Origin of the sequence: Virgisporangium ochraceum (genome assembly GCF_016863655.1) — a bacterium.
Classification (GTDB): Bacteria; Actinomycetota; Actinomycetes; order Mycobacteriales; family Micromonosporaceae; genus Virgisporangium; species Virgisporangium ochraceum.
The window spans coordinates 110,067-167,032 of the sequence record NZ_BOPH01000098.1 but is presented as its reverse complement, the minus strand read 5'-3'; the positions used below and the strand labels follow the sequence as shown (position 1 = coordinate 167,032).

Genomic DNA, 56,966 nt, shown 5'->3' with positions numbered 1-56,966 from the left:
ACCCGCAGCCGCTCGTCGCTCATCAGCTCGCGCCGCTCGGCGACGGTGTCGTCGGGCGAGATCGTGGCGGCGGCGAGCGCGTCGAACAGGTCCATGTCGACCGGGTCGTCGGGGCCGGGCATGACGCCCCACGTGTCCCACGGCAGCACCTCGACGTTCTCCAGCGCGGCCGCGTCGCGCATCATGTTGCCGGCGATCCACCACCAGCCGCCCTCCTCGAGGAAGCTGAGACCGAAGCGGGCGGGGTCGAACTCGCCGGCGCGGCAGCGCCGCCAGGCGTCGGCGGCGACGAGGAACCCGTCGCGCGGCACGTCGGTGACGTCGAACCCGACGTGGAACAGCTCGCGCTGCACCGCGTCGAGCTGACCGTCGACGAGCACCCACCGGTTCTCGGCGGCGTTGTGGTACTCGGCGACCCAGTGGTCCTCGCCGTAGCCCTCGCGGAAGTACATGCCGAACCCGCACCGGGCGCGGGCCGGCACACCGTGCGCGCGCAACGCGGCGACCAGGAACACGGTGAAGTGGCGGCAGTTGGCGGCCGCCCGCCGCTCCGGCGGGCGCGCCTCGGTGAGCGGCGCGTCGGAGATCGACAGCACGTGTCCGAGGATCTGCTCGAGGCGCCGTACGTGGACGTTCTGCCGCTCGGCGTCGGTGAGCTCGACCCCGTACGGGCCGGTGATGTGCTCGTGGATGAGCAGCCCGTGACCGACGGCGGCGAGCTCGGGCACGGACGCGGGCAGGCCGGTGAGCAGCGGGGCGTGCCGCCCGGCCGAGGTCATGAGCGCGGGTTCGGCGTACATGCGGGCCAGACTGCCAGACCCCTACGACGAAAACACGCCCTGCCGGGTCTCGTGGTCGTACGCGTACACGAGCCGGCCGCCGATGTAGGCGCTCTCGACGCGGCTCATCGGGTCGAGCGGGTCGCCGGTCCAGACGCACAGGTCGGCGTCCTTGCCGGGTTCCAGCGAGCCCAGCCGGTCGTCGATGCCGGCGATGCGGGCCGGGTTGATCGTGATCGACTCCAGCGCGGTGGTGCGGTCGAGGCCCTCGCGGACGGCCAGCGCCACCTGGTGGGTGAGGTAGTGGATCGGCAGGAACGGGTGGTCGGTGGTCAGCGCGATGGTGACGCCGGCGGCGGCGAGGATGCCGGGACCGGCCATCGAGATGTTGCGCAGCTCCACCTTCACCCGCCCGGAGATGAGCGGCCCGACGACCACCGGCACCCCGTGCTCGGCGATGACGTCGGCGATGAGGTACGCCTCGGTGCCGTGGTCGATGACGAGCCGGTAGCCGAACTCGCGGGCGATGCGCAGCCCGGTGGCGATGTCGTCGGCGCGGTGGGAGTGCTGCCGCCACGGGATCTCGCCCTGCAGCACCCGGCCGATCGCCTCCGACCGCAGGTCGCGCTCGACCGGCTTGCCGGGCTCGGCGGCGGCGAGCTTGTCGAGGTAGGCCCGGGCGCGGACGAACCCTTCCCGGATCACCGCGGCGGTGCCGAGCCGGCTCGACGGCATCTGCTGCCGGTTGCCGTAGACGCGCTTCGGGTTCTCGCCCAGCGCCGACTTGACCCCGCTCGGCGAGCGCAGCACCATCTCGTCGACCGTGCGCCCCCAGCACTTGATGGCCACGGTCTGGCCGCCGATCGGGTTGCCGGAGCCGGGGTTGACGTTGACGGCCAGCACGCCGCCGGCGATCGCGTCGCGGAAGCCGAGGTCGGCCGGGTTGATGCCGTCGAGCGCGCGCACGTGCGCGGTGTTCGGGTCGGTCATCTCGTTCATGTCGTCGCCGGCCCACCCCTCGGCCTCCTCGGCGACGCCGAGGTGGGTGTGCACGTCGATGAGGCCGGGCACCACGTGGCAGCCGTCGGCCGGCACCACCCGGTACCCGTGGGGGATGTCGAGGTCCATGTCGCCGACGGCCACGATGCGGCCCCGGTCGACCAGTACGATGCCCCGCTCGATCGGCTCGCCCACGATCGGTTCCACCCGGCCCCGCACGATCGCGAGGGAACTCACGCCATACCCCTTCCGGCCCGCCACACCCCGCAGAAACCTAACAGCCGAGGTGCCGCCGGATCGCCGCGGCACCACGGTATCGACGCCCGTTCACCCGGGCAGGCTCAGGCACGCGGCGCGCGCGCCGGCGGTGCCGGCGACGCCGGGTGCCGTCTTCGTGGTGTCGGCGTGGATCACCAGCGACCGCGGCGCGGGGTCGAACGTCCAGTCGAGGGTCGCGCCCGACCGGGCGGCTCCGCTGCCGTCGGTGGTGAAGTCGAGCCAGACCTCGTTGGCGGGGTTGGCGTAGGACGGGTCCACCGAGGGCGGTGAGGCCGCCGCGGCCGGGTCGGGCCGGTGCTGCAGGTGCGGTCCGGCGTCGGTCGGCGCGGCACCGCACGGCTTCGTGTGCAGGTGCGCACCGTAGGCCCGCGCCTTGTGCAGGCCGGCGACCACCAGCGTCACGGTGGTGCCGGCGTCCGTCTCGGTCACCGTGATCGCGGCGGTCGCCCCCTCCGGCACCAGGGCAGGGTCATAGGAGACGGCCACAGCACCGTCCCGGTACGGCGCGAACGTGCCGTTGGTGGTGGTCTCCCCCGCCCCGGCACCGCCACCCACCCCACCGGTGTCCCCGCCGTCGGATCCGCACCCGGAGAGCACGGCGGACAGAAGCACCGCGACGAGTACGACGGGACGAACCACGGCAGACCCCCGGAATGTGCAACCAAACGGACTCCAGGGTCAACGCTAACCGGGCCGCTACGGTGACGTGCCCGGATCCGGAACCCGGTGCACCGGGTCGAAGCCGAGCAGCGCGCACGCACGTCCCGTATCGACCGGAACCTCACGCGCGGCGAACGACCGCCGACGCGGCACGCCCGGGGCGTGCCGCGCGAGCAGCTCCTCCGTCGACGCCCCCTCCGGGAAGATCTCCGCCGCGGCGAGGTGGACCGTGTGTGCCCCACCGGTCGACCCGTCGAGCGGCACGGTCAGCGCGAGCCGGAACGCCTCGGCCCCGTCGCGCACGTCGAGCCAGGCCCAGCCGTTGCCGGCCTCGCCGCCGGGGTCCTCGGCGGTGACCCGGCGCATGAACGCGAGGTTCGTGGGCGCGATCATCAGCGGCAGCCGCAGCGCCACCCCCGACGCACCGAACCGCCGGCACACCGTGGCCAGCGTGAGCTCGTCGACGTGCTTGGACAGTCCGTACGGGTCGCCGAGGTCGGCCGGCATCGACTCGTCGACCGGGTACGCCGCCGGCAGCGGCCGGTGCGGGTTGAAGCTGCGGCCGGCCGCGCTGACGCTGCTCGCGATCGCGAACCGCCGCACGCCGTGCTCGGCCGCGGTCCACAGCACGGTGAACGTCGCCTGGGTGTTGTTGGCGAACACGGTCGGCGCGGGGTCGTCGAGCGGGTTCGGGATCGCGGCGAGGTGCGCGACCGCGTCGGCGCCGTCGACGGCCGCCGCGACGGCACCGGGCGACCGGGCGTCGCCGTACACGACCCGCACCCCGTCGTGGGGCGTCACGCCGGGCAGGCTGAGCGTGGTCACCTCGTGCCCCGTCGCCAGCAGGTGGCGCACGACCGCCGACCCGACCATCCCGTCGCCACCGGTCACGAGAATCCGCATCGACCAAAGTTAAGGTATGCCGTGATCTGGTACGGCGGTGACTACAACCCGGAACAGTGGCCCGAGAGCGTGTGGCCCGAGGACATCGACCTGATGCGACGGGCCGGGGTGACCCTCGCGACCGTCGGGGTGTTCTCGTGGGCGCGCATCCAGCCGGCCGAGGGCGAGTTCGACTTCGACTGGCTCGACCGGGTGATCGGCCTCCTCGACGACGGCGGCATCAAGGTGTGCCTCGCGACCGCGACCGCCTCTCCCCCGCCCTGGGCCACCACGAGGTACCCGGGGATGCTCACCGAGAACCGCGACGGCGCGACCCGCTGGCCCGGCAGCCGCCAGCACCAGGCGCCCACGTCACCGGACTACAGCCGGCTGGCCACGGAGCTGGTGACCGCGATCGTCGACCGTTACCGGGACCACCCGGCGGTGGCGATGTGGCACATCAACAACGAGCTCGGCTGCCACCTGACGTACGACTACTCCGACCGGGCCGCGGCCGCCTTCCGCACGTGGCTGCGGGCGCGCTACGGCGACATCGACGCGCTCAACGACGCCTGGGGCACGTGGTTCTGGTCGCAGCGCTACACCGACTTCGAGCAGATCGTGCCGCCGCGGCTGGCGCCCTACAGCGTCAACCCGGGCGGGCTGCTCGACTTCCGGCGGTTCAGCTCCGACGCCCTGCTCGACCTCCTCCGGATGGAGAAGAAGATCATCCGGGACGCGGGCGCGACCCAGCCGCTCACCACGAACTTCATCGGCGCCTGGCCCACCACCGACTACTGGCGCTTCGCCGAGGAGGTGGACTTCGTGTCCGACGACTGCTATCCGGACCCGCGCGACCCCGAGTCGTTCCGGCACGCCGCGTTCGCCCGTGACCTGATGCGTTCGCTGAAGCCCGGCACGCCGTGGATCCTCATGGAGCAGGCGCCGAACGCGGTCAACTGGCGGCCGAACAACGCGCCGAAGGCACCGGGCCAGATGGCGGCGCTGAGCATGCAGGCGGTGGCCCGCGGCGCCGACGGGGTGCTGTTCTTCCAGTGGCGGCAGGCCGCCGCCGGCGCGGAGAAGTTCCACTCCGCGATGCTGCCGCATGCCGGCGCCGACACCCGCACCTACCGCGAGGTGGCGGCGCTCGGCGCCGAACTGTCCACACTGGAGCTTCCGGCGCCGGGCGGCGAGGCCCGCGTGGCGATCGTGTTCGACTGGGAGTCGTGGTGGGCGGTCGACCAGCCCGACCACCCGGCCGCGTTCGACTACCACGCACAGGTTCTCGGCTGGCACAACACCTTCCACGAGCTAAATGTGCAGGTCGACCTCGTGCGGTCCGGCGGTCCGTTCGACGGCTACGCGCTCGTCGTGGCGCCGAGCCTGTATCTGCTCCGCGACGCCGACGCGGAGGCCCTCACGGCGTTCGTCGCCGGCGGCGGGAGCCTGCTCGCCACGCCGTTCACCGACGTCGTCGACGAGTACGACAGGTTCCTCCCGGGCGGGTTCACCACCCGGCTCGGCCCGGCGCTCGGGCTGTCGGTGCTGGAGTTCGAGGGGGTGCTGCCGTCGGACGGTCGCGCGTTCGTCTGGGACGGCGTGAGCTACCCGGCCGACGTCCTCGTCGAGGCGGTACGGCTGGAAGGTGCGCAGGTCATGGCCGCTTTCGCGCCGACCGACCAGCCGGGCGGCGAGGCGCGGCCTGCGTTGACCCGCCACGCGCACGGGTCCGGTGAGGCGTGGTACCTGGCGACGATGGCCGACCGCGCCGGGCGCCTGGCGGTGGCCCGGCACCTCGTCGGGCGGGCCGGCGTCGAGCCGGTCGTGGCGGGGCTCCCGCCGCGCGTGGAGGCCGCCGCGCGGGGCGGCGTGGTCACGCTCATCAACCACGGCTCCGCGCCGGTGACGCTGCCCGACCGCTCCGTTCTGGCGCCCTACGGCTACCGGATCCTCCATCAATAGCCCTGGAAGGGTTAATCGCCGGCACCTTCCGGGTGGCAGGATGACCAACGCCGTGCGACGCCTGGATGTCCGGTCGGTGTCGCCCGCAGGGAGGGAGTCCACCATGGCCAAGAAGAAGAAGGACAAGAAGGACAAAAAGTCCAAGAAGAGCAAGAAGAAGTAGCTTCTCGCGCGATCCTGGACTCCCGTCCACAACGACGTGCCCGGGAGTCCGGGGTCGCCGGGTCCATCGAACGCCGAATGCGGCGTATGGTCGAATTCCGTCGAATTCTTCCGCGCCGGGTAGGCATCGACTTACGTTGATGCCATGTCCTTTGATGCCATGTCCTTTGATGCCACATCCTCTGATGACCGGCCCGCTCCCCATCCGTACCTGCGCCGCCGCGGCCTGCTCGCCGCCACCGCCGCGGCCGCCGCCGGCGCCCTCACCGCCGCGGCCGTTCCCAGCCCCGCCACTGCCGCCGTGTGGTGGTCGTCCGACCGGTGGGGCACCTGGTCCAGCGGCGGCTACACGCTCTACAACAACATCTGGGGCTCCGGCTACGGCCCGCAGACGATCTGGGCCAACTCGGCCACCAACTGGGGCGTGTGGGCCGACCATCCCAACACCGGCGGCATCAAGGCCTACCCGAACTCCACCCGGTGGATCGGCCGCCGCGTGAGCCAGCTCGGCACCGTCACCAGCCAGTTCAACGTCACCGTGCCGACCAGCGGCGTCGCGTTCACCTCGGCGTACGACATCTGGTCGTCCGACCACGCGCACGAGATCATGCTGTGGATGAACCGGTACGGGCCGGTCGGCCCGCTCGGTTCGCTGCAGACCACCGCCAGCGTCGGCGGGCACACGTGGCAGATCTACCGCGGCTCCAACGGCGCCAACCAGGTCTACTCGTTCCTGCGCACCGGCAACACCAGCTCCGGCACCGTCGACGTCACCCAGATCTGCCAGTGGATCCGCGGCCGCGGCTGGTTCGGCGACGTCACCATCGGCGACGTGCAGTTCGGCTACGAGATCACGTCCTCCGCGGGCGGCCGGGACTTCGTCACCAACTCCCTGACCGTCACCGGCTGACCGCCACGGCCGACCGTTCGGCGCCCGGGCCTGTCGCCCGGGCGCCGCTCCCCCGCGTCGGCCGGTGTCAGGTTGACGATCATGAGTGCGGGTCATAAGTTCTCTCAGAGAACGTGCGTGCGACATCCGAACAAGTCACCACCCCCACTCGGACCGCCACCGGAGTCAGCCATGCCACCTCGCCGCCATTCCATAGCCGTGTTCGCCGCCCTCCTGCTCGCCGTCGCCACCGCCGCCTGCGGCGACGACTCCACCGACAGCCCGACCGGCCCGGGTGAGACCGAGAAGGTGACCGCCGGGGTCATCGCGATCCTCGACGTCGCGCCGATCTACCTCGGCAAGGAGAAGGGCTTCTTCAGCAAGCGCGGCATCGACCTCACCCTCGAGACCGCACAGGGTGGCTCGCAGATCGCGCCGAACGTGCTGTCGGGCAAGTACCAGTTCGGCTTCAGCAACGTCGTCTCGCTGCTGCTGGCCAAGTCGCAGAACGCGCCGCTGAAGGTCGTCGCCAACGGGGTGAACTCCACCGGCAACCCGCAGGCCGACTTCGGTGGCATCGTGGTCAAGGACCCGGCCATCACCAGCCCGAAGCAGCTGGAGGGCAAGAAGGTCGCCACCAACGCGTTGAAGAACATCGTCGACACGTCGGTGAAGGACATCGTCAAGCAGGACGGCGGCGACCCGAACAAGGTGAGCTTCGTCGAGCTGGCCTTCCCCGACATGGCCGCGCAGCTCGACGCCGGCAACGTGCAGGGCATCTTCGTGGTCGAGCCGTTCCTGTCCTCGGCCAAGGCCAAGGGCTGGAAGACCGTCGGCGCCTACGCCGACGTCGACCCGAACCTGTGCGTGGCCCTGTACTTCACGTCGCTGGAGACCCAGCAGGCCAAGCCCGACCTCGTCAAGCGGTTCACCGAGGCGATGAACGAGTCGCTGTCCTACGCCAACTCCAACCCCGACGAGGTGCGCCGGATCCTCGGCACCTACACGCAGATCACCGAGGAGGTCCGCAAGGCGCTCACGCTGCCGAAGTGGCCCACCGACATCGACACGGACGCCGTCAACAAGCTCGCCGACCTGTCGGTCGAGTACGGCCTGCTCAAGTCCAAGCCGGACGTGAACTCGCTGCTGCCGTGACTGCGCCGCCCCACAGCAGAGCACTGCTCGGTGCCGCGGGCCTGGTCGGGTTCGGTCTCCTCCTCGAGATCGTGCCGCGGGTGGGGGTGCTCGACCGCGAGTACTTCCCGCCCAGCAGCGAGATCGTGGGCGCCCTCGCCGACCACGCCGACGAGGGCGCGTTCTGGACCGCGTTCCGGCAGACGCTGACCACCTGGCTCCTCGGGCTGCTGATCGCCGTGGTCGCCGGCATCGTGCTGGGCGTGGTGATCGGGGCGGTGCCGCTGCTGCGCGAGCTCACGGCGTCGACGATCGAGTTCCTGCGGCCGATCCCGTCGGTCGCCCTGATCCCGTTGGTGATCGTGCTGCTCGGCACGGGAATGGCCTCGACGCTGGTGCTCGTCGTGTACGCGGCGTTCTGGCAGGTGCTGGTGCAGGTGCTGCACGGCGTGGCCGACGTCGACCCGGTGGCCCGCGAGACCGCCCTGTCCTACCGGCTCGGGTTCGTCTACCGGGTGCGGTACCTGGTGTGGCCGACCGCGCTGCCGTACGCGGTCACCGGGATCCGCCTGGCCACGTCGGTGGCGCTGATCCTGACCATCACCGGCGAGCTGATCGTCGGCACGCCCGGCCTGGGCAAGCTGATGGACACCGCGTACAACAGCGGCGCCGTGCCGGCGGTGTACGCGATCGTCGTGGTCACCGGGCTCATCGGCGTGGTGGCGAACCTGGTCACCCGCCGCGCCGAGCGGTACGTGCTGGCCTGGCACCCGTCCGTCCGCGGTGAGGTGCCGGTGTGAGGCGCCTCGTCACGTTCTTCGCGCTGCCGGTGGCGCTGCTCGCCATCTGGTGGGTCGCCAGCGCCGGCAGCACCGACTTCTACCAGCCGCCGCTGTCGAAGATCCTCGGCGTGTTCCCGGAGACCTGGTTCGGCCCCCGCATGGTCGACGACGTGCTGCCGAGCCTGCTGCGCCTGGCCGTCGGGTTCGCGCTGTCGCTCGTGATCGGGGTCGCGGCCGGTGTGGTCATCGGGACGAACCGGGTCCTGCGCGACCTCACCGAGCCGGTGCTGGAGTTCCTGCGGGCGATCCCGCCGCCGGCGCTGGTGCCGGTGTTCATCCTCATCGCCGGCATCGACAACCTGATGAAGGTGCTCGTGATCGTCTCCGGGTGCGTGTGGCCGGTGCTGCTCAACACGGTCGCCGGTGTGCGTGCCGCCGACGAGGTGCTCGCCGACACCTGCCGCGCCTATCGCATCACGGGCACGCTGCGGCTGCGGCACTTCGTGCTCCGGTCGGCCAGCCCGCAGATCATGGCCGGCGCGCGGCAGGCGCTGTCGGTCGGGCTGATCCTCATGGTGATCAGCGAGCTGAAGGCGGCCAGCCAGGGCCTCGGGTTCACCGTCCGGCAGTTCCAGACCGGGTTCCAGATCCCGGAGATGTGGAGCGGCGTGCTGTTGCTCGGGATCATCGGCGTCGTACTGTCGGTGCTGTTCCGGCTCGTCGAGCGGCGGGTGCTGGGGTGGTACCACGGGGCTACACACGACGGGGTGCGGAGTTGATCGAGATCAGCGGCCTGCGCAAGGCCTACGACGGGCACGGCCGCCGGGTGGAGGCGCTGGCCGACATCACGTTCGGCGTCGACGAGGGGCAGTTCGTCTGCGTCGTCGGCCCGTCCGGGTGCGGCAAGACCACGCTGCTGCGGTGCCTGGCCGGGCTGCTCACGCCGTCCGGCGGCGAGGTCACGGTCGCGGGCCGCCCGGTGCAGGGACCGCCCGACGGTCTCGCCATCGTCTTCCAGGAGTACGGCCGCAGCCTGTTTCCGTGGCTGCGGGTCGGCGCCAACGTCGAGCTCCCGTTGAGGGCCAAGGGCATCGCCGCCCGGCAGCGCCGCGACCTCGTCGCCGAGGCGCTGGCCGCGGTCGGGCTCGCTGACGCGCACACCGCGTACCCGTGGCAGCTGTCCGGCGGCATGCAGCAGCGGGTCGCGATCGCGCGGGCGCTGGCGTTCCAGCCGACCGTGCTGCTGATGGACGAGCCGTTCGCGGCCGTCGACGCGCAGACCCGCGCCGAACTCGAGGACCTCGTCCGCGACGTGTGGAAGAAGTTCGGCATCACGATGCTGTTCGTCACCCACGACATCGACGAATCCGTGTACCTCGGTCAGCGGGTCGTCGTCCTGTCGTCGTCGCCGACCACCGTCCTCGAGGACCTGTCCGTCGACCTGCCCGCCGAGCGCGACCAGCTGACCACCCGGTCGGACCCGCGCTTCGTGGAGCTGCGCGGGCACGTCTACTCCCGCATCCAGAAGGCCAAACTGCTCACGAAATGAGGATCGACATGCTGCCACCCTTCCGCGCCGACCACGTCGGCAGCCTGCTGCGGCCGCCGGCGCTGCTGAAGGCCCGCCAGCAACGCGCCGAGGGGTCCATCTCCGCCGCCGACCTGCGCGCCATCGAGGACGACGCGATCCGCGACGTCGTGCGCATGCAGGCCGAGGTCGGGCTGCAATCGGCCACCGACGGGGAGTTCCGCCGCACCTCGTGGCACATGGACTTCATCTACCGCCTCGGTGGCGTCGGGCAGGGCGACGGGCGCCTCACCGTCCGCATGCACAACAACGACGGCGACGTGGAGTTCACCGCGCCGGCGCTGCAGATCAACGCGCCGATCACGTTGCAGGAGCCCATCTTCGCGTCCGACTTCGAGTTCCTCAGGTCGGTCGCCGGGCCGGGGATCACGCCGAAGCTGACGATCCCGTCGCCGTCGATGGTCCACTACCGGGGCGGCCGCGCGGCGATCGACCCGGCCGTGTACCCGGACGAGGAGCAGTTCTGGGCCGACCTGTCGGCCGCGTACGCCGCGCAGGTGCGGGCGGTGCACGAGCTCGGCGGCACCTACCTGCAGCTCGACGACACCAGCCTCGCCTACCTCAACGACCCCGACCAGCGCGCCGAGCTCGAGGCCCGCGGCGACGACGCCGAGCACCAGCACCTGCGGTACATCCGGCAGATCAACGCGGCGCTCGCCGACAAGCCGGAGGGCCTGCGGGTGACCACGCACATGTGCCGCGGCAACTACCGGTCGTCGTGGGCGGCGTCGGGCTCGTACGACTTCGTCGCCGAGGCGCTGTTCAGCGAGCTGGCCGTCGACGGCTTCTTCCTCGAGTTCGACGACGAGCGGTCGGGCAGCTTCGCGCCGCTGCGGTTCGTGCCGCCGGGCAAGATGGTGGTGCTCGGCCTGGTGACCACCAAGCGCGGCGCGCTGGAGTCGAAGGACGACCTGAAGCGCCGCATCGACGAGGCGGCCCGGTACGTGCCGCTGGAGCAGCTGTGCCTGTCGCCGCAGTGCGGGTTCTCGTCCACTGTGGAGGGTAACGCGCTGACGTACGAGGAGCAGGTGGCGAAGCTGCGGCTGATCGTCGACACCGCGGCGGAGGTCTGGGGCTGAGACTCTGGTACGTCGCGGTCGTCCTCGTCGCGGCGAACCTGCGCCCGGTCATCACGTCGGTGCCCCCGATCGTCGACGGCCTGGCGGCCGCGTTCGACCTGTCGGCGTCGGCGGCCGGTGCGCTGACGACGGTCCCGGTGCTGTGCATGGGCCTGTTCGCGCCGCTGGCCGCCGCCGGCGCGCGCCGGTTCGGCGAGTCGGCGACCCTGGCTCTCGCGGTGGGCCTGCTCGGCGCGGGCTGCCTGCTGCGGGCGGTCGCCGGGGTCGCCGGCCTGTACGCGGGCACCGCCGTGGCGGGTGCCGGGATCGCCGTGGCGGGTGCGTTGCTGCCGTCGGTGGTGCGGGGACGGGTGCCCGACCGGGTCGGCCCGGTCACGGGGCTGTACACCGCCGCGCTCATCGCCGGTGCGTTCCTCGCCGCGGGCCTCACCGAACCGTTGCGTCACGCGCTCGGGCTGGGCCCGCAGACCGTGCTCGCCGTGTGGGCGGTCCCGGCGGCGGTGGCTCTGGTGGTGTGGCTGCTCGTGCGGTCGCCGGGCACGGCGCGCGGCGGGCCGCGGGTCCCGTTGCCGTGGCGCAGCGGTGCCGCGTGGCTGGGGACGCTGTTCATGGGGACGCAGTCGCTGCTGTTCTACGGCGCGCTGGCCTGGCTGGCGGCCGTGTACACCAGGCTCGGCATGGGCGCGGCGCGGGCCGGCCTGCTGCTGGCGCTGTTCAGCGCCACCCAGATGGTGTTCGCGTTCGCGATGCCGGTGCTGGCGCACCGCTTCGGGCGCCTTCCCCTGTGGACGGTCGGATCGGTCCTGGTGACCACCGTGGGCCTGTTCCTCGTCGCCCTCACCCCGTGGCCGTTCGCCGCGACGCCGTGGCTGTGGGCGTCGCTGCTGGGGCTGGGCATGGGCGGCAACCTCTCGCTGGCGCTGACGGTGGTCACGGCGCTGGCGCCGACACCGCGGGCCGCGTCGGCGTACACCGGCATGGCGTTCCTGGTCGGGTACGTGCTGGCCGCTCTGGGCCCGGTGGCGCTGGGCCGGCTGACCGACCTGACGGGCGGCTACCGCGCCTCGTTCCTGGTGCTGGGCGCCGTCGGGATCGTCACCGCCGTCGTGGGCGCCGCCGCGTCGACCGCTGTCGGACGCCCGGAGCGCGTCCCGGCGCCCTGACCGCCCCCGACGGCCCGACCCGCCGCGACGGCCCGACCCGCCCGGAGCCCCGGCGTGCCACACTGTCCCGTCCGGACGGGGAGGTGGGTATGCGTTCGCGCGTCCTGTACGTCAGCGTCTGCGTGACGGCGATGGCGCTGGTCGCCGGGTTCGCCGTGCTGTACCTGGGTGCGTCGGAGGCCGCCGACGCGATCGGGTCCTACCGGTCGACCCAGGGTCTGCGGCCGCGCGCCACCCCCGACCGGTGGACGCTGGCCGTCGCCGCCTACGCCGGCGGCGCCGCCCTGTCGGTGCTGGTGATCGTGCTGATGGAGCGCTGGTGGACCCTCGGCCGCGAAAGGCCGCGCAGCGCCCTGAGCCTGGCGCTGATGGCCGGCGTGGCGCTGGGCCTCGTCCTGGCCCTCGACGGGCTGCTCACGTTGACGCCGCAGGGCGTGCTGGCCACCCTGGTCCCGTCGTGGTACGCGCCGTTGTGCATCGCGCAGGGCCTGGTGCTGGTCGCGGTGTTCGGGCTGGCCGTCATCGCCCTCCCCCGGCCGGCCCCGCGCGACGTGCGCCTCGGTCACGTGTCGCTGACGGTCGGTGACCTCGACCGCGCCGCCCGCTTCTGGTCGCGCGCGCTGGGCTACGTCCGCCGCGGTGGCGCGTCGCCGTGGCTGGAACCCCCCGACGGGCACGGCATCCCGCTGGCCCTGGGCCGCGACGACCACCCGCACCTGCACCTCGTCGTCTCCGACGAGGCGACCCGGCGCGCCGAGGTCGACCGGTTGGTCGCCCTGGGCGCCAGCCCCGTCGACCGTCCCGGCGCGGCCCACGTCGTCCTCGCCGACCCGGACGGCAACCTGTTCGACGTGGTGGTGCGCCCGTGACACCCCGCACCCTGCACGTTGCCGTCACGACCGTGGCGGGCCTGCTCGTGGCCGGGTTCGTCGCGCTGTACGTGGGCCTCGGCACCGTCGACTTGAACGACCTGGAGTACCGGGCGTCGCAGCCCCTGCCCGTCGCCGACCGGTTCCCCGAGGACCTGTTCACCGCCGCCTACGTCGTGGGGGTGGTGCTGGCGCTGGGCCTCGTGGTGCTGGTCGAGCGCCGGGTCCCGCTGCTGGCGCCCCTGGCCGTGGCGGTGGTGCTCGCCGCGTGCCTCGGTGGAATCCTGATCCTCGCCGCCGCCACCGACCCGTACGCGGACGCCGACCTCTACCCCTCGTGGTGGCGTACCCTGACCGCGGTTCAGGGCCTGCTCCTGCTCGCGCAGAGCGCCATGGCGATCGCCATCCTGGCCGTCCCCCCTCCTGCCACCGGTGAGCGCCGCCGCCCGCCGGGTACGGGCGTCGCCAGGGTCGGCACGGTCGTCCTGAAGGTCGACGACCTCGACCGCGCCGCCCGCTTCTGGACGGCCGCCCTCGGCTACACCCGCTACGGCGACACGGCCTCCTCCCCGTTCCTCCTCCCTCCCGACGGCCAGGGCCCTCCCCTGACCCTGGACACCGACGACCGCACACACCTGGACCTCGTCGTCCCCGACGAGGCAACCCGGCGCGCCGAGGTCGATCGGCTGCTCGCCCTCGGCGCCACCCCCGTCGACGGCTGGGCCGAGGTGCCCCACACCGTCCTGTCCGACCCGGAGGGCAACCTCTTCTGCGTCGTGGTGCACCCCGACGCCTAGACGTTGCGGCGGTACTGGCCTCCCACGTCGAAGAAGGCCTCGGTGATCTGCTGCAACGAGCAGACCCTGGCCGCGTCCATCAGAACCGCGAAGACGTTGGCGTCGCTCATGGCCGCCTCGCGGAGGCGGGCCAGGGCGGCCGGGGCCTCGTCGCGGTGGGCGTCGTGGAAGGCGCGCAGCCGCGACAGCTGGGACTCCTTCTCCGCCTCGGTGGCCCGGGCCAGCTCGACCGCGGTGACAGTCGGGGCGGCGCCGTCGGGACGCAGGAACGTGTTGATGCCGACCAGGGGCAGGCTCCCGTCGTGCTTGCGCTGCTCGTACAGCATCGACTCGTCCTGGATGCGGCCGCGCTGGTAACCCGTCTCCATCGCGCCGAGCACGCCACCGCGTTCGGAGATGCGGTCGAACTCGGCCAGCACGGCCTGCTCGACCAGGTCGGTCAGCTCGTCGACGATGAACGCGCCCTGCAGCGGGTTCTCGTTGACCGCCAGACCCCATTCGCGGTTGATGATGAGCTGGATCGCCAGGGCCCGCCGCACCGACTCGGTGCCGGGCGTGGTGACCGCCTCGTCGTAGGCGTTGGTGTGCAACGAGTTGGCGTTGTCGTAGATCGCCGTGAGGGCCTGCAGCGTGGTGCGGATGTCGTTGAAGTCCATCTCCTGCGCGTGCAGCGAGCGCCCGCTGGTCTGGATGTGGTACTTCAACTTCTGGGAGCGCTCGTTCGCCCCGTAGCGCTCCCTCATCGTCACCGCCCAGATGCGCCGGGCGACGCGGCCGAGCACCGAGTACTCGGGGTCCATGCCGTTGGAGAAGAAGAACGACAGGTTCGGCGCGAAGTCGTCGATGTCCATGCCGCGGGCCAGGTAGGACTCCACGTAGGTGAAGCCGTTGGCAAGCGTGAACGCCAGCTGGCTGATCGGGTTCGCTCCCGCCTCCGCGATGTGGTAGCCCGAGATCGACACCGAGTAGAAGTTGCGTACGTCGTTCTCGATGAACCACTCCTGGATGTCGCCCATCATGCGCAGCGAGAACTCCGTGGAGAACAGGCACGTGTTCTGGCCCTGGTCCTCCTTGAGGATGTCGGCCTGCACCGTGCCGCGCACCTGCGCGAGCGCCTCCGCGGCCGTGCCGCCGTTCGCCACGTGCTGGTCGATCACCGTGTTGAGGAAGAACGCGAGCACCGTCGGCGCCGGCCCGTTGATCGTCATCGACACCGACGTCGACGGCGACACGAGGTCGAACCCGTCGTAGAGCACCTTCATGTCGTCGAGCGTCGCCACCGACACCCCGGACGTGCCGACCTTGCCGTAGATGTCGGGCCGCGGGTCGGGGTCGCGGCCGTAGAGCGTCACCGAGTCGAACGCTGTCGACAGGCGGGTCGCGGGCGCGTCGGCCGACAGCAGCTTGAACCGGCGGTTGGTGCGCGCCGGATCGCCCTCGCCGGCGAACATGCGGGCCGGGTCCTCGTTGTCGCGCTTGAACGGGAACACGCCCGCGGTGAACGGGAACGACCCCGGCAGGTTCTCCCGCCGCAGCCACCGCAGCAGGTCGCCGTGGTCGGTGTACCGGGGCAGCGCCACCCGCGGAATCTCGTTGCCGCTCAACGAGGTACGGGTGAGCGGCGTTCGGATCTCCTTCCCCCGGACCGAGAACACGTGCTCGGTGCCGGAGTACGCCTCGACCACCCGCGGCCACGCGTCGAGCTGCTCCCGCACCGGCGACGGCAGGTCGGCGCGGGCCGCGTCGAGCAGGTCGCCGGCCGCGGGCAGCTCCCGCGCGACGGCCTCCAGGCGCTGCAGCCGCCGCGCCCTCTCCGCGAGCGCGTCGGTCTCGGCGTGGAAGTCGCGCACCGTCTGCGCGATCTCGGCCAGGTAGCGCACCCGCTCCGGCGGGGTGAGCCGGCGGATCATCGTGGTCGTCCTCGACGTGACCGGCGGCAGCACGCCCTCGCTCACCGGCAGACCCTTGTCGGCCAGCAGGCCGCGCAGGAACTGGTACAGCGCGGTGACCCCGTCGTCGTTGAACGTCGCCGCCGACGTGCCGAACACCGGCATCTCCTCGGGCCGCTGCCCGAAGGCCTCCCGCTCACGCACGAGTTGGCGCCCCACGTCGCGCAGCGCGTCGGCCGCGCCGCGCCGCTCGAACTTGTTGATCGCCACCGCGTCGGCGAAGCCCAGCATGTCGATCTTCTCCAGCTGGGACGCCGCGCCGAACTCGGGCGTCATCACGTACAACGCGACGTCGGCGAACGGCACGATCGCCGCGTCGCCCTGCCCGATACCGGGCGTCTCGACGATCACGAGGTCGAACCCGGCCGCCCGCAGGACGGTGATCACGTCCTCCAGGCTCTCCGGCAGCTCGCGGGACCCCCGCGTGGCCAGCGACCGGAAGTACACGGACCCGCCGTCGAGCGCGTTCATCCGGATGCGGTCGCCGAGCAGCGCGCCCCCGCCCTTGCGCCGCGTCGGGTCGACCGCGACCACGGCGACGCGCAGCTTGTCCTGCTGGTCGAGGCGCAGCCGGCGGACCAGCTCGTCGGTGAGGCTCGACTTGCCCGACCCGCCGGTACCCGTGATGCCGAGGACGGGCACCGTGCGCCGCCGCGCGGCCGCCCGCAGCTCCTCCATCGGCAGCTTCCCGGCCTCCGCCCCGGTGATCGCGCGGCCGATCGCGACCCGGTCGCCGCCGATGACGTCCTGCGCGTCGACCCGGCGGACGCTCCACGGGCTCCAGTCGCAGTCGCGGATCATCGTGTTGACCATGCCGGCGAGGCCGAGCTTCTGGCCGTCCTCCGGCGAGAAGATCGTGACGCCGCTCCCGCGCAGCCGGGCGATCTCGGCGGGGATGATGACACCCCCGCCGCCGCCGTACACCTTCACGTGGCCGGCCCCGGCCTTCCGGAGCGAGTCGACCAGGTACTCGAAGTACTCGACGTGCCCGCCCTGGTACGACGAGACCGCCACGCCCTGCACGTCCTCCTCCACCGCCGCGTCGACGACCTCGCGCACCGACCGGTTGTGGCCCAGGTGCACGACCTCCGCGCCCTGCGACTGCAGGATCCGCCGCATGATGTTGATCGACGCGTCGTGCCCGTCGAACAGGCTCGACGCGGTGACGAACCGGACCGGCTCGGCGGGGACGTGGAGCATCGGCGCACCGTCCTCTTGTGGATTCCAGGTACTGAGAATACTAGGGCGTCCTAGTATTTTCGTCCACGCGACTGGAGGTCGAGCTCGGTCAGCCGGTACACCGCCGCGGTGACCAGGGCGCCGGGGATGAAGGTCCACAACCACCAGGGGTTCTCCCAGTCGAGGGTGACCATGATGATCATGGCCCACACCGCGAACTGGGTGCCGGTGGCGACCAGCCACGCGGCCGTGGTGAAGCGGCGGATGCGGGTGTGCGGCGCGGGCGCGCCCACCCGGTCGGGCCGGATGAGGCCGATCGCGGCGGTGTCGACGCGGTCGCGGGTCTGCTGATTCATGGTGTCTCTCCCGTATGGCCGAAGGTGGTAGCTCAGATGTTTCCGCCTTCCACGGTCGCCGTCAGTGGGGCGACCTCCCGGCCGTTGGTGGGGTTGTCCCCCCGCTAAACCGGTGGCGCCACCCGGAGAATGGGAGCCATGGACATCGATACGGGGGTCAACCACGCGGCCTGGACGGCCGTGTCGGAGAAGTACTGGCGGGAGTACGACGAGCTGCTGGTGCTCGCGCGCGACGGGTTCTCGCTCGTCGACGTCGAACGGGAGGTGCTCACGCCGCTGCTGGCGCGCGGTCCCGAGGTCGTGCACCTGCAGAGCGGCGACGGCATCGACGACCACGCGCTGGTCAAGGCCGGTGCCCGCTCGGTCGTCGGCGTCGACTACAGCAGCGGCGCGGCGGCCGCGGCCGCGAAGCGCGCGACCGACCTCGGCGCACCCATCTCCTACGTCGTGGCGACGATCCCCGACACGACACTGCCCGACGGCTGCGCCGACCTCGTCTACACCGGCAAGGGCGCGCTGATCTGGATGACCGACCTCGACGCCTGGGCCCGAGAGGTGGCCCGCCTGCTGCGGCCCGGCGGCCACCTGTGGGTCTACGACGGGCACCCGGCGTTCGCGCTGTGGTCGTGGGACCTCGACGAGGCCCGCATCCGCCCCGACCGCCGCTACTTCATGCGCTCGTACCCGTGCGACTCGTACCCGGCGAACGGCGCCGTCGAGTACCAGTGGAACCTGGGCCAGATCGTCAACGCGGTCGTCGCGGCCGGTCTGCCCATCAGGCACCTCGGCGAGCACCCGGAGCCGTTCTGGAAGATGGGCGAGATGGAGGCGGCCGCCTGGCAGGGGCACCTGCCGAACACGTTCTCGCTGCTCGCGGGTCCGCGTTAGCTTCCGGCCACGGCCCGCAGCTCCTCCTCGAGCTCGTCGGCCTCCACCGGGAACGCGAGCCGCCGCGCGCGCCGGAGCCGCAGCGTGATCACCGCGAACGCGGCGGCTCCGGCCGCGCAGACGTAGATCCCGGGGTTGGCGAACTCCCCGGCCAGCAGCAGCGCGCCGGTGACCAGCGCCATGAGCCCGGTGAGGCCGGCGAACCCGGCGGTGGTCAGCCGCTCGGTGCGCGCCTCGCGGACCGTGCCCGACAGCACCACGCCGTGCGGCCCACCGGCCAGGCGCCCGACCAGCACCGGCGGACCGGAGCCGCCACCCACGACCCGCGCCCGCACCCGACCGTCGGGGCGCACCCGTGTCCGCAGCCCGGCCCCGGGCACCGGCCCGGTGGAGCGCAGCATCGCCGCCGCGGCGTCGACGTCGGGCGCGTCGATCGGGATCTCCACGGAACGACGCACCGGTGGACGGTACCGGATCCCCAGCAAACCCGGAGGTAGTTGACCGCGCAAAAGGTTGCGCTCGACGGAGCGCACCAATACGGTCGGCGGATACCGGGAAGGGAGCCGCCGCCATGCTTCTGGACAAGGAACTCTGGACCAACCGCGTCTTCATCGGTGGCAAGTGGACCGAGGCGTCCGGCGGCAGCCGCGACGTCGTCGAGCCCGCCACCGGCAACGTCATCGGCCGAACCGGTGCCGGCGACGCCACCGACATCGCCCAGGCCGTCGAGAGTGCCGCCGCGGCGCAGCCGGCGTGGGCGGCCACCTCCCACGCCGAGCGGGCCGCCGTCCTCAGGAAGGCCGCCCAGCTCTGGACCGAGCACGGCGAGGAGATCTCCTGGTGGAACGTGCGGGAGGTCGGCACGATCCCGCCGATGGCCGGTTTCGCCCTGCACGTCGCCGAGCAGGAGTGCTACGAGGCCGCCGGCCTGCCCGGCCGCCCCTACGGCGAACTGCTGGCCAGCGAACAGCCCCGGCTGTCGATGTCGCGGCGGGTGCCGGTCGGCGTCGTCGGCGTCATCTCGCCGTTCAACGTCCCGATCATCCTGGGCATCCGGTCGGTGGCACCGGCGCTGGCCCTGGGCAACGCGGTGGTGCTCAAGCCCGACCCGCGCACGGCGGTGACCGGCGGCGTGGTGCTCGCCCGCATCTTCGAGGAGGCCGGCCTGCCGCCGGGCGTGCTGCAGGTGGTGCCGGGCGGCGTCGAGGCCGGCGAGGCCCTGATCACCCACCCGAAGGTGCCGGTCATCTCGTTCACCGGCTCCACCGGCGCCGGCCGCCGGGTCGGTGAGCTCGCCGGGAAGCACCTCAAGCGGGCCCACCTGGAGCTGGGCGGCAACTCCGCCCTCGTCGTGCTCGACGACGCCGACGTCGACGAGGCGGTCACCCTGGCCGCGTTCGGCACGTTCTTCCACCAGGGCCAGATCTGCATGACGACCGGCCGCCACATCGTCCACGAGAGCCTCTACGACGACTACGTCGAGCGGCTGGCCGCCAAGGCCGCCCACCTGCCCGTGGGCGACCCGGCCGCCGGCGAGGTCGCCCTCGGTCCCCTGATCGACGAGCGGCAGCGCGACAAGGTCCACGGCCTGGTGACCGCGAGCGCCGACGCCGGCGCGAGGGTCGCCGCCGGCGGCACCTACGACCGCCTGTTCTACTCGGCCACCGTCCTGTCCGACGTACCGGCGGGCGCGCCGGCGTTCGCGGAGGAGATCTTCGGACCGGTCGCGCCCGTCCTGAAGTTCGGCTCGGTGGACGACGCGGTGCGCATCGCCGCCGACACCGAGTACGGCCTGTCCCTGGGCATCGTGACGAAGGACGTGATGAAGGGCCTCGCCCTGGCCGACCGCATGCCGACCGGCATCGTCCACATCAACGACCAGACCGTCAACGACGAGGCGAACGCCCCGTTCGGCGGCCTCGGCGCGTCGGGCACCGGGTCGCGCTTCGGCGGCGCCGCCGCGAACGTGGAGGCGTTCACGGAGACCCGCTGGGTCACGATGCGCAGCCAGCCACCGACGTACCCGTTCTGACCACACGGGGGCGTACGGCCGCCGGGCACCGTACGGCGGCGCACGGAACTAGGGTGTTGGCATGTCCGACGGGTGGGCCGAACAGCGGGCGCGGGCGATCGACGCCCACGCGGCCGACCTCGCCCGGCGCACCGCGGTCGAGTCGGAGAAGGCCGCCGCGATGCTGCGGGAGTTCGCCACCGTGGCCCGCGAGCGCGGTGTGCCGTCGGAACCGCTCGTCGCCCGCTCCTACGACGGGCGGCGCCGGTTCCGCACCGGGCTGCGCGGCTGGTACCTGCGTCCCGACGAGGGGATCGCGGTCGGCGAGGACGGGCGCTACTACGTCCTCGCCGTGCCGGGGTCGCTGCGCGGCATGCTCACCGGGGTCACGCTCGCGCCGTCACCACCCCGGCTGGTGCTCGGCGAAGGCGGACGCGACGGCGAACGCGTGACCCTCCGGGCGGCCCTCGACCACGTCCTGGCGCGGGCGTCGTGACCGGACCACTGCCGCTCGACCCGATCGACGAGGCGGCCCGGCACTGGCGCGACCACGGCTGGGCCGAGGCCGCCGACGGGATGGCGGCGGTCACGTCGATCATGCGCGCGCAGGCGATCGTGCTGGCCCGCGTCGAGGAGGTGCTGCGGCCGCTCGGGCTCACGTTCGCCCGGTACGAGCTGCTGATGCTGCTGTCGTTCAGCAGCCGCGGCGGCATGCCGATGACCAAGGCCAGCGTGCGCCTGCAGGTGCACCCGACGAGCATCACCAACGCCGCCGCGCGGCTGGAGAGCGCGGGACTGGTGCTGCGGCGCACCCATCCGAGCGACCGACGCACGGTGCTGGTCGAGATCACCGACGAGGGGCGCACGCTCGCCGCCGAGGCGACCAAGCGGCTCAACGACCGGGTCTTCACGCGGCCGGGGCTGTCCGGCGACAGCATCCGGACGCTGGTGACCGTGCTCCGCGAGCTGCGCCTCGACGCCGGCGACTTCAGCGGGCCATGACCGACGAACACGACTTCGCCCGGCTGGTCGAGCCGCACCGCGCCGAGCTGCACGCGCACTGCTACCGGATGCTCGGGTCCACCCACGACGCCGACGACGCGGTCCAGGAGACGTTCCTCCGGGCGTGGCGCGGCCTGGACCGCTTCGACGGACGCGGACCCCTGCGGCCCTGGCTCTACCGCATCGCGACCAACCGCTGCCTCACGATGATCGGGCGCCGCGGCCGCCGCGAGCTGCCCACCGACCTCGACCCCGCCACTCCCCCGACCGAGCTGACCTGGCTGGAGCCCTACCCCGACGTGGAGACGCACGTCGTCACCCGCGAGAGCGTCGAGCTGGCGTTCGTCGCGGCGGTGCAGCGCCTGTCCGGGACGCAGCGCGCGGTGCTCCTGCTGCGCGAGGTGCTCGGGTTCCCCGCGAGCGAGGTGGCCGACCTGCTCGACACCACCGTCGCGGCGGTGAACAGCGGCCTGCAGCGGGCCCGGGCCGCCGTCGGCGGGCTGCGGAGGGACGACCCGCCCGGCGACGACGCGGTCCGCGACCTCGCCGCCCGGTACACGGCGGCGTGGCAGGCCCGCGACGTCGATGCGATCGTCGGGATGCTCACCGAGGACGCCCGCTACTCGATGCCGCCGCTGCCCGAGTGGTACGCGGGACACGCGGCGATCCGCGGCTTCCTGCTCGACGGTCCCCTCGACCTGCGGTGGCGGTTCCTGCCCACCCGGGCGAACGGGCAGCTGGCGTTCGGCACGTACCGGTTCGACGTCGCGAAGGAGCTGTACGTGCCCGGCGGCCTCGACGTGGTGACACTGCGCGACGGGATGATCTCGGAAGTGGTGTCGTTCCTGGACGCCGACCTCACCCGGTTCGGGCTTCCCGAGACGCTGCGCGATTAGTTTCCGCCGTTCGCGGGGTTACATCTGTATGACCGAGAACGAGAAGCAGATCCGTGACCTCATCGAACGCTGGGTGACCGCCGTCCACACCGGCGACATGGAGAACGTCCTCGCCGACCACAGCGACGACATCGTCATGTTCGACGTGCCGCCGCCGCAGAACGGCGTCCGCGGCATCGACGCCTACCGCGAGACCTGGCCGCCGTTCTTCCGGTGGCAGGCCAGCGGCGCGGTGTTCGAGCTGGTCGAGCTCGACGTCACCGCCGGCGACGACGTGGCGTTCGCCCACGCGCTGCTGCGCTGCGAGACCACCGAGGAGCTGGCCCGCGACCCGGAGAAGCGGCTGCGGCTCACGCTCGGGCTGCGCCGGGAGGACGGACGCTGGGTCGTCAGCCACGAGCACCACTCGTTCTGCGACACCACGGGTGACGAAGGCACCGGCGAACGGCAGGTCCGCGACGTCGTGGAGGGCTGGACGGCGAAGACCGCCGCCCGCGACCTCGACGGCCTCGTCGCCACCATCGACGACGACGTGGTCTCGTACGAGCTCGACGCCCCGCTGCGCTACGTCGGCATCGACGCCGTGCGCGAGGTCTGCCGGATGGGCCTGGAGGCACCCGGTGAGGTGGCGTTCGAGCCGACCGACCTCACGGTCGCCGTCCGGGAGAACCTCGCCGTCGTGTGGGGGCTCGACCGGGTGACCGTCGACGGCGAGGTCCAGTGGTCGCGCGGGACGCGGGTGTTCCGGAACACCGGCGACGGCTGGACGATGGTCCACCAGCACCTGTCCTACCCGCGCGACCCGGACAGCGGCAGGGCCGCGACCGACCTGACGCCGTGACGGATCAGCGTCCCGGGGCGCCGGACCCGGCGTCCCGGGACGGACCCCGGGCCACGACGTACGCGAACAGCGCCGCCATGACCGCCACCCCCACCCACATGGCCTGCCGCCAGCCGTCGACGAACGCCTGCCGCGCGGCCACGACCAGCGCCCCGTCGCCGGTGGCGAGCGCCGTGGCGATGCCGTCGCGGGCCGGCACCGGACCCACCCGCGCGTCGACGGCCGCGCGGTAGCCCGCCGTCAGGACGGCGCCGAGCAGGGCGACGCCGAGCGCGGTGCCGAGCTCGCGGGTGACGTCGTTGAGCGCCGACGCCACCCCCTGCCGCTCCCGGGGCAGCGCCGACGTGATGGCCTCGGTCGACGGGGTCTGCGTCAGGCCCATGCCCAGGCCCATGGCCAGCATGCCGGGCAGCACCGAGAGGTAGCCGTCCCCGACCGAGACCATCGTCGCCATCAGCGCCAGCCCGGCACCGCCGACAAGCGCACCGGCCGCCATCGTCGCGCGGCTCCCGGCGCGTGCGGCCACCCGCGGCGCGAGGCCGGCGGCGAGCATCATCACGCCGGCCATCGGCATGAGAGCCAGCGTCGACCGCAGGCCCGACCAGCCGAGAACCGCCTGCAGGTACGGGAACAGCACGACGAAGATGCCCGCCTGCACGCCGAAGAGCACCAGGAGGGCCAGCGAGCCGCTGGACAGCCGCCGGTCGCGGAAGGAGCGGACGTCGAGCAGCGGACCCGGCCGGCGCAGCTCCCACGCCACGAAAGCGATGCTGCCGGCGACGCCGAGGGCGAGGCCCACCAGGGTCGCCGGGTCGGTCCAGCCGCGGACCGGCCCCTCGTGCAGCGTGACGATCAGCCCGGTGACGGCGACCACCGACAGCAGCGAGCCGACCGCGTCGAACCGGTGCGGCGACCGCTCCCGCGAGTCGGGCACGGACCGCAGGGCCAGCACGGCGGCCACCCCGACGAGCACGACGGGCAGCGCGAACAGCCACCGCCACGTCGCCGCGTCGACCAGGACCGCCGACAGGTACATGCCGAGGATGCCGCCGCCACCGGCGACGCCCGTCCACACGCCGATCGCGCGGGCGCGGTCGCCGGGCGGGAACGTCGAGGTGATGACGGCCAGCGTCACCGGCATGATCATCGCGGCGCCGACGCCGCCGGCCAGCCGCGCGACGATCATCATCACCGACGAGGTGGCGAGCCCGGCCGCCGCGCCGGCCACGCCGAATACGGCGAGGCCGGCGAGCAGCACCGGCCGGCGGCCCCACCGGTCGCCGAGGGCGCCGAGCGGCAGGAGCAGCGCGGCGAGGCTCAGCGTGTAGACGTTGATCATCCAAAGGACGGTGCCCTGCGACGCGTCGAACGCGACGGCGACCTGCTGCTGGGCGACGTTCAGGCCGGAGACGGACGCGATCACCGCCATGAGGGCGACGCACACCGCGACCAGGACGGCGCGGCGCCGGCGGGGGTCGTGAACCGTCGGGTCGGCCTCGGCCGCCCGGGTGGAAGAGATCATGCCCGGATGGTGTCCGCCGACCCGGCCGATCAGCAAAGAACTTTGCCGAATGGCAAAATGGGGGCATGGCAGAGGACCTCGACCGCACCCTCGACGCCGTCGGGCCGCGGCTCAAGCAGCTGCGGCTGCGCCGCGACCTCACGCTCACCGAGCTCGCCGACGAGACCGGCATCTCCGTCAGCACGCTGTCGCGGCTCGAGGCCGGGCTGCGCCGGCCCACCCTCGAGCAGCTCCTGCCGCTGGCCCGTGCCCACAGTGTGACCATCGACGAGCTCGTCGACGCGCCGCTGACCGGCGACCCCCGCGTGAACCTGCGCCCCATCGCGGCCGGCGACGGGTCGACGATCCTGCCGCTGACCCGGCGACCCGGCGGGATCCAGGCCTACAAGTTCGTCCTGCCCGCCGGCGCCGACGACCGCGTCCCCGACCTGCGCACCCACGAGGGCTACGACTGGGTCTACGTCCTCAACGGCACGCTGCGGCTGGTGCTCGGCGACGACGACCTGCTGCTGCGGCCGGGTGAGGCCGCCGAGTTCGACACCCGCACCCCGCACTGGTTCGGTGCCACCGGCGCCGGCCCGGTCGAGTTCCTCAGCCTCGTCGGCCGCCAGGGCGAGCGCGCGCACGTGCGCGCGGCACCGGGGCCGGCCGGACCGCCGTAGTCGTCCGGCGCCGGCGCTGACCCCGCCGGCGCCGGACGGGTCAGCGGCGGTCCACCGTGAACGACGCCATCCCGCCGGTCGCCACCAGGTCGTAGCGGTCGGCGGCGGCGTCCCAGCCGTCGCCGGTGACCGTCGTGCCGGCCGGCACGCCGTTGCGCGTGGCGCCGTCGACGGTCACCGCGCCCGCGCCGGCCTGCGCGGCGACCCGGACCGGCACGCCCGCCGGCAGGTGCGTCGACCAGGAGCCGGTGCCGCCGACCATGCGCACCTCGACGGTGCCCGACGGGCGCGGCAGCGTCAGATCGATGCTGCCCGCCCCACCGATGAACTCGACGCCGCTCACCCGGGCCGCCGACAGGTCCACGGTGTGCCGGGTCGACCCGGCGACCAGCCGGACCCGCCACGTGGTCCCCGGGTTCAGCACGATCTCGACGGCCGACGGGCCGGTCGTGCCGGAGTCGCCCAGCTCGACGCGCACCACGCCGTCGTCGGAGGCGGAGACCAGGGGCACCTGCCGGCCGTCGGACGGGGTTCGGACCTCGTACAGGTGGCCGTCGAGGTCGGCGGCGCGCACGGTCACCGAGGTGGCGCCGGTGAGCAGTTCGAGGGTCGCCTCGGCGCGGTCGCCGACCGGACCGGTGACGACGTGGTTGCCGCGGCCCGGCCCCGTCCGGTCGTCGTCGCCGCTCGCGACCGCGGCCAGCACGACCGCCACGAGCAGGAGCACGACGAGCACCACCGCTCCGGCGACCAGCCACTTCCGGTCGACGCCACGCTGCCGGTCCGCCGGCGGGCTCTCCGGCGGGGTGTCCGGCGGCGGTGCCGACTCCGGCGGGTTCGTCGAGGTGAGCGCCATAGCGAATCCGGTACCCCTTTTCGCACGGTTCCGAACCGAGCACTGTCGATTCACGGTACGCACGGGCCGGCGCTATGGTGCCCTCCATGACCGACGCGGATGCCGTCGCCTCCTCCCTGGCGGAGCGCATCGAGGGGCTGACGTTCCTGGACCGCACAGCCGACGAGGTCACGGAGGTGCTCATCGCGGCGGTGGTCGACTGGGCCGAACGGCAGAACTGGCGGGTGTACCGGCGGGCGCGCTCCGTCGTCCCGTTGCCGCCGCCCATGCAGGGGAAGTTCTCGACGCTGGACGTGGCGTGCGCGCGTCCCGTCGGGGCGCCCGTCGTGGTCGAGGTCGACCGCACCGACCGGCGCCGCACCCTCGACAAGCTCCGCGCGGAGGCCGACGCCGGGCGGATCGCGCTGTGGTTGCGGTGGGGCACCGGCGCGGTCGCGCCGGTGGACGGCGCGGTCCGCGTCGTCACGTGCGAGGTGACCGGGAGGAGCGCGCCGGGCGGCCGCCGGTTCGACCGGGTGGTGACCACGCACCGCCCGCCCCCGGAGCACTCCGTTCCGTAGTCATTCACCGCTCACTCAACTCATCGACCTGCTGTCGATCTGTTCACCTCCCCACCCTGTGTAGTCAGGGAGGGAAATATGTCCATGCTCCGCATCGCTCTCATCGCCGTCGTCGTGTTCGCGTTCGCACCGCCCGCCGCCGCCGGTGCCACCGCGCCGACGTACGTGGGCGCCACCACCTCGGTCAACGACACCGTCGGCAGCGGCAACACGTGCGCCGGGTTCCTGCAGGAGCGCGGCGTCCTCGGTCCGCTCGCGATCCGTCGGGTCTTCACCTCGACCGGCACCGCGCCGACCGCCGACGCCGTGACCTGCCACACGACGCACGGCGCGATCCTCTGGTACTCGTTCAAGACCTCGTGCACCCCGACCGGCGTGGCCGCCGGCTCGTGCGACACCGAGGTGCAGGCGATCGCGGCGGCGATGCCGTCGGGCGGGTACCTGACGTACTTCCACGAACCCGAGGACGACATGACCGGCGTGCAGTTCGTGGCCGCGTTCACCCGGGTGTACGGCCTGGTGAAGGCCGTCAACTCCGCTGTGAAGGTGGTGCCGGTGCACATGTCGTACCAGTGGCGGCCGGGCTCGACGAAGGTCACCAACAACGGCACCGGCGGCGACCGCGAGATCCAGGACTGGATCGTGCCGTCCGCCTACGCCGACGCCTACGGCTTCGACCTGTACTGGCAGGCGAGCACCCGCGGCAGCGAACCCGACGACCCGGTGTCGGTCGGCAGCGACCCGCGGATGCTGCGCTGGTACGGCGCGTTCGGCGGGCTGGGCAGGCCGCTGTCGCTGACCGAGTGGGGCATCGACGACGACATGGGCACCCGGGCCTCCCGCGGTCCGGCCATCAGGGCGTCGCGGATCTGGCTGGAGTCGCACGGCTTCGACACGGTCCTGTACTGGCAGCACGACAACTGGTACCTCGGCACCGGCAGCGTGCCGGCCGGCGGCTACGCCGACCCCGACGGTGTCGCCGCATACACCGAGCTGGTCACCGGAACATAGGTCCGGGTCGCGGTGTTGGGCCCGGGTATGACCGACAAGCCAGTTCTCGTACCCGGGCCCAGCCACCCGATCACGATCACGCCGGCTGCCTCGCGCGTCGTCGTGCGGGTGGGCGACACGGTGATCGCCGACACGACCGCCGCGCTGAGCCTCAAGGAGGCCTCGTACCCGGCGGTGGCGTACGTCCCGCGGGCCGACGTCGACCTGGCCCGCCTCGAGCGCACCGACCACCACACGTACTGCCCGTTCAAGGGCGACGCGTCGTACTTCAGCGTTCCGGCCGCCGGCCCCGCCGGCGACAACGCCGTGTGGACCTACGAGACGCCGCACGACGCGGTCGCACAGATCAAGGAGTACGTGGCGTTCTACCCGAACAAGGTGACGATCGAGGAGCTTCCTCTGTAATCTGCGGGGCGTGTGTTCCTCGAGGGGATGTGAAGGGCGACCCGGGCAGCCGCGCACGCGTTGACCGGTCCCTTTCCGACCAGTCGCGCGTGCTGCGCCGCTGAACGAGTGGTGTCGCCGTGCGACGCTGCCCTCGAAGGTCCCCATGCTTCTGGCTTTTCTCGCCTTTTTCGGAATCGCTCTCCCCGACGGTGTTCTCGGCGTCTCCTGGCCCTCCATGCGGCTCGACCTCGGCGTGCCGGTCGGCGCGCTCGGGCTGATGCTGCCCATCGCGGTCGTGTGCTCCATGCTGTCGAGCTCTGCGACCGGGTTCGTCCTCGACCGTGCCGGCATCGGCCGGCTCCTCGCGGTCAGCACGGCGCTGGCCGGTGCGGCGCTGCTGATCCAGGGCGGCGCCACCGCGTTCTGGGTGGTGGTCGCGGCGTCGTGCCTGTTCGCCGCCGGCTCGGGCGCCATCGACGCGGGACTCAACGCGCACGTCGCCCGGCGGTTCAGCGCGCGCCGGATCACGTGGATGCACGCCTGCTACGGGGTGGGCGCGGCGTGCGGTCCGCTGATCGTCACCGGCGCGGCCGCACTCGGCCTGTCGTGGCGGTGGGCGTTCGCGACGGTCGCGGCCGTCCTGGGCGTGCTCGCGGTGGCGTTCGCGGTGACCGCGCGGTCGTGGGTCACCGCGCCCGTGCCCGTCGCGGCGCACCCGCCACGGGCGACCGCGCCGCGGTCCGACCCGCCCGCCGCCCCGCCCCGTGCGGCCCCGCCCCGGACGGCGCTGCTCCGGGCGGCCCTGCTCCGGGCGGCGCTGCTCCGGGCGGCCCTGCTCCGGGCGGCCCTGCCCGGAATGACGCTGTTCGCGGTGCACACCGGTCTGGAGTCCACCGCGTCGCTGTGGGCGTACGTGTACCTGACCGACGCGCGGGGCGTCCGGCCGACCACCGCGGCGCTGCTGGTGTCGGGGTACTGGCTGGCGTTGCTGGCCGGACGCCTCGTACTCGGACCCGTCGCCGACCGCACCGGCGCGCGTCCGGTGCTCCTGGCCTGCTTCGGCGGCATGGTCGCCGGCGCCGCCCTGCTGTTCCTGCCCGGTACGGCGGCGGCCGCCGGCGTGCTGGCGCTGGGCCTGTCGGCGGCACCCGTGTGGCCGCTGCTGACGCTGACCACGAGGGACCGCGTCGGCGGGCGGCACGCCGACCGGGTCATCGGGCTGCAGACGGCGGCCGGATCGGCGGGTGCGGCGACGGTGCCGGCGCTCGTCGGCGTCCTCATCGGATGGCGGGGTGCCGGGGTCGTCGCGGTGTGCCTTCTCCTTCTGGCGGTCATGACAGCGGTGACGTATCTGGCCGCGACGCGGCGCGTCGAATAGGACGGTGCGTGGGCGGGTCGCCGGGTCACGGGGAGGAAACGGGCCGGACTCGGTGCGGTTCCGGCGGTTTCGGGGCGGCAACGATTTGATTCCCGTTGATCGCGCGAATGTGTTTCTTCATCGGTTCGATACGTTCGCGTCCGCATTCTGCGGGGCATGCGGGGTCAATCCGGATTTACCACCGGCGATCCGCCGGGAAATCACGAGCTGATTCAGCTCGACCTCCTACTCGCGGGCCTCGGCGCCCGCATCGACGAGGTCGACGGTGAGCTCGCCCGTCTCGACAAGCGGGTCGAGGTGCTGCGTCGCGAACGGACGACGCTGGTCACCGACCGCGGCACGCTGAACGAGCGCCGCACCATTCTGGCGCTCGCGCTGACGCGCGCCGAACCACCGGTGCGCGAGCCGGTTCCGCCGGCGGAGCCGGGTGGGTGGGCGTCGCCGACGCCACCCGCTCCCCCGCACGCGGCGCCCCCGAAGGCGGCACCACCGAAAGCGGTGCCCCCGACAGCGGTCCCCCCGAAAGCAGCACACCCGAAGGGCGCACCCGCGCGGGTGCCCGCGGCCCGGCCGGCGCCGACCGCCCGGCCGGCCGCGGTACTCGCGTCCACTGTGGAGCGTCCGGCGGACCCCGGCCCCGCGTCCACCGACGAGGCCTCGGCCCTCTCGGTGCAGGCCGTGCTCCTGACGCTCGGCGGCCTGCTGCTAGGCGTCGCCGCCATCACGTTCACCGCCGTCGCGTGGACGACGTTCGGGCCGGCGGGCCGGGCGGCGATCCTCGGCACCGTGACGATGGTCGCGCTCGCGGTCCCGTGGCTGCTGAACCGGCGCGGCCTGGCCGCGACGGCGGAGACCATCAGCGCGGTCGCCCTCCTGCTCGTCGGCCTCGACGGGTACGCCGCGCACTCGCTCGGGCTCTTCGGCGTCGACAGACTGCTGCCCGCGCCCACCTACGCGGGACTGGTCCTGCTCGTCACCGCCGGCGTGGCCGCCGGCTACCGGCGGCTGGCACCGCTGCACACGCCGGGCTTCGTCGCGCTGCTCGCGGTGCAACCGGTGCTGCCGCTGCTCGTGGTCGGTACCGCGACGGGCGGCTCCGGCGACGGGTCGGGCGCGCCGGGACCGGTGCTGCCGCCACCCGGCTCCGTCGTCTACGCCGGCGTCGGCATCCTCGCGGCCGCGGTCGCGGCACAGGACCTCGCCATCCTGCGATGGCTGCGCGGCTCGCCGGGGTCGGGCGTCGCCACCGGCCGGCGCGTGCTCACGTGGCTGTTCATCGCGGTCACGCTCACGGCGGCGTGGATGGCCGCGACCGTGGCGCTGCTGCCCGCCCCCTCGGCCCTGATCGCGGTGCCGGCGAGCGTGGCGCTGCTCGCGGCGGCCGGGGTCACCGTGGAACTGGCCCACCTCGTCGACCGGCAGCGGCCCCTCGCCGCCGGCGCGGCGGTCGTCGCGGCGGTGCTGGCGCTCGGGGTCCCGGTGGCACTGGCCGTTCCGGAGGCGGGGGTGCTGCCGTTCGCGGCGCTGGTGCCGGTGCTCGCGTACGGGGTCCGGGCGCTACCGGACCCGTGGCGCGCCGGAGCCGGCGCCGGCACGTGGGCGGTCGCCGGCGTGGTGGGTGGCTGGACGCTGCTGCAGGTCGCCGGCCACGTGGGCGGCGTCCTCGATCCGGGACCGGCCCTGGCGCCGGCCGTGCTGTGCCTGACAGCCGCCGCCACCGCCCTGCCCGACCGGGCCGGCCGGCACCACGGCGTGGTGGCGGGGCTGGCCGCGACCGTGCTCGCCCTACCCACCGGGAGCGCCCCGGCCGTCACGGTCGTCGGCGCCCTCGCGTTCGGCGTGTCGACGCTTCTCACCGCCGACCGCTCCGAGGCCGCCGCGCGCTCCGAGGCCGCCGCCCGCGCCGAGGCCGCCGTGCGCGGCGCCGCCGCGGCGGTGCTCGCCCTGGTCGCGGTGGGCGTCTCACTGGGCGAGCCGGCCGAGACGGCCGCGGTGCTCGGCGCGCTCGTGCTCGGCGGGGCCGGGCTCGCCACGCGGTGGCGCAGCGCGCCGGTCATCGCCGCGACCGCGCTCGGCACCGCGGTCGCGGCCGCGCCCGGTGCGGCGGTCGCCCTCGCCGTCGCCCTCGGAACGGACGGCCCCGCCGTCCGGGCGGTCGCGCTCGTGGCGATGGCCGCCGCGGTCCTGGTCGCCGCCGCGTTCTCGAGCCGGTGGTTCCCGGCGCCGATCGTCGCGGGCGCCGTCGTCGGGTGCCTGAGCGTCGTCGCGGCCGGTACCGTCGCGGGCCGTCTCGACGCCGTCGCCGGCGCGCTGCCCGCGCTCGTCGCCCTCCTCGGGCTCGTGGCGGTGCGCCACCGGTATCCGGTGTTCGCGGCCGGCGCGGTCGTCGCGACGATCGCCGTCCTGTCCGACCTCGCCGCCACCACCGTGTCCGGCTCCGGGCTGGCGGTCGCCGCCGCGCTCGTCGCCGTGGCCGCCGGCGTCGGCCTGCGCCTGCGGCACGGCGTGCGCGACGGCGCGGCCGTCGCCGGCGCGGCCGTGGCCGCCGTGGCGGTGCCGCTCGCCGGGGGCGCGGCGCTGGCGGCGGCCATCGCGGCCGTCCGTCCACCGTGGACGACCGACCTCGGTGCCTGGGCCGACCTCGCCGACGGGGTCGCGGTGCTCGGCTGGCAGGTGCCGGCCGCCCTGGCGCTCGTGGCGGTCGCCGCCGCGGTCGGCCTGCCCGGCGACCGGCGCCTGCCGGCGATCCTCGGCGTGACGACCGTCGTGCTGGCGCTGCCCGCGGCCCTCGCCCTGCCCTGGTGGACGCCGATCGTGCTCAGTGGGGCCGCCGGCACCGCGTTCGCGCTCGTCGCCGCCCGGTTGCGCCGCGGCCGCGACATCCTGGTGACCGCCGGTCCCGCCGCTGTCCTCGGGCTGCACGCGGCCGTGGTCGCGCTGGCGCGGCCGGGCACCACCGCGGCGGTGCTCGCCGCGACGGTGGCGGTCTGCGTGCTGGTCGCGGTCCTCACGCGGGTGGACCGCCTGCGTGACGCCGCGGTCGGCGGTGCCCTCGCGGCCCTGCCCGGCGCCGCCGCCGCGACCGCGGCCACGCTGTCGGCGCGCCCGGCGCTCGTGCTGTCGCTGGGGCTGGCGACGGCCAGCCTCGCGCTCGGCGCCGCGTCGCTGATCGGGCTGGCCCGGCGCGCACAGCTTCCCGCCGTCGGCGCCGTCGCGGGCGCGCTGGTCTGCGTCGTGGTCGCGGCCGTCGTCCCGTCGGCCACCGGATGGGACCACCTGGCGGCGGCCCTGCTGCTCGTCGGCGCCCTGTCACGGGTGTGGCGGCGGCGCCGGGAGAGCCGGGGGGCCGGCGGGGCGACGCTGGCGTTCGTCGCCGAGATGTCGCAGCTGGTGGCCCTGCTCGTCCCGGGGGTGCCGGTGCTGACCACGGCCGGGGTCGTCGCCGGGACCGCGTTCGTGGTGCGGCGGCTGCCGGTCGACTGGCGGTCGGGCCCGCTGGGCGGGCTGGCGATCGCCGGTGGCGCCGTCGCCGTCGTGGCGGCGCTGGCCACCGTCGTCGACGCCGCCCACACGGTCGCGGTCCTGTCGCCGTGGGGCGCCGACCTCGGCCGCTGGCCGCGTCCGGTGCCGCCGGGCGTCGACCTGCTCGGCTGGCAGCCGGCGGCCGCCCTACTGGTCCTGGCCGTCGCCGCGCTCGCGGTCCGCGGCAGCGGTGGTGACGCCGGCACGACCGGCGTCCGCGTGGCCCGTGCCGCTCCGGCGTCCGCGCTGGTGCTGGTGGCGCTGGCGGCGGTGCACGGTCCGATCGGGTCGGGCCTGCCCTGGTGGACGCCCGCGGCCGCCGCGACCGTGGCCGCCACCGCGTACGGGTTGCTCGCCACGCGCCTCGGCCGCCCCGGGACGGCCGCCACGGCCGCCGGTGCCGCCGCCGCCCTGGCGCTGTACGGCGGCGCGGCGGCCCTGGCCCGACCGGGCTCGACGGCGATGACCCTGACGGCGCTGGTGGCGGCCGGAGCGCTCGTCGCCGCCGTCGCGGGGCGCGCGCGGCCGGCGGCCCGGGTCACCGGTGGCGGGGCGGTGCTCCTGGCGCTCGCGCCGGCGCCGGCGGCCGCGGCCGCCTGGCTCCGCACGCTCGACCCGCCCGTCGCGATGCCGCACGTCACCGTGGCGGCCGTGGGGGTGGTGCTGGCCGGTGCGGTGCTCGCCCGGCGCCCGTACGGGCCGTGGGCCCGGACCGGCGTCGCGCTGGCCGGTGCCGGGGTGCTCGCCATGCCTCCGGGTGGGCCGACCGCGCCCCACGTCGCGGTCGTCGCGGTGCTCGGGATGGCCGCGGCCGTGCTGGTTCCGTGGCGGGCCCGGCCCCCGGTGGCGGATCCGGCGGCCGTGAAGCCGCACGGGCCCGGCGTGCTGCCGTGGATCGTCCCGGCGCTGGTAGTGGTCGGGTTCGTCGTGCCGCTGCTCGGCGCGGCGCTCGTCGGCCCGTACCGGTGGGCCACCGACGGGATCCCGGAGCGGGCCGGGTTCGACCCGGCGCTGCCGGCCCTGGCGCTCCTGACGGTCGGGGTGGCCGGGCTGCTGTGGTTCGGTGACCGGCGACGCTGGCTCGTGCCGGCGCTGCTCGTCCCGGTGGCGGCGACCGTGCTCGTCACGCCGGTGGCGGTGCCGTCGCCGTGGCCGGCGCCGGTGGTCGCGGCGCTGGCGGTGGCCGTGACCGCCGGCATCGCCGCCGCCCGCATGCCCGCCACCGCCGACCTCCCGACCCGCCTGACGACGTCGCTGTGCTCCGTGATCACGGTCGTCGCCGGTTCCGCCGCGCTCGCCGGCGCCGCCGCGACCCGGCCGACCACGTTCGCCGCGCTCGGCGTCGCCGTCGGGGCCGGGGTGGTGGCCGGGGCCGTCGGCCGGCACGCCGTCGGGCGGACGGCCGGCTGGCTGGTGGCCGCCGTCGGCGGGCTCGTGCTGGCGAGCCTCGCCGCCGCCGACCTCGACGGTGTTCCGCTGGCCGCCGGGCCCTTCCTGGTGGCGGTCGTGCTCCTCGGCGCGGCCGCGCTGCTCGACCGGCTGCGGCGGCACCCCGCCGAGGTGGTCGCCCTGGAGGCGGTGTCGGGGGTCGCGGCCGTCGCGGCGGTGGTGACGTCGGCCTCCCTGCGCGGGACCGCGACCGTGCTGATCGGGTACGGGGCGGTGCTCGGCCTGTCGGCCCTGCGGGCCGGACGCCGGTGGTTCGCGCCGGTCGCCGGCGTGGCCGAGCTGCTGGCCTGGTGGATGCTGCTGTTCGCCGCCGACATCGGGCTGATCGAGGCGTACACGCTGCCGTTCGCGGTGTTCGCCCTCGTGGGCGGGCTCATCTGGCGCGGGCCGGCCATCCGCAGCTGGGTGGCGTTCGGACCGGCGTTGGCCGCCGCGTTCCTGCCCAGCCTCGCCCTCCTCCACACCGACGCCCCGCTGCGCCGCCTGCTCCTCGGCGCGGCCGCGATCGCGGTGGTGCTGGTCGGCGGGGCGCGGCGGTGGCAGGCGCCGGTGGTCGTCGGCGCGGTGGTGCTCGTGCTGGTCAGCCTGCACGAGCTGATCGTGTGGTGGGACGACGTCCCGCGCTGGATCCCGCTCGCCGCCGGCGGCCTGCTCCTGGTGACCGTCGGCGCCACCTACGAGCGCCGCCGCCGCGACCTGAGGCTGCTCCGCACGACCGTCAGGGAGATGCGCTGACGCCCGCGTTCGCATCAGTGAAGTCGCCGGCGCGCAGGATCAGTTCGGCGCGCGAGGTCACGTCGAGCTTGGTGAAGACCTTGCGCAGGTGGTAGTCGACCGTGCGGGGGCTGAGGAACAGCTGCGCCGCCACCTCGCGGTTGGTGACGCCGGTGGCGACCAGCCGCACGATCTGCACGTCCTGCGGGGTCAGCCGCGTCAGCGTCCCGGGTTCGCGCCGGCGCGCGGTCTCGCCGGTGGCGCGTAGCTCGGCCGCCGCCAGGTCGGCCCACGTGGGCCAGCGACCGCACGCCGACGGCGGCCGAGGTCGACGCCGCCCTCGCCGGGTGGTCGGTCGGGGCGCTGGCGGCACCGGCCGGCGGCCATACTGGTCCGCATGCCCGCCCCTGAACCGCGCTCCGCCGAACAGCGCAGGACCGACACGCTCGCCCGGCTGGCCGCCCCCGTCCTCGACGGCTGGGTGGCCAGCGCCGGTGCGGGCGGCGCGCACCTGGTCCCGTTGTCCGTCCACTGGACCGGCGACCGGCTCGTCGTCGCCGTCGCGGCGTCGTCGGTGACCGCCCGGAACGTCGCCGCCGCCGGCCGGGCCCGGGTCGGGCTCGGCGCGACCCGCGACGTGGTCATGGTCGACGTGACGCTCGACAGTTCGGTCCCGGTGGCCGACGCGCCCGCCGACCTGGCCGAGGGGTACGCCGGCCAGTCCGACTGGGACCCGCGCACCTCCCCCGACGGCTACGTCTACCTCGTGCTGCGGCCCGAGCGCGTCCAGGCCTGGCGGGAGGCCAACGAGATCGCCGGCCGCACCCTGATGCGCGACGGCGCCTGGGTGGTGTGACGCGGCGGGAACCCGGAACGGCGGTGGAACGTCGTAGGGCCATGACACGAGCGGTGGCCGCGATCCTCCTCACCCTGACCGTCGCCGGATGCGCCGGTGCGGCGCCGACCCGGACGCCCGGCGCCCCCGCGCCGAGCGGGCCAGGGTCGGGCGGGCCAGGGTCGAGCGCGCCGGCGCCCGCCGGCGCCGATCCCGTCGACGTCTACGCGGCGGCGATCGCCCGGTACCTCACCGGTCGGGAGAACTCCTTCCCCGGCAGGACGTTTCCGGTCGTCTTCGTCCTCGACCGGCTCGACGCCGCGGCGGCCGACCCCATGACCGCCGTCGGCACCGGACCCACCAGCCCGCTCACGCCCGCCCAGCAGCAGCGGATCGAGTCGGTCTCCGGCACCGACCTCACGTTCGTCCCGTCCCTCGACGCCGCCACCACCGGCGACTCCTGCCGGCTGGTCCGCGACGACGGCGTGTTCGTCGCGCTCGGCCCGGCGGCGCCGACCGGCACCGACACGGCACAGGTGGCGGTGCACGGGTTCGTCGCCTGCCAGGGCGCGACGTGGTTCACCTACGTCCTGCGCCGCGACGCCACCGGCTGGACCGTCACCGGCACCACCGGGCAGATGGCGGTCAGCTGACCCGGGCCACTCAGAACCGGCCGGCCAGCCGGTCGGCGGCGGCGGTGAACTCGTCGGCGAACTGCAGGGTCGCCACCCACGGCGCCGGGATGGCGTCGACCCCGTCGCGGATGCCGAGCAGACCGCCGGCGATCGCGCCGTTGGTGTCGGTGTCGCGGCCCACGCGCACCACGTCGACCACCACGTCGGCGAACGGGCGCGGGTCGAGGACGGCGGCGACCGCGAGCACCAGCGAGTCGAGCACGTACCCGCTGGCCTCGGCCTCCAGCGCCGACCCCGGGCCGTGCGCCGCCAGCACGGCCGGCCGCAGCGAGCGTCCGAACTCGACAGCCTCGGCCACGACGGCGAGGTCCTTCGCCGCCTCGCGGCCCTCGGTCACCGCGTCGGACGGGTCGGCGCCGGCGAGCAGCGCCGCGGCGATCTCGTTGTACGCGGCACACGCGACGGTGCAGCGCTCGTCGTCGTGGGTGATCGCGGAGATCTCCATCGACTCGCGGACGCGCCGCTCCCGGTCGGCGACCGCGAGGCCCGTCGGGATGCAGCGCATCAGGGACCCGTTGCCCGCCCGGCCGGCGCCCGCACCGGCGTCGCGGGGATCGCCGGTGCGCCGGTACTTCCGCAGGCCCCACGACGTGGCGTTGCCGATGTCGACCGGCCGGCTGCCCGGCTCGCGGCCCGGCCACGCGCCGTCGTACCAGGCCATCATGTGGTCGGCGGCGGTGCGGACGACGTCGTCGCCCGGCTCGAGGTACGCCAGCAGCACCGCCCGGGTGAGGTCGGTGTCGTCGGTGGCGTGCCCGGGCGGCCAGTGGAACGGGCCGCCGCCGACGATGTCGCGCAGGCCGTCGGGGTAGCGGTCGCGGATCTCCGCCCACGGCGAGAACTCCACCGTGGCACCGAGCGAGTCGCCCGCGTGCACCCCCAGCAACCCGCCCGCGATCCTATTCCGCACCGTCGTCATCCGACGATGATTCCAGGATCGTTAGCATTGCCCGGGTGCCGGGTCTGTCCTATCCGATCAGTCGGCGTCGGTTCGTCGCCGACGCGGGCAAGGCGGTCGCGGGACTGATGGTGGGGCCGGCCCTGCTCGCCGGTGACCTCGCGCACCCGGTCCCCCGGCCCGGTCCCGACGAACCGCTACCGGCGGACCTGTTCCCGCTCGGCGTCGCCTCCGGCGACCCGGCGCCCGACGGCGTCGTGCTGTGGACGCGGCTCGCGCCCGACCGGATGCCCGCCCGCACCGTCGAGGTCCGCTGGGAGGTGGCCCACGACGAGCGGTTCACCCGGCTGGCCGCCTCGGGCACCGCGCCGGCGGCGCCGCGGCTGGGCCACTCGGTACACGTCGAGGTCGGCGGCCTCGACCCGCACCGCTGGTACTTCTACCGCTTCCTGGCCGGCGGCGAGGCGTCGGAGACGGGCCGCACCCGCACCGCGCCGGCCCCCGGCGTGCGGACGGTCAGGTTCGCGTTCGCCAGCTGCCAGAACTACCAGGCCGGCTACTACACCGCCTACCCGCACCTGGTCGCCGAGGACGTCGACCTGGTCGCGTTCCTCGGCGACTACATCTACGAGGACCGGCGCGACCCCGACGCCCTGCGGCAGCACGACGGCACCGACGAGCCGTACACCCTCGCCGCCTACCGGGCGCGGTACGCCCACTACAAGAGCGACCCGGAGCTGCGGCGCGCGCACGCCGCCGCGCCCTGGGTGGTGACCCTCGACGACCACGAGGTCGACAACAACTGGCAGGGCACCGGCCCCCAGGACCCCGACAAGCAGACCCCCGACGCGTTCCGCAGCCGCCGCGCCGCCGCGCTGCAGGCCTGGTGGGAGCACCTGCCGCTGCGCCGCGGCGCGCTGCCTCGCGGCCCGTCCGCGCGGATCTTCCGCCGCCTCACGTTCGGCGACCTCGCGACCCTGCACGTGCTCGACACCCGCCAGTACCGCTCGCGCCACGCCGGCTCGATCGAGCGCGCCAACGAGCAGTCCCGCACGATGACCGGCGGCGAGCAGGAACGTTGGCTCCTCGACGGGCTCGCCTCCTCCGCCACGCGGTGGAACCTCATCGCCAACCAGACCCAGCTGGCGTCCGTCGACCACGAGGCCGGCCCCGGCGAGTGGTGGGAATGGGACAACTGGGACGGCTACCGCGCCCAGCGTCGCCGCCTGCTCGAACGCCTCGCCACGGTCGCGAACCCCGTGGTGATCACCGGCGACCGCCACGCCACCTGGGTCAGCGACCTGCGCCCGGACTTCGACCGCCCCGACACCCCGGTCGTCGGCGCCGAGCTCGTCGGCAGCTCCCTCACCTCGGAGGGCGACCCCGACCGCGACGGCTTCCGGCGCAAGTGGACCCCGATCATGGCCGAGAGCCCGCACTGGCGCTACATCGACAACCGTCGCGGCTACTTCGTCTGCGACCTCACCACCGAGGGCCTCGACGCCACGCTGCGCGTCGTCGACACCGTCCGGGCGCCCGCCTCGCCGATCGCCACCGCCGGCCGCTTCCATGTGGCCGCGGGCGTCCGCGGCATCAGCGGGGTCGCCGCGTGAGGCGCGTCCTCGCCGTGCTGGGCGCGCTGGTCACCGTGCTGTCCGTCGGGGGCGTCGTCCGCCTGGCGGTTCCGGCCGTCTCCGCGCACAGCGGCGTCCGCGCGCAGCTCACGTTCATAGGAGACGCGCTACGGGGCGGAGCGGCCGTCGAGGCGCAACGGTCGTTCCCCGAGGGGTACTTCTTCCTGTACGCGCTGTACGGCCTCACCTGGGTGGAGGTCGGCCGGCTGGAGCCGGAGGCCGGGCGCGCCGAGGCGCTGCGGGAGGCCCGCTGGGCACTGGCGCACCTCGACACCGATGCGGGCAGGGCGCCGTTCAGTGCCGCGCTCACGCCGTCCAATGGGATCTTCTACCGTGGCTGGACGAACTGGCTGCGCGGAGGCGTGCTGAGCCTGCAGCCCCCCGACCGCCGCGACGCGGGCGAGGCCGAGCGCTTCGCGGCCGACTCCGCCGAGATCGCCGCCGCGTTCGGGGCGGCCTCCACGCCGTTCCTGCAGGCGTACCCGGGGCAGGCCTGGCCCGTGGACTCGACCGTGGCCATGGCGTCGCTGCGCCTGCACGACACGCTGCTGCCACCCCGCTACGCCGACACCGCGACGCGGTGGGTGGCTGACGTCCGCGCGCGCCTGGACCCGGCCACCGGCCTGCTCCCCCACACCGCCGACCCGGAGACCGGCGAGGCGGGCGAGGTCGCCCGCGGCACGTCCCAGAGCATGATCACCCGCTTCCTGGTGGAGATCGACCCCACCTTCGCCCGCGAGCAGTACCTGCGGTTCCGGCAGCTCTACGTGACCCGGCCCCTGGGCCTGGGCCCGGCGGTCCGCGAGTACCCCGCGTTCGTCACCCACGCCACCGGCGACGTCGACTCGGGTCCCCTGGTCCTCGGCACCAGCCTCTCCGCGACGGTCGTCACCATCGGCGCGGCCCGCGTACAGGGCGACCGTGCGCTGGCGACGGCGCTGGCGAGCTACGGGGAGCTGGCGGGCCTTCCGGTGTCCACCCCACGGACGAAGCGGTACGGGTTCGGGGTGGTTCCGGTCGGGGACGCGTTCGTCGCGTGGTCGAAGATGTCGTCGGCGTGGGTCTCGCGGCCACCCGCCTTCACCGCGCCGCGGGCGGTGGCGTGGTGGTGGCCGGCGCCGCTGGTGCTGGTCCTGCTCCTCGTGGCGGTGGCACCGTGGTGGCGGCTCCTCCGTCGGCGGCTGGCCCGCCCACCACGCCGCCGCGTTCCGCACGAGGCGGTCAGCTGAACGCCTCGAACTCGAACGGGTGCTCGCCCCGGGTCGGGGCGGACGCCGCCCTCCCGCGGCCGGAGTCCCCTATCAGGCTGCGCATCACCGCAACTTCCTCATCGAGGTCGCGATCGAAGGCAAGTCGGAACGCCGCACGTGCCCGGGCAACCAGACGAGGGTCCTGCCGCTCGATCTCGTCCCAGCTCACCAGTTCGATGGCCGCTGCGTCCATCCTGACGCCGGCCTCCAGAAGCCCGACCAGCCAGAGGACGTACGTCCGACCGGTCGAACCGACGACAATCCCTTCCACGCGTTGCCGAAGCTCCGCCCACTCGTCTGCGGCGGGCCGGACTACCGCCACATGGTCGACGACGGCATCGACCACCAGCTCGTCGTCCCGTCCCCGAGTGGACCCGTCGACGAGTAACGCGAGGATCTCATCGAGATCGGCCGTCGGGAGCTCGCGCGCGTGGTCCCGAAGATGGGACAGGACCATGGCGCGCGCCGCCCTCGACGTACCGGCGGAGAATGCGCCACGCCACCGGTTGAGGGCCTTCGACAGAGTGAGGTAGGTCCTGGACAGATCGTCGAGCGGTGTGCCTGTCGCCCGGGCGACGGTCAGTCGGAGCAGGTCGTGGAGGACGGTCCGGGGCCGTGGATCGGGTGTGCCGGTCCGGTCCCAGTCACGATGCGCCGGGCTGACCATGACCAGCGCGAGTTCGGCGAGGTAGGGGAAGATCGGTTCCAGCCCTTGAGCGGCGATGCCCGTCGCGGCGTCGCCGGTGAACGCCACGTGACGTGCGAGGTCGTGGGTTCCGTCGGACCGCCATCCGCGTGGCCCGTCCGACCCACCGGGCATGGCGGCAACGTCGTACATCCAGAAGAGGTCGATCGGGTCGACCGGTCGCTCGGGTTCGGTGTCGAGGTCGATTGTCAGGTCCCTGACGCCGTCGACCCACCGGTGGCACACCCGGACCGCGTACAGCACGGTCGACCACTCCTCGGCGGTGAGCGCCGCGCGCCACAGGTGGGCATAGCGACGCCAGGAAACCACGACGTCCGCCGCGTCCGGAAAGAGGACGCCCGCGCGAACGCCTCCGCCGTACACCGTGGCGAGAAGCAGCAGGTTCAGGCTGTACCGGCCGTGGCGACTCCATGCGGACAGTGGCGCCGGCTGGTACACGGCGTACTTGCCGTCATCGGTCCGGGATTCCAGTCGCGTGAACAACAACACCGGTAGCGCAGCCAGCTCGTCCGGCCCGGACCGGGTTCTGGTGGCCAGTTCCCGCAGGAAGGTCAGCACCGGGCCGCGAGTGGCGAGGGGAGCAAACGACAGAAGCGCATGGACAAGACCGTCCTTGCAGCCGCCAGCGTCGAACGCTACTCCCACAGAGGCCCTCTCCAGTGCGGCCAGGTCGGTCATCAGCCGATGCACCAGACGGGCGACCAGGTACTCGCCGAACGTCGCGTGGAGGAACTCGTACGTCGACAGCGTCCTACCCTCCCGCACCGCCCGGGCGCGTTGGATGAAAAAGAACCGTCCCAGCGCGGTCTCGCCTCCGCCGAGATCGGCACGCAGGCCACCCTGGCGGGTCGGTTCGCCGGGCAGGACCTTCAGGTCGGCGTCGAGCTCCGCCTCGGTGACCCATTGCCGTCCCCGGTTGAACATCGCGAACGCCACGACCGACAGCCGCAGCAGTTCGTCATCCACCATCTTCCCGATCGCGGCATCGGACCGGCCATCTGAGCCCTTGCCCACCTCGCGGGCGGCGAACGTCCGCAGCAGCTGCTCGTACAGACCGGCTTCGTCAAGATCACTTTCGATCTGCCGCTGCAACGCATTGGAGTCGGCGTCGTACAGCGCGAGCATCAGCAGCATCAACGGCTGCGCCGAGAGGTCCGGTAGGCGGCGCACCGTGGCCTGGTCGAGTGCTTTCAGACCGCCCGAGGCCCACCGGTCCTCATTCGCGTGGTTCCAGATGCGCAGCCACTCGTCGGCCTGCTCGGGCCGGAACGGCTCCAGCCGCAGTAGCACGCTGGCGGCCGGAGTCCGCGCCCGGTCGGCCACCGCGGTTCGACTGGTGACGACCACCGCCACCGGTCGGCCCTGGATGGCTTCGCGCTCCTGGAAGCGGGACACCCTCTGCAGATAGTCGGTCTGGCTCACGCCGGTGGCCTGTAGAAGCTCGTCGAACCCGTCGAGCAGTATCACGGGCAGGGCATCGCCGGCGTTCCCACTCAGGTCGGGCCAGCTGATCCGGTGACCGGTGGCCATACGGATCGCGTGCTCGACCTGATCCTGCACGTCGGCGTCGGCAGGGACCTCCCGCAGCTCGACCCGGACAGCCAGGAACTGCTCGGCCGGCAACCGGGCCGCGAGGATCCGCGTCAGCACGCTCTTCCCCGCGCCTGGCTGACCCAGCACCACCATCGGCGCTTCGGTCGCCACCGCGGACGTCAGGTAGCCGGCCAGATACGTCGCCAGATCCGTGGCGACCGCGGCAGACTCCCACAGCGACTCACTCGCCGGTGAACAACCGGCGTGGTCGGTCACGACGCGGTAGTCGGGGTCGATGTAGCTCGCCAGCAATGTCGGGATGACCACCCCGTCCGGCGCGTCGCGCTCGGACAGTACCGACCGGGTGAGTGCCGCACGGTGGAACCGCGCCAGTGCCGCCCGGCGGTCGTCGAGGGCACGGCCGACCGACAGGTCCCGCAGTGCGCTCTCCAGTGCGGCCAGCGACCGCCGGGTTGCCTGATGCTCCTGCTGCCCCGCCCACAGTGCGAACTCCGGCGCGTCGAGGGCCAGTTGCCGGTACTGGATCTCGTACCTGGCTTTCGCGTCCCCGGGCACCGCCTCGATCAGCGCTGTGCGAACGGCCCGCTGGTTGGTCTCGTCGATCCGGTCCCAGACCGCGAGCCCTCCGACGAACGCCAGCCAGTCGGCCGCCAGCTGCCGGTAGACCGTCTCCAGGCATTCCAGCACGGTCTCGAACGCCATCCCGGGCCCAGGGATCGGAACCGGTGCGTTCAGCAGCGACCGCACCATCGACCGCTCCGAGGCTCCCGTCCGGGCGAGCCGTAGCTGGTCCTCCGCCGTCAGCTCGACCGCCCGCAGGTCGATGGGCAGCGGTGTCTCGTTCAACGCCTCGAAGAACGACGTGATCACCACGACCGTGTGCGCGGCCATCAGCCGCTCGGTCCGGTCGAACCGCGAGTATCCGCGGATCCGGTCCCGCAGGGTGCCGACCAGCTCGTGCCCGACCCGGACCGCCTCCGTGCGGGCGCCGAGCAGGTTGGCCACAACTTCGACTCCGCCGCCCGTCGCCGCGAGCAGCGCCCCGCCGAGCGCGCGGTCCAGCGCGGCCACCGCTGGGCTGTCGCCGCCGAGCAGTGCGACCGCGTCGGCGTACCTCAAGGGCCGCACCATGGGGCATCACGCTAACGGAACGTCGACACCGCGCGCACCACCCGCACAGGTGACGGTTGCGCTGACAGCGGACGGGCCAGCGAACGGCCCGAGGTCGCCGATAACGTCCAGACCCATGGGGGACATCGAGGTCAACGGCACGCGGCTCGCCTACGACGAGGCAGGCAGCGGCCCGGCCATCGTCTTCTCGCACGCCGCGCTCGCCGACCGGCGCATGTGGGACCACCAGTTCGAGCACCTCACGGAGACGAACCGGGTCATCCGCTACGACTGGCGCGGCTACGGAGACTCGGCCGACGCCACAGGGACCTACTCCCACGCCGAAGACCTCCTCGCCCTGCTCGACGCGCTCGCCGTCGAGGACGCCACGCTCGTCGGCTGTTCCATGGGCGGCGGCCACTGCGTCGACGTGGCGCTCGCCGCGCCGGAGCGGGTCACCGGGCTGGTGCTGTTCTGTGCCGGGCTGAACGGGCGCACCTGGCCCGAGCCGATGCAGGAGTACGTGAAGGAGCACGTCCGCCCCGCCGTGCCCGCCGAGCGGATCGCGGCGTACCAGCGGGGGGAACCGGTCCGCGACGGCGACGCCCGTGCCATGGCCGAGGCGCACGGCCGCTTCCTCATCGCCGGCCCGGGCCGGGATCCGTCGACCATGGACGCAGCGGTCTACGCGAAGGCCATGGACATGGCCACCGGCGTCTTCCGCCGCCTGTGGTCAGGCCCACCGTCGCGGGAGAAGGAGACAGGTCCGCCGAACCTGGGCGGCATCACCGCGAACACGCTCGTCGTCAACGGAACCGAGGACGCCCCCTGGATCCAGGACCTGCAGAACGAGATCGCGCGGACCGTCCCCCGCGCACGCAGGGTCGACCTGCCCGACACCGGGCACCTGCCACCCCTGGAACGCCCCGACGAGTCCACGAAACTCATCGCCGCCCACGCACAATGAACCCATGGGCCACCCGATCATGTTCGACGACAGGGACCCGCTGCTGAAGCGGGTCCGCTCGCTCGCCCTCGCGTTCCCCGACGCCGCCGAGAAGGTCTCGCACGGCCACCCGGCCTTCTACACGACGAAGGTGTTCGCCTACTACGGCGGCTCGGTCAAGGTCGACGGCGTGTACCGGCAGCACGAGCACTCCGTCGTCGTCCTCCTGCCGCGCGACGAGCGGGAGGCGCTCCTCGAAGACGGGCGCTGCTACGTCCCCGCCTACCTCGGCCCGAGCGGCTGGCTCGGCGTCGACCTCGACGAGGACACCGACTGGGCGGAGATCAACGAACTGCTCGACGCCAGCTACCGCCAGACCGCCGGCCCGCGGCGGGTCGCGAAACTCAACGCGGCAACGGGTTAGCGATCAGCCCGGCGAACGCCAGCTCCGACGCCCCGACCAGGCACGCGTCGTCACCCAAAGCCGACACGCACAGCCGCACCTCGCGCGACACCGCCAGCACGTTGTTCGCGATCCGCGCCTGCACCTGCTCCGCGCACGACGGGTAGACGTCGCGCAGCATCCCCCCGAAGATGACCACCCCCGGGTTGAACAGGTTGATCAGGTTCGCCACGCCGATGCCCAGCCAGTCACCGACCTCGCGCAGAGCCCGGCAGGCGGCGTCCTCACCGGAGGCCGCGGCGTCGACCACCGACCGCACCGCCGACCGCCCGTACAGCGACGACGGCCGCCCGGCCAGGTCGAGCAGCGCCCGCTCGCCGACCTCCGCCTCCAGGCACCCGTGCGACCCGCAGTTGCACGCCCGCCCGCCCACCGGGTTCAGCACGATATGTCCGAGCTCGCACCCGTACCCGGCCTCGCCGTCGAGCAGCCGCCCGTCGACGATGATCCCGCCGCCGACCCCGACATCGCCGTGCAGGTAGACCAGGTTCTTGAACCCGACCCCCGCCCCGCGCAGGTGCTCCGCCCGGGCGCCGAGGTGGGCCTCGTTGCCCACCACCACGGGCAGCCCGAGGCCGAGCGCGTCGGACAGCGACGTCCCGAACGCCTGGTCGACCCAGCCCATGTCGGGGGCGAAGTGCACCATGCCGTCGTCGGGCCGCACCATCCCGCAGTACGACGCGCCCACGCCGGCGCACACGGCGTCGGCCGGCGCCGCCGCGTGCAGCGATCGTCCGAATGACGCCAGAACGGACACCACGTCGTCGAGGTCGGCCCCGGCCCGACGCCGCACGGCGACCCGCCGGTCGAGCACGATCCCGCCGAGCCCGACCCGCGCCGCCACGAGCCGGTCGACGGCCACGTCGAAGGCCAGGACGTACACCCGGTCGCACGACGGACGCACGACGATCGAGGGCCGCCCCGCGCGTCCCGACACATGGGGCCGGTCCTCCGAGATCAGCCCGGCCGACGTGAGTTCGCCGGTCAACGCCATGATCGTGCTCCGGTTGAGCCCCATCCGCCGGGCGAGCGTCGAGCGCGAAGCCGGCCCGCCGACGTGCACCAGGCGCAGCAGCGTACCGAGGTTGCGCTGCCGGACGGCCTCCGAAACGTTTCGTGACATCGCCATCAACCCTGCCACACGCCCGTGCGATGGTTGGCCCATGATCAGGAGCCGTCGGCTGGCCATGGCCGCGTTGCTGCTCGGCGCGGTGAACATGCGGCCGGCGGTCACCAGCCTCGGGCCGGTGCTCGCGGAGGTGCGGGCCGCCCTCGGGATGAGCGCGGCCGTGGCCGGCCTGCTGACCTCGGTCCCCGTGGCGTGTTTCGCTCTGGTGGGGACGGCCGCGCCGCGACTCGCGCGGCGCTTCACGGCGGCGACCGTCGTGGCGGTCGGCCTCAGCGCGGCGGTGGTCGGCCTCGCGGCGCGGGTGTTCGCGACCGGCGCGGCCGCCTTCGCGGCGGCGACCGCTGTCGCGCTCGCCGGGATCGCGCTGGTCAACGTGCTGCTCCCGGCCGTGGTCAAGGAGCGCTTCCCGGACCGGGTCGGCGCGGTCACCGGCTGGTACTCGATGGCGCTCAATGCCGGGGCGACGGCCGCCGCCGGGGTGACGGTGCCGGTCGCGGCCGCGTTCGGCGGCGACTGGAGGGTCGGCCTGGGGGTGTGGGCACTGCTCGCGGCCCTGTCCGTGCCGCCGTGGTTCAGCCTGAGAGGTGACCGGCACAGCACCGTCGCCACTCAAGAGGTGTCCGGGGAGGTGGCGGCCCCAATGGTGCGAAGTCCGGTCGCGTGGGCCCTGGCCTGCTACTTCGGCCTGCAGGCCACCTCCGCGTACGTGATCATCGGCTGGCTGCCCCAGATGTTCCGCGACGCCGGCCTGTCGGCCACCACGGCCGGGGTGCTGTTCGCGGTGACCTCGTTGCTCGGGGTGCCGCTGTCGATCGTGCTGTCGTCGCTGGCCGGCCGGTTGCCGAACCAGAGCGGTATCGCGGTGGGCCTGGTGCTGGTCGGCATGGCCGCCTACGCCGGTCTGTGGTGGGCACCCAACGGCGGGGCGTGGGTGTGGGCGGTGCTGCTCGGGGTCGCCAACTGCTCCTTCCCCCTGGCCCTGACCATGATCGGCCTGCGCGGCCGCACCGGTGCGGCGGTGGTGCGCCTGTCGGCGTTCGCCCAGAGCACCGGCTACCTGATCTCCATCCCGGGCCCGCTGCTCGTCGGGGTCCTCTACGACCACACGGGCGGGTGGTCGGCGCCGTTGGCGTTCATGCTGCTGGTCATGGCCGGCCAACTGGTCGCCGGTCACCTGGCCGGCCGCGACCGCGAGGTCGCCTGAGGCGGCCGTCAGCCATCACGACCGGTCACCCCGCGGACCGATCACCCCCACTGGCCGTGGCCGGTCACCCTGCGGGCCGCGACCGCGAGGTGGGACGAGGTGGCCGTTCGGCCATCTCGGCACCGGGAGTACGGTTCGATTCGCTAACAGCTAGGAATCGATGGATGTAGGGGCGCTCCCGCATGGTGCACAATCACGCCGTGGATGCGGCGGACATGCTCGGTGGGCGCTACCGCCTCGTCGAGCGGCTCGGCGAAGGAGGCATGTCCGTCGTCTGGCGGGCGTGGGACGAGGTCCTCGACCGGCATGTCGCGGTGAAGCTGCTGTCGCCCCGGTTCGTCGCCGACCCGACGTTCCGCCAGCGTGTGCGTGCCGAGGCGCAGGCGGCCGCCCGTCTCGCCCATCCGAACATCGCCGGCATCTTCGACTACGGCGAGTCGTTGCGCCCCGGTGGCGAGCGGGTGCCCTACATCGTCATGGAGCTGCTCAGCGGCCAGACCCTGGCCGAGCTCCTCGACGACGGACCGTTGCCGCTGTCGCGGGTCCTCAAGATCTGCGCCCAGATCGCGAGCGGCCTCGCCGCCGCTCACGAGCAGGACATCGTCCACCGTGACGTGAAGCCCGCCAACGTCATGATCCTGGCCAACGGCACCGCGAAGGTGGTCGACTTCGGTGTCGCCGCTGTCGTCGGCGACCTGACGGAGCAGGGCGGGGTCCTCTTCGGGACGCCGGCGTACGTCGCGCCGGAGCGCCTGTCCGGTGGTGCCGTGGTCGCCGGCACCGATGTCTACGGCCTGGGTGTGCTGCTGTACCGGATGCTGGCCGGGTACATGCCGTGGCCGGCGGAGTCGACGACCCAGATGCTCGTGGCGCACATGTACACCGAGCCCGAGCCGCTGCCCCCGCTGACCGGCCTGCCCTCCGACGTGATCGCCGCCTGCGAGGCGTGCCTCCTCAAGGAGCCCGCCGACCGTCCCCCCGCAGCCGACGTCGCCGACATCCTGACGGCCGCCGCCGCCACGATCTCCGTGGATCTGACGCCGGTACCCGTGACGCGCCCCGGCAGCCGTTCTGGTTCCCGGTCCGGTGGCCGTCTTCTCGGGGCCGGCTCCGGCGCCGGTCCGTTCGGTGCCGGTCCGTTCGGTGCCCGTCCCTTCGGTGCCCGTCCCTTCGGCGGCCGCGGCCCCCGCCGGCGCGCCCGACTCGTCACGATGGCCGCCGCCGCGATCGCCGTGATCCTGGTGGCGGCGGTCGCCGCCGCCAACGTCGGCGCCGACGACGCCGACCGGCGGACGGCGGGCCCGTCGACCGGCGGCGAGGTCCCGACCGCCGGCCAGCCCACCGGCTCCTCCTCCGCCGGCGGCTCCGGTGTGGGCGGCACGGCGCCCCCGAACGCGACGGCGAACACTCCTCCCAACGGCGGCGCGCCCCTGCCGAACGGCGCCCTCCCTCCGATCGGCACCCAGACGCCGCCCGCCCCGGTCCCGGGCACCCCGACGACCGGCCCGTACAACCAGCCGGGCCCCACCGAGACCGACCCGCCGGACCCCCAGTGGCAGGAACGCTCGGCCTCCGAGTACGGCAACTCCGTCACGGTCCGGTGCGTCGGCGAGGTCGCCCAGATCGTCGCCTACAACGCGGCGGCGGGCTGGAACGTCACCCGGGTCAACCCGGGCCCGGCCGAGCAGGTCAACATCCGGTTCGAGACGGGCACCTCCGGCCGCGTGACGTTCAAGAGCCGCTGCAACAACGGCATCCCCCGCATCAACCCGGACGTGGCCGCTCCCTGACGAGCCCGCGTCTCCGGCGCGCGGGTGACTCCTGCTCGCCCCTGTCTCCTGCTCGCCCCCGTCTCCTCGCCACTGGCTCCTGCCGCGCGCCCCGGCGCTGATCTGCGCGGCGCGCCGCATTCCCTGCTCTCTGCTCTCTGCTCTCTGCTCTCGCTCCGTGCCGCGCCATCGGCGCGCCGCGGTGGCACTATCGAACACATGGTCGGTATCCGCCCCGAGACGGTCAGCCTCTCCTACCTGGGCGCCACGATCGACATCGTCGACCCCGAGGCGCTCTTCTCCGCGGCCCGCCAGGGCCGGCTCACCCTGCTGCACGAGGCCGACCTGCCGGCACCGGTCACCGCCCTCGGCCTGACCCTCTCCCCGGAGCCCGACGGCTCCGCCTTCCGCCTGACCGGCTCGGTCACGGCGGTGCCCCGCCGGCCGTTCACCCGCCCCGAGGACCTCGGCCACGCCATGCTCCCCGCCACCGCCGTGGCGATGCTGTTGGGCGGCGTGGCTGGCCTGGTCACGCTGACAGTCCTCGGCTACGCCGCCTACCGCGACCGCCGCGAGCGCCGCGAAGCCGCCCTCCGCGAAGCCGCCGCCCGGGAAGCAGCCGCCTACTCCGCCGCTGGACGCTCCCCCGTGGGTAACCCAGCCGCGGGTAACCCAGCCGCGGGTAACCCGGCCGCGGGAAGCCCGGCCGCCGGCCGCGCCGGCCGGGGCGGGACGCGGCACGCTCTGCCCGGCTCCGGCTGGCGGGGTGGCACGACCGCTCCCGACGGCACATGGTGGCCCGGCGACCCCCATGCGCCGAGCGGCCCGGATCGGCCCGGGGGCGCGACTACTTGGGGCGGCCCGGGCAAGCCGGCCGGCACTGTCCGGTCGGCAGAGCAGTCGGCCGAGCAGCCGGCCGAGCAGCCGGCCGCGGGCACCGTCGTCGACGCTGATACCGGCATGGTCGCCACCCTCGCCGCCACCGGGCCGCGCACCCTGACCGTCTCCGCCACCGTGCCGGCCGCCTTGGCCGACGCGGGCCAGCTCGCCGCGTTCACCCGCATCCTTCTGACGGTGGCCGTCCGGATGTCCAACGCCGGCGACGATGCCGACTTCTGGACGGGACGGCGAATCCGCCTCAGCCGCTACCCCGGCGGCCGGTCGATCCTGCCCGGCTCCGACGTGCTGCGCCTCGACCAGATCGGCGGCATGGACCACGTGGTCGCCCAGCTCCGCGAGGTGGCCGACTCGTTCAACCACCCGGCCGCGATGGCCCGCTGGGGTACCCGCCGCCCGCAGGGCCTGCTGTTCTACGGTCCACCCGGTACCGGCAAGACCACGCTGGCCAAGGCCCTGGCGGCCGAGATCGGCGGCCGGCTCCGCGAGGTACGCACCCCCGACATCCTCAACAAGTGGGTGGGCAGCTCCGAGCGGAACATCAAGGAGATCTTCGCCGAGGCCCGCCGCTACCGGACACCGACCGTGCTCCTGTTCGACGAGTTCGACAGCATCATCAGCTACGTCGGCGCGCCCGACCACTCCGCCGACCAGATGGTCAACTCGGTCGCCGGCATCTTCAAGCAGGAGATGAACACCCTCATCGCCGAGAACCCCAATGTGATCGTCGTAGCCACCACCAACTTCCCCGACAAGGTCGACGAGTCCCTGATCCGCTCCGGCCGCTTCGACGTCAAGCTGTCCGTTCCCCTACCCAGCGCGACCGGTCGCGCCCAGATCCTCACCGGCATGCTCCGTCAACTGATCGCCGACCACGAGACCGACGGGTTCCGCATGTTCGCCGACGACGTCAACGTCGTCGAGCTCGCCAACGTCACCCCCGGCATGACCGGCGCCGACCTCCGCGAACTGCTGCGCCGCGTCCGCATGGCCAAGGCGATGGCCGAGGCCCGCTACGGCGCGGCGAGCCCGATCACCCAGCGGGACCTGCTCGACGCCCTGGCCGGCATGCGCCGCCACATCTGAGACCCGCCGTCACCCGGGCGCGCCCCGACCGAAGCGGCCCGGGTCGAAGAGCGCGACCGGGTGCCGCGTGGAGCCCTCCGTCGCGAGGTCGGCCAGGATCTCGCCCACCACCGGCACGAACTTGAACCCGTGGCCGGAGAAGCCGCACGCTACCGTCACGTGCTCGTGGGCCGGGTGCGGGGCGATCACGAAGTGCTCGTCGGCCGTGTTCGTGTACATGCACGTCGACGCGCGGAGGAACCGGTCCGGCAGGTCGGGGATCCGCCCGCGCAGGTGTGCGGCCATCGCCGCGACCTCGGTGTCGGCCACGACCCGGTCGATCGTGTCGGCGGTGCACGTTCGGCCGCCGCGGAAGAACGCCACCTTCACCCCGTCGTCGGGACCGTCGATGGCCGGAAAACCGTACAGCTGCGTGCCCCCGGCGTCCTCCCAGACGTAGATCGGATGACGGCCGGGCCGGAACGGCTCGACGCCGCCGGCCGGCGCGAACCAGTACAGCACCTGCCGCTCGATCGTGAACGTGACGCCGAGGTCGGCCAGCAGCTCGGGCGCCCACGCGCCGGGGCAGATCACGAGGTGCCCGGCGGTGTAGGTGCCCTTGTCGGTGACGACCTCCACGCCGCCGGACGACGTCTTCCAACGCCGCACCGGCTCGTGGAAGCGCAGGTCGGCACCGTGACGGCCGGCCAGGTCGAGGTGGGCGCGCACCGTCTCCTCCGGACGCACGAACCCGGCGTTGTCCTCGTACAGCGCGATGTCGTCGGGGCCCGGCGTCAGCGTCGGGAACCGCCGCCGGATGTCGGCGGCGCCGAGCACCTCGTGCGGCAGGTCCCACTGCTCGGCGCTGCGCCGGCTGCCGGCGACGGTGGTGCTGGCCGGTGGGCCGATCATGATGCCGCCGGTGAGCGTGATGACGTCGCGGCCGCTGTCACGGGCCAGCGTGTCCCACAGCTCGTGCGCGCGCAGCAGTAACGGCACGTAGGCGGGGTCTTCGAAGTAGGCCTGCCGCGTGATCCGCGAGTCACCGTGGCTGGATCCCCTGTCGTGCGCGGGCCCGAACCGTTCCAGCCCCAGCACCCGCCGACCACGGGCGGCGAGGTGGTACGCGGCGGCGCTTCCCATGCCGCCGAGCCCGATCACGATGACGTCGAAGCCGTTCATGGCGGCCACGCTACCGACGCGAACCATCGTTGGCTTCCGTCTGGAGACGGTGAGGAAATCCCCACCAACGAGCCGGAGCCTGCCCTACCGACACGGGCGCGTTCACGCGAAAGGCTTTCCGGGACGGGCATCCGCGCGATCGAGCAGGGTTTCGGGAGCACATGGTGTATCTGCGGCGCGGCATGCGTCCAAGGAGGAGGAGGGGTGGTCACCGTGAGGGCAGCGGGTAACACGTGTGCCACCGCTCACCGGGTCGGTTACGGTTCGCCGGTGCTCGTGATACCCGTCGACCGGAAGGTGCCGGCCCTCGCCTGAGACGGCGACGAACTCGTGGCGCCCGAGAGTGGGCCGCTGCGGTGGGCGTCCGACGGCACTCCGGTGGAGCAGGAGCCGTCCCGGGTGTTCGGGGGTCCGTTCGGGCAGAGCGTGACCTCGGCCGACGGGCGGTACCGGGTGCTCTACGTGGAGCGGGGCACCAAGGCGTTGCTGCTCGACGGTCCGGAGCTCGTCCGGGAGCTCGACCGCAGCTACTACCACGCCGCCGACTACGACTATCCGGTCGCGGTGGGGAGGATGGCCGACGGGCGGGAGGTCGTCGTCCACTGCCCCACCCGGTACGACACGCTGCACGTCGACGATCTGTGGTCCGGAGAGCGGCTCACCGGCGGGGAGCGGGAGCCGATCGACGTGTTCCATTCGCGGTTGTCGGTCAGTCCGGACGGGAACCATCTGCTCGCCGTCGGGTGGGTGTGGCAGCCGTACGGGGTGGCGTTGGCGTTCTCGTTGCCGCGGGCGGTCGCCGATCCGGGCACGCTCGACGGATTCGGCGTGGTTCCGTTCCACCGCGCGGTCGGCGCGGAGGGGGCGAACGCCTGCTGGCTCGACGCCGACCGGATCGTCGTCACCACGTCGGCCGACGACGAGGACGACGCCGACGACGACCAGCTCGGTCGGGCGCAGGTCGGGGTGTGGTCGATCGGTGCGGGGGCCTGGCTGCACCGGTCGGCGCTCGGGTTCGAGGCCGGGGTGATCGTGCCGCGCGGCGAGCAGGTCGTCGCGTTGCACGGGCATCCCCGGCTGGTCGACGTCGTGTCGGGGCGGGTGGTCGCCGAGTGGCCGGAGGTCGGCACCGGGCGGTGGACGGGCTGTTACGGCGTCAGCCACCTGCCGAGCCCGGTGGTCGCGCTGCGTCCGGACGGTACCCGTCTCGCTGTGGCGGGCGCGGACACCATCACCGTGATCGACCTTCCCGAACGGTAGAAGCCGTACAGGGAGAGGCCGTCCAGGGAGGAAAGGAGTCAGCTCAGCGCGAACCGGGCACGTTCGTGGTCGACCAGCACCTCGCGGATCACCCTGCGTTGTTCGGCGGCCTCCGCGTCGTTGCCGGCCTCCAGGGCGCCCTCCATGATGAGCAGCGCCTTCCACAGGGCCCATCCACGTCCGCGGGCCCAGGTGTCGGCGTCGAGGGCGAGCGTCGAGCGGAAGGCGTCGCGGCTCTTGCCGGTCAGCATGGTCCAGGCCAGGGCCAGGTCGCAGGCCGGGTCGCCGACGCCGGAGGTGCCGAAGTCGATCACGGCGGCGAGGGTGCCGTCCTCGACCAGGAGGTTGCCGAAAGCGACGTCGCCGTGGAACCACACCGGGTCGGCCGGCCAGGTCGAGGCCTGCGCGTCGTCCCAGACCTGGCGGGCGGCGCCGACCGGCACCTCGTCGACGAGGGCGGCCAGGGAGCGTTCCACGTCGGGGGTGTAGTAGGCGACCGGGCCGCCGCGGTGGAAGTTGTGCGGACCGGGTGCCGGGCCGTCGGTCGCGTCGCAGGCCCGCAGCGCCACCAGGAACTCGGCCACGGCGGTGGCGAAGGCCGTCGGGTCGGCGACGTTCCCGCCGTCGAGGTGAGGAGACGCGGGTGCGCCCGCCAGCCACCGGTACACCGACCACGGGCGCGGGAAGTCGTCGGACGGCCTGCCGTGGGCCACGGGGGCCGGCACCGGCAGGGGAAGGTGCGGGGCGAGCAGAGGCAGCCAGCGCTGCTCCTTCGCCACGGCGTGCTGGTAGGCGTCGGCGCTGGGCAGCCGCACGCTCAGGTCGTCACCGAGCCGGAACGTGCGGTTGTCCCAACCGCTGTGGTCGACCGGCCGCACGGGCAGGTGCGACCACTGCGGGAACTGGTCGGACAGCAGACGGCGGACGAGGTCCTCGTTGATCTCGGCGGGCACCGCGCCAGTGTGCCAACAACCATCCGGAATCACGAGGGGGGCCGTGACTGTTGTGGGTCGAGCGTCCTCTGGCGCCCGTTGGTGTTCGATGACGCTCGGCTCTGCGGTGATGGGAATTGTCATAGCTCGGTGTGATACTTGCCCCGTCGTTCGGGGAGGGGGCGGTGGGAGTGCGGGTGGTACAGGCGTACCGGTTCGCCCTCGATCTCACCCCGTCACAGGAGCGGGCGAGCTTGATGTCCGCTGGTGCGGGCCGGTTGGCGCACAATGAGATGCTGGCGCGGGTTAAGGCAGTCATGGACCAACGTGCCGCTGAACACACTTACGGCGTCCCAGACGAAGCGTTGACCCCGGCGCAGGGCTGGTCTCTGGCCGCACTGCGCAGGACCTGGAACCAGATCAAGGGCGATGTGGCGCCGTGGTGGGCGGAGTGTTCCAAGGAGGCCTTCAACACCGGCCTCGACTCGTTGGCCCGCGGGCTGAAGAACTGGACCGACTCCCGCACCGGTAAACGCGGCGGCCGGAAGGTCGGGTTCCCTCGGTTCAAGTCGAGGCATCGCAGTACGCCGACGGTGCGGTTCACCACGGGGGCGATCCGCTTCGCACCCGACCGCAAGCATGTGGTCCTGCCCAGGCTGGGCCGGTTGAAGCTGCACGAGTCGGCCCGCAAGCTCGCCCGGCGTATCGAGGCGGGTACGGCACGGATCCTCTCGGCGACGGTCTGCCGGCGGGGTGGGCGCTGGTTCGTGTCGTTCACCGTCGACCTGGAAAGCCCCGACCGGACCCCTCTTCGACCAAGGAGTGTGATCGGAGTCGATGTCGGCATCACGCACTTGGCGGTGCTGTCCGCCGGTGAACCGGTTCCCAACCCCCGCCACCTCGACCGCGCCCAGCAGCGGCTAAGGGCACTCGGCCGGGCGCTGGCCCGTAAACAGGGCCCGGACCGGCGGATCGGCCGGGCACCGTCGAAGCGGTGGCAGCGCTACCGCGGACGGATGGGGGCGGCGCATGCGCGGGTGGCGAACCTGCGCCGCGACGGGCTGCACAAACTGACCACCCGGCTCGCCCGCGTGTACGGCACGGTGGTGGTCGAGGATCTGAACGTGGCCGGCATGCTAGGCCATCGGCGGCTGGCCCGGCACATCGCTGATGCGGGGTTCGGGGAACTCCGCCGTCAGCTTGATTACAAGGTGGTGTGGAACGGCGGTCGGCTGGTCGTGGCCGACCGGTGGTACCCGTCTTCGAAGACGTGTTCGGCGTGCGGTGCGGTGAAAGCCAAGCTGCCCCTCGCCGAACGTATCTACCGCTGCGCCAGTTGCGGCCTGGTCCTGGACCGGGATGTCAACGCCGCACGCAACCTCGCCGCCCTCGCCGCGAACGAATCGCACACCGCCGGGAGTGGCCCGGTGGCAGGACGCGGAGCCATCCGCAAGACCCCGAACATGGGGCAGGAGGCCGTGAAACGTCAACCCGGCGCCACCACCGTGGGTCAGACCGGGACCGTCCTCCCGCAAGGGATGACAGCCGCATGAGCGCCGAACAGCACTCAACGGCAACGGCGCGAAGAACTCCAGCGCGATGTTGTCCGGGTCGCGGACCGACAGGCCCGACCCGTAGTGGGCGTCGACGATGCCGCCGTGCGCGATACCGAGGTCGTCGAGGTGCTTCCGCCATCCGTCGAGGGCCGACCGGTCCGCGCACGCGAACGCGACGTGGTCGAGGCCCACGCGGCGCTCGTCGAAGGCGGAACCGGCGGCCGACGGGAACGCGTGCAGACCGATCAGCTGACCACCACCGATCGGGAACACGACGTGGTGGAACGGGCCGGTGTCCTCGTCCAGGACGGGGTCGACGCCGAGCAGGCGCCGGTACCAGGCGACGCTGGCGGGCAGGTCGGTCACGGTCAGCGCGACGTGGGTGAAGGCCGGGAACTCAGGATGACACCCACCGTCGACGCAGCTGTTGCAGTCCCGTTGCAGTCACGGGCCGGAGGCACGCGGGTCCGTCGATAGAATCGGCGGGTGCCCGACCGGCCCATACTCGAGCGGGAGCGCGAGCTGGCCGAGCTCGCGAGCGCCACCCGCGCCGCCGCCGAAGGCACCGGCTCCGTGGTGCTGGTGTTCGGCGAGGCCGGCATCGGCAAGTCGAGCCTGCTGCAGACCGCCCGGTCGGTGCTGCCCGCGGAGGGACGCCTGCTCGTCGGCTA

General features: G+C 73.4%; 50 protein-coding genes and 1 pseudogene (2 of these 51 cut by a window edge). 35 read left to right on the top strand and 16 right to left on the bottom strand.

Annotated features, from left to right (window positions below; all coding sequences use genetic code 11):
• The 4 genes from Voc01_RS36400 to Voc01_RS36385 form a co-directional block, all read right to left on the bottom strand.
• Window positions 1-800 carry the 5' portion of a transglutaminase-like domain-containing protein gene (locus tag Voc01_RS36400; protein ID WP_203932197.1) on the bottom strand. It extends 49 nt beyond the left edge of the window, so 800 of the gene's 849 nt are visible here — the first part of the coding sequence; its start codon is at window positions 798-800; its stop codon lies off the left edge, out of view.
• 21 nt (window positions 801-821) lie between these two features.
• Complete coding sequence (locus Voc01_RS36395) at window positions 822-2,015, bottom strand: amidohydrolase (protein ID WP_203932196.1); 1,194 nt, start codon at window positions 2,013-2,015, stop codon at window positions 822-824.
• Window positions 2,016-2,105: 90 nt separating this feature from the next.
• Window positions 2,106-2,696 carry a superoxide dismutase family protein gene (locus Voc01_RS36390; RefSeq protein WP_239160730.1) on the bottom strand — a complete coding sequence of 197 codons (591 nt, stop codon included), beginning with the start codon at window positions 2,694-2,696 and terminating at the stop codon, window positions 2,106-2,108.
• Window positions 2,697-2,753: 57 nt separating this feature from the next.
• Window positions 2,754-3,620: an NAD-dependent epimerase/dehydratase family protein gene (locus Voc01_RS36385; RefSeq protein ID WP_203932195.1), complete on the bottom strand. Its 867-nt coding sequence runs from the start codon at window positions 3,618-3,620 to the stop codon at window positions 2,754-2,756.
• A gap of 21 nt (window positions 3,621-3,641) precedes the next feature.
• Here Voc01_RS36385 and Voc01_RS36380 point away from each other — a divergent pair, with 21 nt between their 5' ends.
• The 11 genes from Voc01_RS36380 to Voc01_RS53460 all read left to right on the top strand — a co-directional run bounded on the left by Voc01_RS36380 (window position 3,642) and on the right by Voc01_RS53460 (window position 14,027).
• Complete coding sequence (locus Voc01_RS36380) at window positions 3,642-5,564, top strand: beta-galactosidase (RefSeq protein WP_203932194.1); 1,923 nt, start codon at window positions 3,642-3,644, stop codon at window positions 5,562-5,564.
• Between the two features lie 40 nt (window positions 5,565-5,604).
• Complete coding sequence (locus Voc01_RS54250) at window positions 5,605-5,727, top strand: hypothetical protein (protein WP_275423785.1); 123 nt, start codon at window positions 5,605-5,607, stop codon at window positions 5,725-5,727.
• A gap of 144 nt (window positions 5,728-5,871) precedes the next feature.
• Entirely contained in the window at window positions 5,872-6,636 is a 765-nt protein-coding gene (locus Voc01_RS36375; protein WP_239160729.1) for a glycoside hydrolase family 12 protein, read from the top strand.
• 198 nt (window positions 6,637-6,834) lie between these two features.
• On the top strand, window positions 6,835-7,770 hold the full coding sequence (locus Voc01_RS36370) for an ABC transporter substrate-binding protein (RefSeq protein WP_239160728.1): 936 nt from the start codon (window positions 6,835-6,837) through the stop codon (window positions 7,768-7,770).
• Complete coding sequence (locus tag Voc01_RS36365; RefSeq protein WP_203932192.1) at window positions 7,767-8,549, top strand: ABC transporter permease; 783 nt, start codon at window positions 7,767-7,769, stop codon at window positions 8,547-8,549. Before Voc01_RS36370 ends, Voc01_RS36365 begins: the two co-directional genes overlap by 4 nt.
• On the top strand, window positions 8,546-9,310 hold the full coding sequence (locus Voc01_RS36360) for an ABC transporter permease (RefSeq protein ID WP_203932191.1): 765 nt from the start codon (window positions 8,546-8,548) through the stop codon (window positions 9,308-9,310). Before Voc01_RS36365 ends, Voc01_RS36360 begins: the two co-directional genes overlap by 4 nt.
• Window positions 9,307-10,080, top strand: coding sequence for an ABC transporter ATP-binding protein (locus Voc01_RS36355; RefSeq protein WP_203932190.1), 774 nt, complete (start codon window positions 9,307-9,309; stop codon window positions 10,078-10,080). Before Voc01_RS36360 ends, Voc01_RS36355 begins: the two co-directional genes overlap by 4 nt.
• Window positions 10,081-10,088: 8 nt before the next feature.
• The gene (locus Voc01_RS36350) at window positions 10,089-11,198 is read left to right on the top strand and encodes a 5-methyltetrahydropteroyltriglutamate--homocysteine S-methyltransferase (protein WP_239160727.1); all 1,110 of its coding nucleotides are present in this window, start codon (window positions 10,089-10,091) and stop codon (window positions 11,196-11,198) included.
• Window positions 11,199-11,257: 59 nt separating this feature from the next.
• Window positions 11,258-12,361 carry an MFS transporter gene (locus Voc01_RS36345; protein WP_203932188.1) on the top strand — a complete coding sequence of 368 codons (1,104 nt, stop codon included), beginning with the start codon at window positions 11,258-11,260 and terminating at the stop codon, window positions 12,359-12,361.
• A gap of 89 nt (window positions 12,362-12,450) precedes the next feature.
• Window positions 12,451-13,230 carry a VOC family protein gene (locus Voc01_RS53465; RefSeq protein ID WP_239160726.1) on the top strand — a complete coding sequence of 260 codons (780 nt, stop codon included), beginning with the start codon at window positions 12,451-12,453 and terminating at the stop codon, window positions 13,228-13,230.
• The gene (locus tag Voc01_RS53460) at window positions 13,227-14,027 is read left to right on the top strand and encodes a VOC family protein (RefSeq protein WP_239160725.1); all 801 of its coding nucleotides are present in this window, start codon (window positions 13,227-13,229) and stop codon (window positions 14,025-14,027) included. Before Voc01_RS53465 ends, Voc01_RS53460 begins: the two co-directional genes overlap by 4 nt.
• On the opposite strand, the gene icmF is transcribed toward Voc01_RS53460, so the two are convergent.
• Complete coding sequence (gene icmF, locus Voc01_RS36330; protein WP_203932187.1) at window positions 14,024-17,176, bottom strand: fused isobutyryl-CoA mutase/GTPase IcmF; 3,153 nt, start codon at window positions 17,174-17,176, stop codon at window positions 14,024-14,026. The two genes, Voc01_RS53460 and icmF, sit on opposite strands and share 4 nt — an antisense overlap.
• A gap of 50 nt (window positions 17,177-17,226) precedes the next feature.
• Window positions 17,227-17,511 carry a hypothetical protein gene (locus tag Voc01_RS36325; RefSeq protein WP_203932186.1) on the bottom strand — a complete coding sequence of 95 codons (285 nt, stop codon included), beginning with the start codon at window positions 17,509-17,511 and terminating at the stop codon, window positions 17,227-17,229.
• 138 nt (window positions 17,512-17,649) lie between these two features.
• Between Voc01_RS36325 and Voc01_RS36320 the strand changes: the two genes are divergently transcribed.
• On the top strand, window positions 17,650-18,399 hold the full coding sequence (locus tag Voc01_RS36320; RefSeq protein WP_203932185.1) for a class I SAM-dependent methyltransferase: 750 nt from the start codon (window positions 17,650-17,652) through the stop codon (window positions 18,397-18,399).
• Here the strand turns inward: Voc01_RS36320 and Voc01_RS36315 are convergent.
• Entirely contained in the window at window positions 18,396-18,857 is a 462-nt protein-coding gene (locus Voc01_RS36315; RefSeq protein WP_203932184.1) for a hypothetical protein, read from the bottom strand. The genes Voc01_RS36320 and Voc01_RS36315 overlap by 4 nt on opposite strands.
• A gap of 113 nt (window positions 18,858-18,970) precedes the next feature.
• Here Voc01_RS36315 and Voc01_RS36310 point away from each other — a divergent pair, with 113 nt between their 5' ends.
• From Voc01_RS36310 to Voc01_RS36290, 5 genes are all read left to right on the top strand, one after another.
• Window positions 18,971-20,431 carry a benzaldehyde dehydrogenase gene (locus Voc01_RS36310; protein WP_203932183.1) on the top strand — a complete coding sequence of 487 codons (1,461 nt, stop codon included), beginning with the start codon at window positions 18,971-18,973 and terminating at the stop codon, window positions 20,429-20,431.
• Between the two features lie 61 nt (window positions 20,432-20,492).
• On the top strand, window positions 20,493-20,906 hold the full coding sequence (locus Voc01_RS36305) for a hypothetical protein (protein WP_203932182.1): 414 nt from the start codon (window positions 20,493-20,495) through the stop codon (window positions 20,904-20,906).
• Window positions 20,903-21,412, top strand: coding sequence for a MarR family transcriptional regulator (locus tag Voc01_RS36300; protein ID WP_239160724.1), 510 nt, complete (start codon window positions 20,903-20,905; stop codon window positions 21,410-21,412). Before Voc01_RS36305 ends, Voc01_RS36300 begins: the two co-directional genes overlap by 4 nt.
• On the top strand, window positions 21,409-22,308 hold the full coding sequence (locus Voc01_RS36295; protein WP_203932181.1) for a sigma-70 family RNA polymerase sigma factor: 900 nt from the start codon (window positions 21,409-21,411) through the stop codon (window positions 22,306-22,308). Before Voc01_RS36300 ends, Voc01_RS36295 begins: the two co-directional genes overlap by 4 nt.
• Before the next feature lie 28 nt (window positions 22,309-22,336).
• Window positions 22,337-23,149 (top strand): YybH family protein, encoded by an 813-nt coding sequence (locus tag Voc01_RS36290; protein ID WP_203932180.1) that lies wholly within the window; start codon window positions 22,337-22,339, stop codon window positions 23,147-23,149.
• 4 nt (window positions 23,150-23,153) lie between these two features.
• On the opposite strand, the gene Voc01_RS36285 is transcribed toward Voc01_RS36290, so the two are convergent.
• Entirely contained in the window at window positions 23,154-24,671 is a 1,518-nt protein-coding gene (locus Voc01_RS36285; RefSeq protein ID WP_203932179.1) for an MFS transporter, read from the bottom strand.
• A 65-nt stretch (window positions 24,672-24,736) separates the two neighbouring features.
• Here Voc01_RS36285 and Voc01_RS36280 point away from each other — a divergent pair, with 65 nt between their 5' ends.
• Window positions 24,737-25,333, top strand: coding sequence for a helix-turn-helix domain-containing protein (locus tag Voc01_RS36280; protein ID WP_203932178.1), 597 nt, complete (start codon window positions 24,737-24,739; stop codon window positions 25,331-25,333).
• Between the two features lie 40 nt (window positions 25,334-25,373).
• Here the strand turns inward: Voc01_RS36280 and Voc01_RS36275 are convergent, their stop codons facing one another.
• The gene (locus Voc01_RS36275; RefSeq protein ID WP_203932177.1) at window positions 25,374-26,189 is read right to left on the bottom strand and encodes a hypothetical protein; all 816 of its coding nucleotides are present in this window, start codon (window positions 26,187-26,189) and stop codon (window positions 25,374-25,376) included.
• A gap of 86 nt (window positions 26,190-26,275) precedes the next feature.
• Here Voc01_RS36275 and Voc01_RS36270 point away from each other — a divergent pair, with 86 nt between their 5' ends.
• From Voc01_RS36270 to Voc01_RS36250, 5 genes are all read left to right on the top strand, one after another.
• A complete protein-coding gene (locus Voc01_RS36270; protein WP_203932176.1) occupies window positions 26,276-26,749 on the top strand; it encodes a hypothetical protein in 474 nt (157 codons plus the stop codon).
• Window positions 26,750-26,827: 78 nt separating this feature from the next.
• Complete coding sequence (locus Voc01_RS36265; RefSeq protein WP_203932175.1) at window positions 26,828-27,760, top strand: hypothetical protein; 933 nt, start codon at window positions 26,828-26,830, stop codon at window positions 27,758-27,760.
• Between the two features lie 27 nt (window positions 27,761-27,787).
• Window positions 27,788-28,165, top strand: coding sequence for a DUF427 domain-containing protein (locus Voc01_RS36260; protein WP_203932174.1), 378 nt, complete (start codon window positions 27,788-27,790; stop codon window positions 28,163-28,165).
• A 145-nt stretch (window positions 28,166-28,310) separates the two neighbouring features.
• On the top strand, window positions 28,311-29,525 hold the full coding sequence (locus tag Voc01_RS36255) for an MFS transporter (protein ID WP_203932173.1): 1,215 nt from the start codon (window positions 28,311-28,313) through the stop codon (window positions 29,523-29,525).
• 156 nt (window positions 29,526-29,681) lie between these two features.
• Window positions 29,682-35,231 carry an SCO7613 C-terminal domain-containing membrane protein gene (locus Voc01_RS36250; RefSeq protein WP_203932172.1) on the top strand — a complete coding sequence of 1,850 codons (5,550 nt, stop codon included), beginning with the start codon at window positions 29,682-29,684 and terminating at the stop codon, window positions 35,229-35,231.
• On the opposite strand, the gene Voc01_RS36245 is transcribed toward Voc01_RS36250, so the two are convergent.
• A complete protein-coding gene (locus Voc01_RS36245) occupies window positions 35,215-35,583 on the bottom strand; it encodes a helix-turn-helix domain-containing protein (RefSeq protein ID WP_239160722.1) in 369 nt (122 codons plus the stop codon). The genes Voc01_RS36250 and Voc01_RS36245 overlap by 17 nt on opposite strands.
• A 24-nt stretch (window positions 35,584-35,607) precedes the next feature.
• Here Voc01_RS36245 and Voc01_RS36240 point away from each other — a divergent pair, with 24 nt between their 5' ends.
• Both Voc01_RS36240 and Voc01_RS36235 read left to right on the top strand, forming a co-directional pair.
• A complete protein-coding gene (locus tag Voc01_RS36240) occupies window positions 35,608-36,066 on the top strand; it encodes a pyridoxamine 5'-phosphate oxidase family protein (protein ID WP_203932170.1) in 459 nt (152 codons plus the stop codon).
• 41 nt (window positions 36,067-36,107) lie between these two features.
• Window positions 36,108-36,698 carry a hypothetical protein gene (locus Voc01_RS36235; RefSeq protein WP_203932169.1) on the top strand — a complete coding sequence of 197 codons (591 nt, stop codon included), beginning with the start codon at window positions 36,108-36,110 and terminating at the stop codon, window positions 36,696-36,698.
• Between the two features lie 10 nt (window positions 36,699-36,708).
• On the opposite strand, the gene Voc01_RS36230 is transcribed toward Voc01_RS36235, so the two are convergent.
• Window positions 36,709-37,659 (bottom strand): ADP-ribosylglycohydrolase family protein, encoded by a 951-nt coding sequence (locus Voc01_RS36230; RefSeq protein ID WP_203932168.1) that lies wholly within the window; start codon window positions 37,657-37,659, stop codon window positions 36,709-36,711.
• Window positions 37,660-37,694: 35 nt separating this feature from the next.
• Here Voc01_RS36230 and Voc01_RS36225 point away from each other — a divergent pair, with 35 nt between their 5' ends.
• Together Voc01_RS36225 and Voc01_RS36220 are read left to right on the top strand one after the other, a co-directional pair.
• A complete protein-coding gene (locus tag Voc01_RS36225; protein ID WP_203932167.1) occupies window positions 37,695-39,251 on the top strand; it encodes an alkaline phosphatase D family protein in 1,557 nt (518 codons plus the stop codon).
• Window positions 39,248-40,501 (top strand): hypothetical protein, encoded by a 1,254-nt coding sequence (locus Voc01_RS36220; RefSeq protein ID WP_203932166.1) that lies wholly within the window; start codon window positions 39,248-39,250, stop codon window positions 40,499-40,501. The genes Voc01_RS36225 and Voc01_RS36220 overlap by 4 nt, the downstream gene beginning before the upstream one ends.
• Here Voc01_RS36220 and Voc01_RS36215 read toward each other — a convergent pair.
• Window positions 40,494-43,913: an NACHT domain-containing protein gene (locus Voc01_RS36215; protein WP_203932165.1), complete on the bottom strand. Its 3,420-nt coding sequence runs from the start codon at window positions 43,911-43,913 to the stop codon at window positions 40,494-40,496. The two genes, Voc01_RS36220 and Voc01_RS36215, sit on opposite strands and share 8 nt — an antisense overlap.
• Before the next feature lie 115 nt (window positions 43,914-44,028).
• On the opposite strand from Voc01_RS36215, the gene Voc01_RS36210 reads away from it, so the two are divergent.
• Entirely contained in the window at window positions 44,029-44,859 is an 831-nt protein-coding gene (locus tag Voc01_RS36210; protein WP_203932164.1) for an alpha/beta fold hydrolase, read from the top strand.
• 4 nt (window positions 44,860-44,863) lie between these two features.
• On the top strand, window positions 44,864-45,262 hold the full coding sequence (locus Voc01_RS36205) for an MmcQ/YjbR family DNA-binding protein (RefSeq protein WP_203932163.1): 399 nt from the start codon (window positions 44,864-44,866) through the stop codon (window positions 45,260-45,262).
• Here Voc01_RS36205 and Voc01_RS36200 read toward each other — a convergent pair.
• Window positions 45,243-46,424: an ROK family protein gene (locus Voc01_RS36200; protein ID WP_203932162.1), complete on the bottom strand. Its 1,182-nt coding sequence runs from the start codon at window positions 46,422-46,424 to the stop codon at window positions 45,243-45,245. The two genes, Voc01_RS36205 and Voc01_RS36200, sit on opposite strands and share 20 nt — an antisense overlap.
• 40 nt (window positions 46,425-46,464) lie before the next feature.
• On the opposite strand from Voc01_RS36200, the gene Voc01_RS36195 reads away from it, so the two are divergent.
• From Voc01_RS36195 to Voc01_RS53455, 3 genes are all read left to right on the top strand, one after another.
• The gene (locus Voc01_RS36195; RefSeq protein WP_203932161.1) at window positions 46,465-47,634 is read left to right on the top strand and encodes an MFS transporter; all 1,170 of its coding nucleotides are present in this window, start codon (window positions 46,465-46,467) and stop codon (window positions 47,632-47,634) included.
• Window positions 47,635-47,834: 200 nt separating this feature from the next.
• The gene (locus tag Voc01_RS36190) at window positions 47,835-49,424 is read left to right on the top strand and encodes a serine/threonine-protein kinase (RefSeq protein ID WP_203932160.1); all 1,590 of its coding nucleotides are present in this window, start codon (window positions 47,835-47,837) and stop codon (window positions 49,422-49,424) included.
• A gap of 198 nt (window positions 49,425-49,622) precedes the next feature.
• Window positions 49,623-51,386: an AAA family ATPase gene (locus tag Voc01_RS53455; RefSeq protein WP_239160721.1), complete on the top strand. Its 1,764-nt coding sequence runs from the start codon at window positions 49,623-49,625 to the stop codon at window positions 51,384-51,386.
• Window positions 51,387-51,395: 9 nt separating this feature from the next.
• Here Voc01_RS53455 and solA read toward each other — a convergent pair whose 3' ends face one another.
• Window positions 51,396-52,547, bottom strand: a complete 1,152-nt coding sequence (solA, locus tag Voc01_RS36180; protein ID WP_203932159.1) for an N-methyl-L-tryptophan oxidase — start codon at window positions 52,545-52,547, stop codon at window positions 51,396-51,398.
• A gap of 330 nt (window positions 52,548-52,877) precedes the next feature.
• On the opposite strand from solA, the gene Voc01_RS36175 reads away from it, so the two are divergent.
• Window positions 52,878-53,807 (top strand): hypothetical protein, encoded by a 930-nt coding sequence (locus Voc01_RS36175; protein ID WP_203932158.1) that lies wholly within the window; start codon window positions 52,878-52,880, stop codon window positions 53,805-53,807.
• Window positions 53,808-53,845: 38 nt separating this feature from the next.
• On the opposite strand, the gene Voc01_RS36170 is transcribed toward Voc01_RS36175, so the two are convergent.
• Window positions 53,846-54,760, bottom strand: a complete 915-nt coding sequence (locus Voc01_RS36170; protein ID WP_239160720.1) for an aminoglycoside phosphotransferase family protein — start codon at window positions 54,758-54,760, stop codon at window positions 53,846-53,848.
• A gap of 164 nt (window positions 54,761-54,924) precedes the next feature.
• Between Voc01_RS36170 and tnpB the strand changes: the two genes are divergently transcribed.
• A complete protein-coding gene (gene tnpB / locus Voc01_RS36165) occupies window positions 54,925-56,292 on the top strand; it encodes an IS607 family element RNA-guided endonuclease TnpB (protein ID WP_239160719.1) in 1,368 nt (455 codons plus the stop codon).
• 93 nt (window positions 56,293-56,385) lie between these two features.
• Here tnpB and Voc01_RS36160 read toward each other — a convergent pair.
• Window positions 56,386-56,661 (bottom strand): annotated as a pseudogene (locus Voc01_RS36160) (VOC family protein); the annotation flags it as partial.
• A gap of 120 nt (window positions 56,662-56,781) precedes the next feature.
• On the opposite strand from Voc01_RS36160, the gene Voc01_RS54245 reads away from it, so the two are divergent.
• Window positions 56,782-56,966 carry the beginning of an AAA family ATPase gene (locus tag Voc01_RS54245; protein WP_203932156.1) on the top strand. The gene runs 2,551 nt beyond the window's last position, so the window shows 185 of its 2,736 coding nt (coding positions 1-185); its start codon is at window positions 56,782-56,784; its stop codon lies beyond the right edge, outside the window.

Bases quoted from the DNA above. Each gene is read 5' to 3' on its own strand.
- Voc01_RS36305 (WP_203932182.1), top strand. From the start codon at position 20,493: ATGTCCGACGGGTGGGCCGAACAGCGGGCGCGGGCGATCGACGCCCAC.
- Voc01_RS36200 (WP_203932162.1), bottom strand. From the start codon at position 46,424: ATGTCACGAAACGTTTCGGAGGCCGTCCGGCAGCGCAACCTCGGTACG.
- Voc01_RS36285 (WP_203932179.1), bottom strand. From the start codon at position 24,671: ATGATCTCTTCCACCCGGGCGGCCGAGGCCGACCCGACGGTTCACGAC.
- Voc01_RS36235 (WP_203932169.1), top strand. From the start codon at position 36,108: ATGACACGAGCGGTGGCCGCGATCCTCCTCACCCTGACCGTCGCCGGA.
- Voc01_RS36205 (WP_203932163.1), top strand. From the start codon at position 44,864: ATGGGCCACCCGATCATGTTCGACGACAGGGACCCGCTGCTGAAGCGG.
- solA (WP_203932159.1), bottom strand. From the start codon at position 52,547: ATGAACGGCTTCGACGTCATCGTGATCGGGCTCGGCGGCATGGGAAGC.
- Voc01_RS53455 (WP_239160721.1), top strand. From the start codon at position 49,623: ATGGTCGGTATCCGCCCCGAGACGGTCAGCCTCTCCTACCTGGGCGCC.
- Voc01_RS36215 (WP_203932165.1), bottom strand. From the start codon at position 43,913: ATGGTGCGGCCCTTGAGGTACGCCGACGCGGTCGCACTGCTCGGCGGC.
- Voc01_RS36255 (WP_203932173.1), top strand. From the start codon at position 28,311: ATGCTTCTGGCTTTTCTCGCCTTTTTCGGAATCGCTCTCCCCGACGGT.
- Voc01_RS36275 (WP_203932177.1), bottom strand. From the start codon at position 26,189: ATGGCGCTCACCTCGACGAACCCGCCGGAGTCGGCACCGCCGCCGGAC.
- Voc01_RS36375 (WP_239160729.1), top strand. From the start codon at position 5,872: ATGTCCTTTGATGCCATGTCCTTTGATGCCACATCCTCTGATGACCGG.
- Voc01_RS36280 (WP_203932178.1), top strand. From the start codon at position 24,737: ATGGCAGAGGACCTCGACCGCACCCTCGACGCCGTCGGGCCGCGGCTC.
- Voc01_RS36385 (WP_203932195.1), bottom strand. From the start codon at position 3,620: ATGCGGATTCTCGTGACCGGTGGCGACGGGATGGTCGGGTCGGCGGTC.
- Voc01_RS36195 (WP_203932161.1), top strand. From the start codon at position 46,465: ATGATCAGGAGCCGTCGGCTGGCCATGGCCGCGTTGCTGCTCGGCGCG.
- Voc01_RS36270 (WP_203932176.1), top strand. From the start codon at position 26,276: ATGACCGACGCGGATGCCGTCGCCTCCTCCCTGGCGGAGCGCATCGAG.
- Voc01_RS36250 (WP_203932172.1), top strand. From the start codon at position 29,682: ATGCGGGGTCAATCCGGATTTACCACCGGCGATCCGCCGGGAAATCAC.
- Voc01_RS36290 (WP_203932180.1), top strand. From the start codon at position 22,337: ATGACCGAGAACGAGAAGCAGATCCGTGACCTCATCGAACGCTGGGTG.
- Voc01_RS36350 (WP_239160727.1), top strand. From the start codon at position 10,089: ATGCTGCCACCCTTCCGCGCCGACCACGTCGGCAGCCTGCTGCGGCCG.
- Voc01_RS36230 (WP_203932168.1), bottom strand. From the start codon at position 37,659: ATGACGACGGTGCGGAATAGGATCGCGGGCGGGTTGCTGGGGGTGCAC.
- Voc01_RS36320 (WP_203932185.1), top strand. From the start codon at position 17,650: ATGGACATCGATACGGGGGTCAACCACGCGGCCTGGACGGCCGTGTCG.
- Voc01_RS36260 (WP_203932174.1), top strand. From the start codon at position 27,788: ATGACCGACAAGCCAGTTCTCGTACCCGGGCCCAGCCACCCGATCACG.
- Voc01_RS36240 (WP_203932170.1), top strand. From the start codon at position 35,608: ATGCCCGCCCCTGAACCGCGCTCCGCCGAACAGCGCAGGACCGACACG.
- Voc01_RS54250 (WP_275423785.1), top strand. From the start codon at position 5,605: ATGACCAACGCCGTGCGACGCCTGGATGTCCGGTCGGTGTCGCCCGCA.
- icmF (WP_203932187.1), bottom strand. From the start codon at position 17,176: ATGCTCCACGTCCCCGCCGAGCCGGTCCGGTTCGTCACCGCGTCGAGC.
- Voc01_RS36310 (WP_203932183.1), top strand. From the start codon at position 18,971: ATGCTTCTGGACAAGGAACTCTGGACCAACCGCGTCTTCATCGGTGGC.
- Voc01_RS36265 (WP_203932175.1), top strand. From the start codon at position 26,828: ATGTCCATGCTCCGCATCGCTCTCATCGCCGTCGTCGTGTTCGCGTTC.
- Voc01_RS36295 (WP_203932181.1), top strand. From the start codon at position 21,409: ATGACCGACGAACACGACTTCGCCCGGCTGGTCGAGCCGCACCGCGCC.
- Voc01_RS53465 (WP_239160726.1), top strand. From the start codon at position 12,451: ATGCGTTCGCGCGTCCTGTACGTCAGCGTCTGCGTGACGGCGATGGCG.
- Voc01_RS36210 (WP_203932164.1), top strand. From the start codon at position 44,029: ATGGGGGACATCGAGGTCAACGGCACGCGGCTCGCCTACGACGAGGCA.
- Voc01_RS36325 (WP_203932186.1), bottom strand. From the start codon at position 17,511: ATGAATCAGCAGACCCGCGACCGCGTCGACACCGCCGCGATCGGCCTC.